This is a genomic window from Paraburkholderia rhynchosiae, assembly GCF_002879865.1.
In the GTDB taxonomy this organism is placed as follows: Bacteria; Pseudomonadota; Gammaproteobacteria; order Burkholderiales; family Burkholderiaceae; genus Paraburkholderia; species Paraburkholderia rhynchosiae.
Genome location: NZ_PNXY01000012.1, coordinates 172,009 through 226,289, shown reverse-complemented (window position 1 = coordinate 226,289; position 54,281 = coordinate 172,009). Strand labels below are relative to the sequence as shown.

Annotated in this window: 49 protein-coding genes and 2 pseudogenes (1 of these 51 running past the window's edge); 24 read left to right on the top strand and 27 right to left on the bottom strand. The window is 63.2% G+C overall.

From position 1 onward, the window contains the following. Nucleotides 1–149 precede the first annotated feature (149 nt). A pseudogene (locus C0Z16_RS18780) lies at nt 150–260 on the bottom strand (malonic semialdehyde reductase); the annotation flags it as partial. A 268-nt stretch (nt 261–528) separates the two neighbouring features. Here C0Z16_RS18780 and C0Z16_RS18775 point away from each other — a divergent pair. The 5 genes from C0Z16_RS18775 (at nt 529) to yjfF (ending at nt 6,392) form a co-directional block, all read left to right on the top strand. After that, the gene (locus C0Z16_RS18775; protein ID WP_102633608.1) at nt 529–1,128 is read left to right on the top strand and encodes an alpha-ketoglutarate-dependent dioxygenase AlkB family protein; all 600 of its coding nucleotides are present in this window, start codon (nt 529–531) and stop codon (nt 1,126–1,128) included. Nucleotides 1,129–1,418: 290 nt separating this feature from the next. Next, nucleotides 1,419–2,405, top strand: coding sequence for an ABC transporter substrate-binding protein (locus tag C0Z16_RS18770; protein ID WP_102633607.1), 987 nt, complete (start codon nt 1,419–1,421; stop codon nt 2,403–2,405). 233 nt (nt 2,406–2,638) lie between these two features. Then, nucleotides 2,639–4,258, top strand: a complete 1,620-nt coding sequence (locus C0Z16_RS18765; RefSeq protein ID WP_102633606.1) for a sugar ABC transporter ATP-binding protein — start codon at nt 2,639–2,641, stop codon at nt 4,256–4,258. Further along, nucleotides 4,255–5,298 (top strand): ABC transporter permease, encoded by a 1,044-nt coding sequence (locus C0Z16_RS18760; protein ID WP_102633605.1) that lies wholly within the window; start codon nt 4,255–4,257, stop codon nt 5,296–5,298. Before C0Z16_RS18765 ends, C0Z16_RS18760 begins: the two co-directional genes overlap by 4 nt. Beyond that, nucleotides 5,295–6,392 carry a galactofuranose ABC transporter, permease protein YjfF gene (yjfF, locus tag C0Z16_RS18755; protein ID WP_102633604.1) on the top strand — a complete coding sequence of 366 codons (1,098 nt, stop codon included), beginning with the start codon at nt 5,295–5,297 and terminating at the stop codon, nt 6,390–6,392. The genes C0Z16_RS18760 and yjfF overlap by 4 nt, the downstream gene beginning before the upstream one ends. A gap of 83 nt (nt 6,393–6,475) precedes the next feature. Here the strand turns inward: yjfF and C0Z16_RS18750 are convergent, their stop codons facing one another. Both C0Z16_RS18750 and C0Z16_RS18745 read right to left on the bottom strand, forming a co-directional pair. Further along, on the bottom strand, nt 6,476–7,786 hold the full coding sequence (locus C0Z16_RS18750) for an MFS transporter (protein WP_102633603.1): 1,311 nt from the start codon (nt 7,784–7,786) through the stop codon (nt 6,476–6,478). Nucleotides 7,787–7,854: 68 nt separating this feature from the next. After that, nucleotides 7,855–8,634 carry a putative hydro-lyase gene (locus C0Z16_RS18745; protein WP_102633631.1) on the bottom strand — a complete coding sequence of 260 codons (780 nt, stop codon included), beginning with the start codon at nt 8,632–8,634 and terminating at the stop codon, nt 7,855–7,857. Between the two features lie 177 nt (nt 8,635–8,811). Between C0Z16_RS18745 and C0Z16_RS18740 the strand changes: the two genes are divergently transcribed. Beyond that, nucleotides 8,812–9,750 carry a LysR family transcriptional regulator gene (locus C0Z16_RS18740; protein ID WP_102633602.1) on the top strand — a complete coding sequence of 313 codons (939 nt, stop codon included), beginning with the start codon at nt 8,812–8,814 and terminating at the stop codon, nt 9,748–9,750. A gap of 30 nt (nt 9,751–9,780) precedes the next feature. On the opposite strand, the gene mdcH is transcribed toward C0Z16_RS18740, so the two are convergent. The 8 genes from mdcH to C0Z16_RS18695 all read right to left on the bottom strand — a co-directional run bounded on the left by mdcH (nt 9,781) and on the right by C0Z16_RS18695 (nt 17,093). Then, nucleotides 9,781–10,713 (bottom strand): malonate decarboxylase subunit epsilon, encoded by a 933-nt coding sequence (gene mdcH / locus C0Z16_RS18735; protein ID WP_102633601.1) that lies wholly within the window; start codon nt 10,711–10,713, stop codon nt 9,781–9,783. Continuing rightward, on the bottom strand, nt 10,713–11,420 hold the full coding sequence (locus C0Z16_RS18730; RefSeq protein ID WP_102633600.1) for a malonate decarboxylase holo-ACP synthase: 708 nt from the start codon (nt 11,418–11,420) through the stop codon (nt 10,713–10,715). Before C0Z16_RS18730 ends, mdcH begins: the two co-directional genes overlap by 1 nt. Further along, nucleotides 11,420–12,235, bottom strand: coding sequence for a biotin-independent malonate decarboxylase subunit gamma (gene mdcE / locus C0Z16_RS18725; protein WP_102633599.1), 816 nt, complete (start codon nt 12,233–12,235; stop codon nt 11,420–11,422). The genes C0Z16_RS18730 and mdcE overlap by 1 nt, the downstream gene beginning before the upstream one ends. Beyond that, nucleotides 12,232–13,119 carry a biotin-independent malonate decarboxylase subunit beta gene (locus tag C0Z16_RS18720; protein ID WP_102633598.1) on the bottom strand — a complete coding sequence of 296 codons (888 nt, stop codon included), beginning with the start codon at nt 13,117–13,119 and terminating at the stop codon, nt 12,232–12,234. The genes mdcE and C0Z16_RS18720 overlap by 4 nt, the downstream gene beginning before the upstream one ends. Beyond that, nucleotides 13,116–13,430, bottom strand: coding sequence for a malonate decarboxylase subunit delta (locus C0Z16_RS18715; RefSeq protein ID WP_102633597.1), 315 nt, complete (start codon nt 13,428–13,430; stop codon nt 13,116–13,118). Before C0Z16_RS18715 ends, C0Z16_RS18720 begins: the two co-directional genes overlap by 4 nt. Continuing rightward, the gene (locus C0Z16_RS18710) at nt 13,418–14,347 is read right to left on the bottom strand and encodes a triphosphoribosyl-dephospho-CoA synthase (protein ID WP_102633596.1); all 930 of its coding nucleotides are present in this window, start codon (nt 14,345–14,347) and stop codon (nt 13,418–13,420) included. Before C0Z16_RS18710 ends, C0Z16_RS18715 begins: the two co-directional genes overlap by 13 nt. 303 nt (nt 14,348–14,650) lie before the next feature. After that, nucleotides 14,651–16,312: a malonate decarboxylase subunit alpha gene (gene mdcA, locus C0Z16_RS18700; protein WP_102633594.1), complete on the bottom strand. Its 1,662-nt coding sequence runs from the start codon at nt 16,310–16,312 to the stop codon at nt 14,651–14,653. A 4-nt stretch (nt 16,313–16,316) separates the two neighbouring features. Further along, entirely contained in the window at nt 16,317–17,093 is a 777-nt protein-coding gene (locus C0Z16_RS18695) for a GntR family transcriptional regulator (RefSeq protein WP_102633593.1), read from the bottom strand. 113 nt (nt 17,094–17,206) lie between these two features. On the opposite strand from C0Z16_RS18695, the pseudogene C0Z16_RS18690 reads away from it, so the two are divergent. The 3 genes and pseudogenes from C0Z16_RS18690 to C0Z16_RS18680 all read left to right on the top strand — a co-directional run. Beyond that, nucleotides 17,207–17,374 (top strand): annotated as a pseudogene (locus C0Z16_RS18690) (MFS transporter); the annotation flags it as partial. Nucleotides 17,375–17,675: 301 nt separating this feature from the next. Then, nucleotides 17,676–17,969: a type II toxin-antitoxin system Phd/YefM family antitoxin gene (locus C0Z16_RS18685; RefSeq protein WP_102633592.1), complete on the top strand. Its 294-nt coding sequence runs from the start codon at nt 17,676–17,678 to the stop codon at nt 17,967–17,969. Between the two features lie 10 nt (nt 17,970–17,979). Next, nucleotides 17,980–18,231 carry a Txe/YoeB family addiction module toxin gene (locus tag C0Z16_RS18680; protein WP_102633591.1) on the top strand — a complete coding sequence of 84 codons (252 nt, stop codon included), beginning with the start codon at nt 17,980–17,982 and terminating at the stop codon, nt 18,229–18,231. Between the two features lie 82 nt (nt 18,232–18,313). Here C0Z16_RS18680 and C0Z16_RS18675 read toward each other — a convergent pair whose 3' ends face one another. Continuing rightward, nucleotides 18,314–19,246 carry a DMT family transporter gene (locus tag C0Z16_RS18675; protein WP_102633590.1) on the bottom strand — a complete coding sequence of 311 codons (933 nt, stop codon included), beginning with the start codon at nt 19,244–19,246 and terminating at the stop codon, nt 18,314–18,316. Nucleotides 19,247–19,348: 102 nt separating this feature from the next. Between C0Z16_RS18675 and C0Z16_RS18670 the strand changes: the two genes are divergently transcribed. Next, on the top strand, nt 19,349–20,236 hold the full coding sequence (locus C0Z16_RS18670) for a LysR family transcriptional regulator (RefSeq protein ID WP_102633589.1): 888 nt from the start codon (nt 19,349–19,351) through the stop codon (nt 20,234–20,236). Nucleotides 20,237–20,281: 45 nt separating this feature from the next. Here the strand turns inward: C0Z16_RS18670 and C0Z16_RS18665 are convergent, their stop codons facing one another. After that, nucleotides 20,282–21,832: a carbohydrate porin gene (locus C0Z16_RS18665; RefSeq protein WP_102633588.1), complete on the bottom strand. Its 1,551-nt coding sequence runs from the start codon at nt 21,830–21,832 to the stop codon at nt 20,282–20,284. 264 nt (nt 21,833–22,096) lie between these two features. Between C0Z16_RS18665 and C0Z16_RS18655 the strand changes: the two genes are divergently transcribed. The 9 genes from C0Z16_RS18655 to hutC (C0Z16_RS18615) all read left to right on the top strand — a co-directional run bounded on the left by C0Z16_RS18655 (nt 22,097) and on the right by hutC (C0Z16_RS18615) (nt 30,557). Next, entirely contained in the window at nt 22,097–22,786 is a 690-nt protein-coding gene (locus tag C0Z16_RS18655; protein ID WP_102633586.1) for a hypothetical protein, read from the top strand. A 29-nt stretch (nt 22,787–22,815) separates the two neighbouring features. Further along, on the top strand, nt 22,816–23,652 hold the full coding sequence (locus C0Z16_RS18650) for an arylamine N-acetyltransferase family protein (protein ID WP_102633630.1): 837 nt from the start codon (nt 22,816–22,818) through the stop codon (nt 23,650–23,652). Between the two features lie 11 nt (nt 23,653–23,663). Further along, nucleotides 23,664–24,344 carry a methyltransferase family protein gene (locus C0Z16_RS18645; protein ID WP_102633585.1) on the top strand — a complete coding sequence of 227 codons (681 nt, stop codon included), beginning with the start codon at nt 23,664–23,666 and terminating at the stop codon, nt 24,342–24,344. Between the two features lie 302 nt (nt 24,345–24,646). After that, entirely contained in the window at nt 24,647–25,507 is an 861-nt protein-coding gene (locus C0Z16_RS18640; protein WP_102633584.1) for a transporter substrate-binding domain-containing protein, read from the top strand. 89 nt (nt 25,508–25,596) lie between these two features. Continuing rightward, nucleotides 25,597–26,319, top strand: a complete 723-nt coding sequence (locus tag C0Z16_RS18635) for an ABC transporter permease (RefSeq protein ID WP_102633583.1) — start codon at nt 25,597–25,599, stop codon at nt 26,317–26,319. A 13-nt stretch (nt 26,320–26,332) separates the two neighbouring features. Continuing rightward, nucleotides 26,333–27,088, top strand: coding sequence for an ABC transporter permease (locus tag C0Z16_RS18630; protein WP_102633582.1), 756 nt, complete (start codon nt 26,333–26,335; stop codon nt 27,086–27,088). Nucleotides 27,089–27,123: 35 nt separating this feature from the next. After that, nucleotides 27,124–27,915, top strand: coding sequence for an ABC transporter ATP-binding protein (locus C0Z16_RS18625; protein ID WP_102633581.1), 792 nt, complete (start codon nt 27,124–27,126; stop codon nt 27,913–27,915). 38 nt (nt 27,916–27,953) lie between these two features. After that, nucleotides 27,954–29,648, top strand: coding sequence for an HAL/PAL/TAL family ammonia-lyase (locus C0Z16_RS18620; RefSeq protein WP_102633580.1), 1,695 nt, complete (start codon nt 27,954–27,956; stop codon nt 29,646–29,648). Nucleotides 29,649–29,873: 225 nt separating this feature from the next. Beyond that, nucleotides 29,874–30,557 (top strand): histidine utilization repressor, encoded by a 684-nt coding sequence (gene hutC / locus C0Z16_RS18615; RefSeq protein ID WP_102633579.1) that lies wholly within the window; start codon nt 29,874–29,876, stop codon nt 30,555–30,557. A 42-nt stretch (nt 30,558–30,599) separates the two neighbouring features. Here the strand turns inward: hutC (C0Z16_RS18615) and hutC (C0Z16_RS18610) are convergent, their stop codons facing one another. The 5 genes from hutC (C0Z16_RS18610) to C0Z16_RS18590 are packed head-to-tail and all read right to left on the bottom strand — an operon-like array spanning nt 30,600 to nt 34,577. Then, a complete protein-coding gene (hutC, locus tag C0Z16_RS18610; RefSeq protein WP_102633578.1) occupies nt 30,600–31,421 on the bottom strand; it encodes a histidine utilization repressor in 822 nt (273 codons plus the stop codon). Between the two features lie 51 nt (nt 31,422–31,472). Beyond that, complete coding sequence (locus tag C0Z16_RS18605; RefSeq protein ID WP_102633577.1) at nt 31,473–32,342, bottom strand: amino acid ABC transporter ATP-binding protein; 870 nt, start codon at nt 32,340–32,342, stop codon at nt 31,473–31,475. A gap of 17 nt (nt 32,343–32,359) precedes the next feature. Continuing rightward, nucleotides 32,360–33,022 carry an amino acid ABC transporter permease gene (locus C0Z16_RS18600; RefSeq protein WP_102633576.1) on the bottom strand — a complete coding sequence of 221 codons (663 nt, stop codon included), beginning with the start codon at nt 33,020–33,022 and terminating at the stop codon, nt 32,360–32,362. 18 nt (nt 33,023–33,040) lie between these two features. Further along, on the bottom strand, nt 33,041–33,691 hold the full coding sequence (locus tag C0Z16_RS18595) for an amino acid ABC transporter permease (RefSeq protein WP_102633575.1): 651 nt from the start codon (nt 33,689–33,691) through the stop codon (nt 33,041–33,043). A gap of 58 nt (nt 33,692–33,749) precedes the next feature. Continuing rightward, complete coding sequence (locus C0Z16_RS18590; RefSeq protein ID WP_102633574.1) at nt 33,750–34,577, bottom strand: transporter substrate-binding domain-containing protein; 828 nt, start codon at nt 34,575–34,577, stop codon at nt 33,750–33,752. Between the two features lie 241 nt (nt 34,578–34,818). On the opposite strand from C0Z16_RS18590, the gene C0Z16_RS18585 reads away from it, so the two are divergent. Both C0Z16_RS18585 and C0Z16_RS18580 read left to right on the top strand, forming a co-directional pair. Next, nucleotides 34,819–35,793 (top strand): isopenicillin N synthase family dioxygenase, encoded by a 975-nt coding sequence (locus C0Z16_RS18585; RefSeq protein WP_102633573.1) that lies wholly within the window; start codon nt 34,819–34,821, stop codon nt 35,791–35,793. A gap of 52 nt (nt 35,794–35,845) precedes the next feature. Then, complete coding sequence (locus tag C0Z16_RS18580) at nt 35,846–37,267, top strand: FAD-binding oxidoreductase (protein ID WP_102633572.1); 1,422 nt, start codon at nt 35,846–35,848, stop codon at nt 37,265–37,267. 11 nt (nt 37,268–37,278) lie between these two features. On the opposite strand, the gene C0Z16_RS18575 is transcribed toward C0Z16_RS18580, so the two are convergent. Both C0Z16_RS18575 and C0Z16_RS18570 read right to left on the bottom strand, forming a co-directional pair. Further along, on the bottom strand, nt 37,279–40,689 hold the full coding sequence (locus tag C0Z16_RS18575) for an alpha/beta fold hydrolase (protein WP_102633571.1): 3,411 nt from the start codon (nt 40,687–40,689) through the stop codon (nt 37,279–37,281). Nucleotides 40,690–40,878: 189 nt separating this feature from the next. Then, the gene (locus C0Z16_RS18570) at nt 40,879–41,670 is read right to left on the bottom strand and encodes a hypothetical protein (protein ID WP_102633570.1); all 792 of its coding nucleotides are present in this window, start codon (nt 41,668–41,670) and stop codon (nt 40,879–40,881) included. A 341-nt stretch (nt 41,671–42,011) separates the two neighbouring features. Between C0Z16_RS18570 and C0Z16_RS18565 the strand changes: the two genes are divergently transcribed. Next, nucleotides 42,012–43,952, top strand: a complete 1,941-nt coding sequence (locus C0Z16_RS18565) for an ATP-binding response regulator (RefSeq protein WP_102633569.1) — start codon at nt 42,012–42,014, stop codon at nt 43,950–43,952. Nucleotides 43,953–44,051: 99 nt separating this feature from the next. Here C0Z16_RS18565 and C0Z16_RS18560 read toward each other — a convergent pair whose 3' ends face one another. The 4 genes from C0Z16_RS18560 to C0Z16_RS18550 all read right to left on the bottom strand — a co-directional run bounded on the left by C0Z16_RS18560 (nt 44,052) and on the right by C0Z16_RS18550 (nt 47,734). After that, nucleotides 44,052–44,804: a response regulator transcription factor gene (locus C0Z16_RS18560; protein ID WP_102633568.1), complete on the bottom strand. Its 753-nt coding sequence runs from the start codon at nt 44,802–44,804 to the stop codon at nt 44,052–44,054. 361 nt (nt 44,805–45,165) lie between these two features. Then, the gene (locus C0Z16_RS38205) at nt 45,166–45,318 is read right to left on the bottom strand and encodes a hypothetical protein (RefSeq protein WP_167403544.1); all 153 of its coding nucleotides are present in this window, start codon (nt 45,316–45,318) and stop codon (nt 45,166–45,168) included. Continuing rightward, a complete protein-coding gene (gene cydB / locus C0Z16_RS18555; RefSeq protein WP_102633567.1) occupies nt 45,293–46,297 on the bottom strand; it encodes a cytochrome d ubiquinol oxidase subunit II in 1,005 nt (334 codons plus the stop codon). The genes C0Z16_RS38205 and cydB overlap by 26 nt, the downstream gene beginning before the upstream one ends. A gap of 24 nt (nt 46,298–46,321) precedes the next feature. Further along, a complete protein-coding gene (locus C0Z16_RS18550) occupies nt 46,322–47,734 on the bottom strand; it encodes a cytochrome ubiquinol oxidase subunit I (RefSeq protein ID WP_102633566.1) in 1,413 nt (470 codons plus the stop codon). 571 nt (nt 47,735–48,305) lie between these two features. On the opposite strand from C0Z16_RS18550, the gene C0Z16_RS18545 reads away from it, so the two are divergent. Together C0Z16_RS18545 and C0Z16_RS18540 are read left to right on the top strand one after the other, a co-directional pair. After that, nucleotides 48,306–49,154 carry an NAD-dependent epimerase/dehydratase family protein gene (locus C0Z16_RS18545; RefSeq protein ID WP_102633565.1) on the top strand — a complete coding sequence of 283 codons (849 nt, stop codon included), beginning with the start codon at nt 48,306–48,308 and terminating at the stop codon, nt 49,152–49,154. A 29-nt stretch (nt 49,155–49,183) separates the two neighbouring features. Beyond that, nucleotides 49,184–50,476: an MFS transporter gene (locus tag C0Z16_RS18540; RefSeq protein ID WP_102633564.1), complete on the top strand. Its 1,293-nt coding sequence runs from the start codon at nt 49,184–49,186 to the stop codon at nt 50,474–50,476. A gap of 181 nt (nt 50,477–50,657) precedes the next feature. Here C0Z16_RS18540 and C0Z16_RS18535 read toward each other — a convergent pair whose 3' ends face one another. From C0Z16_RS18535 to garL, 3 genes are all read right to left on the bottom strand, one after another. Further along, the gene (locus tag C0Z16_RS18535) at nt 50,658–52,661 is read right to left on the bottom strand and encodes a glycoside hydrolase family 28 protein (protein WP_102633563.1); all 2,004 of its coding nucleotides are present in this window, start codon (nt 52,659–52,661) and stop codon (nt 50,658–50,660) included. Between the two features lie 217 nt (nt 52,662–52,878). Then, nucleotides 52,879–53,802, bottom strand: a complete 924-nt coding sequence (locus C0Z16_RS18530) for a 2-hydroxy-3-oxopropionate reductase (RefSeq protein WP_279635071.1) — start codon at nt 53,800–53,802, stop codon at nt 52,879–52,881. A gap of 13 nt (nt 53,803–53,815) precedes the next feature. Then, nucleotides 53,816–54,281, bottom strand: the 3' portion of a protein-coding gene (gene garL, locus C0Z16_RS18525; protein ID WP_102633561.1) for a 2-dehydro-3-deoxyglucarate aldolase. Its footprint extends 350 nt past the window's final position; only the last 466 of its 816 coding nucleotides appear in the window; the start codon falls outside the window, past its right edge; it ends in the stop codon at nt 53,816–53,818.

Sequence of the window (54,281 nt, the reverse complement as noted above, 5' to 3'; positions counted from 1 at the left end):
ACATAGTCGCTTTCTACAATCCGGTGCGGTTGCACTCCACGCTGGGCTATCTGTCGCCCGCCGCTTACGAGGCGAAACCGACAGCAAAAGAACCTATCTGCCTGTCCGAAATTAGTTGACCACTACAGCCAACGTCGGGCGGAGCCGCGCATATCGACAAGTTCCTGGAGCGCCGCATCGTTAACGGGTTTCGGCTGCCAGGCATTGTGCGTGCGCGCGTGGCGAAACAGTTGGTCGAGCGCCTGATCGGAGAAAGTCATGGTAATGGTCCCGTGAGGGGAAAAATCGAAAAGCGCATTGACGCCACAGCAACCACGCCGTCAAAAGCCCAATAAGGACATCAATAAAAGCGCCAATCAACGCGTCATTGAACCGCAATGAAACCGCAATGAAACCGCAATGAAACCGCAATGAAACCGCAATGAAACCGCAATGAAACCGCAAGCCGCAGAGGTGAGCGGCTTACCGTATGCCCCATACTAGCCAACGTTCCACCGCGCACACCTCGCACTTGCGTCAGACAATCTTATGACAGATCTTTTCGATGACCTCCCGGCGCCCGACGTCGACTGGTATCCCGAATGGCTGGCGCCCGCCACGGCGGAACAGTTCCTGGCTCAACTCATCGACGAAGTCGAGTGGCGGCAGGACACGATCGGCACGCCCGGCGGCCGCGTCGCGCTGCCGCGGCTGACCGCCTGGCAGGGCGATCCGGAGGCGGTGTATGTCTATTCCGGGATCCGCAACTTACCGCAACCGTGGACGCCCGCCGTCGCCAAGTTGAAAGCCGCCGCCGAAGCGACCTGCGACGCTCGGTTCAACAGCGTGTTGCTCAACCGCTACCGCAGCGGCACTGACAGTATGGGATGGCATGCCGACCGCGAGCCCGAACTGGGCTCGCACCCGGTCATTGCATCGGTCAGTCTCGGCGCGGCGCGCAGTTTCGACCTTCGGCATAACAGGACCGGCGTCGTGCAGTCGTTTTCGCTGAAGGGCGGCAGCCTGCTCGTGATGAAGGGCAAGACGCAGGCTGAGTGGCGGCATCGGGTACCGAAGGAGCCGCGCGTCACTGGCGAACGCATCAACCTGACGTTTAGATGGGTCACGCCGCGCGCCGCGACACGCTGATTTCGTGCGGGGATGCAGCCAGCGGTCGCAACGAGCAGGGTAAACGCATAGAAACCAAGGGCCGTCACCGCGCGCATCACGAGCCACAATACCGGCCTTCGTGCTCGTAGAACCCATCACACCGCCACCAATCCCGAGTCCTATACCAAAATTGATATTGCGGATGCGAATCATATGATTGGACTGTTAACGCCCCGCGCACTACGCTACATCACGATCCACACACCGTAAGGCCGCAATGGCCGGCGGATTCGATGGGTCGCCTACACAACAACGATCAGGAGACAGTCATGGCGAATACACGACGCGCTGCATGTCGTGCGTTGGGCGCGCTTGCGCTGTGCGCGGGTTTCGGTACGCTGACGCTGGCAACGCACGGTGCCTACGCGCAAGACAAACAGATCACGCTGGGCTTCGCGCAGGTCGGAGCCGAAAGCGCATGGCGAACCGCCAACACGGAGTCGGTGAAATCCGCGGCGACCGAGGCCAAAATCAAGCTCAAGTTCTCGGACGCGCAGCAAAAGCAGGAAAACCAGATAAAGGCGATCCGCTCCTACATCGCGCAAAAGGTCGACGTGATCGCCTTCTCGCCGGTCGTTGAGTCAGGCTGGGAGCCGGTGCTGCGTGAGGCCAAGGCCGCGAAGATTCCGGTGATCCTCACGGATCGCAACATCGACGTCAAGGACACCTCGCTCTACGTAACAATGATCGGCTCCGACTTCCTCGAAGAAGGACGGCGCGGTGGGAAATGGCTCGCAGATCACTACAAAAGCGCGCAAGGTCCGATCAACATCGCTGAACTGCAGGGAACGGTCGGCTCAGCGCCTGCCAATGACCGGCACTCGGGCCTGATCGAAGTGATCAAGAGCGATCCGAAGTTCAAGATCATTGCGTCGCAAAGCGGCGACTTCACATTGGCCGGCGGCAAGCAGGTCATGGAAGCGTTTATAAAGAGTTACGGAAATAAAATAAATGTAGTTTATGCGCATAACGACGACATGGCACTCGGCGCAATCCAGGCAATGGAAGAGGCCGGCATGCATCCGGGCAGGGACGTCATCGTGGTTTCGTTCGACGCCACCAAGGGCGGCTTCCAGGCCATGGCCGCGGGCAAGATGAATGTCGATGTCGAATGCAGCCCGTTGCTCGGACCGCAACTGATGTCGGCAGTGAAGGACGTCGTGGCCGGCAAGCCTTTGCCGAAGCGCATTCTGACGGAGGAAACGGTCTTCCCGATGAGCGTTGCGGCAGAAACGTTGCCGACGCGAAAGTACTAGACGAAGATACTTAGGCTTCCTTGCTATTCAGCACTGCATGCCGCGCTAAAGACGCAACAGCAAGGCAAACAGCAGCGCAAGCAAGCCCATTAACAACACAGATCGCAAAGGTTTCTCCAGCGGTGCCTGACCGTCCGATTGCTTGGGCAGCGGACGGTCTCTTTTCACCAGATGCTGGAGCTTGCCGCACCGACGCAAGAAGACACCAACGCACCGCCGATCGAGCGAGGTCTATGACGCATCCCGCTTCCGAACCGAATCCGCCGGCCATGAGCACGACCGCGTCCGTTGCAGCCACCGCTGCCGGCAACGGCGACGCGAATGCACGCGAGCCGATTCTCGCCACTACCGGCGTCAGCAAGACATTCCCCGGCGTGAAGGCGCTGCAAGGCGTCGATTTCCGCCTATTCCCCGGCGAAGTTCACACGCTGATGGGGCAGAACGGCGCCGGCAAATCAACATTGATCAACGTACTCACCGGCGTGGTCGCGCCTGACGCCGGCACAATCCGTCTCGTGGGCGAGGTGGTGGCGTTCGCGTCGCCACAGGAAGCCGAAGCCGCTGGAGTGCGTACGCTTTACCAGGAAGTGAACCTGTGCCCGAACCTGTCGGTCGCGGAGAATATCTTCGCGGGCAGGCAGCCAAGGCGCTTTGGCGCGATTGACTGGCCCGACATCAAACGCCGCGCTCAAGCCGCGCTGGCACGCCTCGATATCACACTCGACGTCACGCGATCGCTCGACGCATACCCTATTGCAGTGCAACAGATGGTGGCGATCGCAAGAGCGCTTTCCGTCGACGCACGGGTGCTGATACTCGACGAGCCCACCTCGAGCCTCGACGACAGCGAAGTCGCGCAGCTCTTCAAAATACTTCGGCATCTTAAGCAATCTGGCATTGCGATTTTGTTCGTCACGCACTTTATCGAGCAGACGTATGCCATTTCGGACCGCATCACGGTCATGCGCAATGGCGAGCGTGAAGGCGAATACCTTGCGCGTGATCTGTCCGCCGACCAGCTCGTCTCGAAGATGGTCGGTCACGAGCGCATGAGCGCGCGCTTGCGCGAAGCCGCTCACGAAGCATCCGATCCCGAGGAGCTCTCGCAAAGCGAACGCGCAGCGTCGGTGTTTATCGAACTACGCGGCGTCGGCCGGCGGGGCACGTTGCAGCCGATCGATCTCGACGTGCAGCGCGGTCAGATACTCGGGCTCGCCGGCCTGTTGGGCTCAGGCCGCACGGAAACCGCGCGGCTGCTGTTCGGTGCCGATCGCGCCGATAGCGGCACCATGCTCGTGGATGGCAAGGCTGTGCGGCTGCGATCGCCGCACGATGCGGTGCGCCACGGCATTGCCTATTGCGCAGAAGACCGCAAGAAGGAGGGCATTGTCGCGGACCTGTCGATTCGCGAGAACATCCTGCTGGCCTTGCAGGCGAGGCGCGGATGGTGGCGCAAGATCAGCCGCCAACGCGCGCGTGAACTGGCCGATCTATGGATCGAACGGCTCGGCATCAAGGCCTCGGACGCCGAACAGCCTATCGGACTTCTGTCCGGCGGTAATCAGCAGAAAGCGCTGCTGGCGCGCTGGCTCGCCACCGATCCAAAGCTATTGATTCTCGACGAACCCACGCGCGGCATCGATGTCGCCGCCAAGTTCGACATCATGGACCGTCTGCTCGCGTTGTGCGGGAACGGTCTGAGCATTCTGTTCATTTCGTCGGAGATCAGCGAGGTGCTGCGCGTCAGTCATCGTGTGGCGGTGTTACGCGACCGTCGCAAGATTGCCGAGGTCGCGGGCAAGGCGTCGAACGAAGACAATATCTATCGACTCATCGCAGGGAGCGGCGAATGAAGTTATCGAACTGGCTCGCGCGCGACGGCGTCGAGCGTCCGTTGATCTGGCCGTGCATGACGTTGGCGTTGTTGTGCGCGCTGAACCTTTGGGTGAATCCACATTTTCTGTCGCTGCGCATACTCGACGGCCATCTGTTCGGCGCGCCGATTGACGTGCTGAATCGCGCCGCGCCGCTGGTTCTCGTCGCGACCGGCATGACGCTCGTCATCGCGACGCGCGGCATCGACATTTCGGTCGGCGCCGTGGTCGCAATCGCCGGTGCAGCAGCGGCGACGATTCTTGCGACGCAGCCCGTGCCGACCGGCGGCCTCGTCGCTCAAGCGTTGCTGGCGGCGTTGATCGTGGGCGTGCTGAGCGGCATGTGGAACGGCTTGCTTGTGTCCTTTGTCGGCATGCAGCCGATCATCGCCACTTTGATCCTCATGGTCGCGGGCCGCGGCATCGCGCAACTGCTGACGGCGGGGCAAATCATTCCAATCGGTGCGCCCGGCTATCTGTTCGTCGGCGGCGGATATTGGCTCGGTGTGCCGTGTTCGGTGTGGATCGCGACGCTTGCCGTGCTGGCCACTGCCGCGCTCATCGAAGGCACCGCGCTTGGTCTCTTCATTCGCGCGATTGGCGTCAATCCAGTCGCGACCCGCCTCGTCGGCTTGCGCTCCAAAGCGCTCGTTTTCGCGGTGTACGGATTCTCGGGATTGACCGCGGCGATGGCCGGCATTCTCATCAGTTCGAACGTGCGCAGCGCCGACGGCAACAACGCCGGCCTGCTGCTCGAACTCGACGCGATTCTCGCCGTGACGCTCGGTGGCACATCGCTGCTCGGCGGCCGCTTCAGTCTCGCAGGCACGGTGCTCGGCGCGCTGATCATTCAGACGCTGACCTACACGACGTATTCGATCGGCGTACCGCCGGAAGCGACGCTCGTCGTGAAGGCAGCGGTGGTGCTCGCCGTAAGCGTGATCCAGTCGCCGGCCGCGCGTGCGCTCGCGATATCGTTCGGCATGCAGATCGTTAAGCAACGCGGGGTGGCGCGATGAGACGACTTTTCGAAGCGTGGGCTCATGTCGTCGATCCGCGCACGCTGCCCATCGCGGTCACGATCCTGCTGTTCTGCGCGCTGTTCGGTTTCGGCTCGGTGATGTACACCGGCTTTTTCTCGTGGCAAGTGCTGCTCGATCTGCTGGTCGACAACGCCTTCCTGCTGATCGTCGCGATCGGCATGACGTTCGTGATCGTGTCCGGCGGAATCGATCTGTCGGTCGGTTCCGTGGTCGCGCTCACCACCATCGTCGAGGCGGTGCTTTCTGAACACCTGCATTTTTCAGTGTGGGTCATCGTGCCGATCGTTCTGCTGATGGGCACAGTATTCGGCGCTGTGCAGGGCGCGCTCATTCACTTTTTCCGCTTGCAACCGTTTATCGTGACACTGGCCGGCATGTTCTTCGCGCGCGGCTTGTGCTTCCTGATCACCACGCAGTCCATCACGATCACCGATCCGACCTTCCAGGCCATCTCGGCATTCCGGCTGGACATCGGCGTCGGTTCGGTTACCGCGAACGTGCTGATCGCATTCGTCGCCTTGCTGGGCGCAATTTACGTCGCGCACTTCACGCGTTTTGGCCGCAACGTGTATGCGGTTGGCGGCAATGCACGTTCGGCGTTGCTGATGGGTTTGCCGGTCGCGCACACGCGCATTGGCGTCTATGCACTGAGCGGCTTCTGCTCGGCGCTTGGCGGCGCGGTCTTCACGTTCTACGTGCTGTCGGGCTACGGCTTGCAAGGGCAGGGCATGGAACTCGACGCCATCGCCGCGACCGTGATCGGCGGAACCTTGTTGACGGGCGGCGTAGGCTATGTCGTCGGCTCGCTGTTCGGCGTCGGCATTCTCGGCACCATCCAGACGTTGATTACTTTCGACGGCACGCTCAGTTCGTGGTGGACCCGCATTGTGATCGGCGCGTTGCTGTGTGCTTTCTGCCTGCTGCAACGGCTGATCGAGCGGCATGCGAAATCGGCACGGCGCCCTGGCGGTACCGGCGCGGTCGTGACATCGGGACGCGAGCGCGGGCATGCAGAGCCTTCGACCGCATCGGACTCGCATGTGATAGGGCGTGCGCCCGAACAGGCTTAAGCGAGCAGCGGCCTGAGCGTGCAGCGGCCTGAGCGTGTGGCCCGGCGCGCGCGTCCAGCCCGTGCAGCCCGGCCCACGTGGGCTTACTCGCTCAGCGCGCGTCCCCTGGTTTCGGGCAGCGTGAGCGCCGCGAGAATCACGATGCCGTACGCCGCCGCGGCGAACGCGCCGATTGCGTGGCCGAGCGTCATCGTTTGCGACACGTAGCCGATCAGGAACGGGAACGTCGCGCCGATGGCTCGTCCGAAGTTGTAGCAGAACCCTTGGCCGGAACCGCGAATGCGCGTCGGAAACAGTTCGGTCAAAAACGCGCCCATGCCCGAGAAAATGCCTGACGCGCAGAAGCCGAGCGGGAAGCCGAGCATCAGCATCGACAGGTTATCGAGCGGAAGCTGCGTGTAGATCGACGCAATCGCGCATGAGGCCAGCGCAAACGCGATGAACGCGCGCTTGCGTCCGATGCGGTCGCTGACATACGCGCCCGTCAGATAGCCGCAATACGATCCCACGATCACCACGCAAAGATAGCTGCCTGTGCCGATCACGCTCAAGTGCCGCTCCGTCTTCAGATACGTTGGCAGCCACGTGGTCACCGCGTAGTAGCCGCCTTGCACGCCCGTCGCAAGAACGGATGCGCGCAACGTCGTCCATACGATGTCGCCGCGGAAAATGTCGAGCAGCGAAGGACGCGCCTCGCCCGCATCCTGCGCTTCCTTCTGCCGCCGATGCACCTCGGGTTCTTCGACGAAGCGGCGAATCCAGATCACGAACGGCGCCGGCGCAATGCCGATGGCGAACAGCACGCGCCACGCGTAATCGGCGGGAACGAGCGAGAACACGGCCATGAAGAGCAGCGTCGACACGCCCCAGCCGATCGCCCATCCGGCCTGTACGAGGCCCACCGCCTTGCCGCGATCGCGCGCGCGAATCACTTCGCCGATCAGCACCGCGCCCGCCGTCCATTCGCCGCCGAAGCCCAAACCCATCAGCCCGCGCGCCCACAGCAGTTGCGAAAAATTCTGCGCCAGTGCACACGCGAGCGTAAAAATCGCGAACCAGAGAATCGTAATCTGCAAGGTCTTCACGCGGCCGACGCGATCGGACAGCACGCCCGCCGCCCAGCCACCGACCGCCGAACTCAGCAGCGTGACGGTGCCGATCAGCCCCGCATCGCCGCGCGTGATGCCCCATGTCGCGATCAGCGTCGGAATCACGAAGCTCAGGAATTGCGTGTCCATTGCATCGAGCACGTAGCCGATCTTGCAACTCCAGAACGCGCGCTTCTCGGCGGCGGAGATTTGCCGATACCACGCGAATGGGCCTTTGCTTGCGTCGGACGTGTCGGACGGGTCATAGCGTTCGGCGTCTGTGGGCAACTGCGCTTCGGTTTCCATGCTTGAACTCCGGTCGTCGTGATGGGCCGCGTCTTGCCGCGCGGCTCGTGGATGAAATTGCGCCGCGGCTAGATGACTGCGAGCGTAGTGTTGGGAATGTCGGTGACGAGCATGTGTCCCGGCTTGTGCGCGATTGCGAACGGCAAGCGCGCGCTTTCAATCGCGGCTTGCGGTGTGACGCCGCAAGCCCAGAACACCGGCAGCTCGTCGCGGCGCACTTCGACCGCATCGCCGAAATCCGGCCGCGCGAGATCGCGAATGCCGATTAACGACGGATCGCCGATATGCACCGGCGCGCCATGCACCGCGGGGAAGCGGCTCGTGATCTGAATCGCGCGGATCGCGTCGGCGGCTTTCATCGGCCGCATAGAAACGACGCGGTTGCCGCCGAATACGCCGGCGGGCACATTGCGTTCATGCGTGCGGTACATCGGCACATTGACCTGCTGTTCGATATGGCGCAGGCCGATGCCTTCGCGCCGCAGCATTTCCTCGAATGAAAACGAGCAGCCGATTGCGAACACCACGAGATCGTCGCGCCAGAGTTCGTTGAGGTTGCGGACTTCCTCGGCGCGTTCGCCTTGGCGGTACACGTAAAACGCAGGGACGTCGCTGCGAATGTCGAGATCGGCGCCAAGCGACGGCACGCGCCAGTCGCCCGGTTCGCCAATGCCAAGCAACGGGCACGCCTTCGGATTGAGCGTGCAAAAACGCAGGAAATCGCCCGCGTATTGCTGCGGAAGGACGGCCAGATTGGCTTGCGCATAGTCGCCGCAGTAACCCGCGGTGGGACCGGACAAGCGGCCGCTGCGTATCTGCTGACGAAACTCGGATGGCGTATAGGACATGAACTGCTCGACTCCGTTGACGATACTGGACCTGACGATGCGTTCCAGATTAGTAACGTCAAAAATATCCATCCAGCGAGTTTTTCTTGCCCTTCGTTAAATTAAACTTAACGGCGGCGCGAGCCGTTTACCGGCGATGATCGTGCATCTTCAACTGCTGCTGCGAGACCTCATGTAATGAATACGCGCTTCGTCGAAACATTTCTGACGCTCGCCCGGCTCGGCAGTTTTCGCGCGACCGCGGCGGCGATGCACGCAACGCCCGCCGCGATTTCGCTGCGCATCAAGACGCTCGAGTCGGAGCTTGGCGTCGAATTGATCGAGCGCGATGCGCCCGACTTCAAGCTAACGGCACACGGCGAGCGCCTGCTCACGCATGCCCGGTCGGTGGTGCAGGCCACGCGCTCACTGCAACTGGCCGCGCAGGACGACACGCAGTTGGCCACGAGGCTGCGGCTTGGTGTGATCGAAACGGTCGTGCATAGCTGGTTGCCGGACTACATTCGCATGCTGAACGTGGAGTACCACCGCATCGTCGTGGACCTCACCGTCGATTCAAGCGCGGTGCTCGGACCGCGGCTGCGCGCGGGCGAACTCGATCTCGTGATTCAGGTGGAAGAAGCGGGGGACCAGGAGGCGTCGATTGTTTCAGCGCTGCTCGCGAGTTATCCGGTGCGCTGGATCGCGCGCAGCGATCTGATTCCCGCGAGTCGCGCGAAGCATGTTGGCATGCTGTTGAGCAAGCCGGTGCTCACGTTCGGCCGCGGCACCGCGCCGCAAATCGCCGTTGAGGCTATCGTGCAAACGCTGGCAAGGCGCGCTGGCGTACCGCTCGCCGATGCGCAAGTGACGTGCATGCCGTCGGTGGCGGTGATCGTCAAGCTGTTGCGCGACGGCTATGGGATTGCAGCCGTGCCCGCGTTGTTCGTCGAGCCGTATCTGGAGAGTGGGGAGTTGGGCCAGTTGCAGGTGCGTCCGCTGCCGCCAGCCATCAACGTGGCGATGTATTACCGCGATGACGCGGACGTCGGCGTGCTCGCGGCCGCACGCGTCGCGCGCAATGCTTGCGATCAATATGCCAAAGCAATGGGACGGCAGTTGATCGAGAAGCGTTAGATGAAGCGCTAGAGATCAAGCCCAGTTCACTCATGCGGTGTCGAGACGCCGCCGCGCCGTTGCCGTGAGCCGGTCGAATGGAAGTGCGCTGGCTGCGAGCGCGGCCATGTCCGGATAATGCTCACGCGCAATGTCCGTCAACACCTGGCCCGGTGGCGCTTCAATCGACACGCGCGCGCCCATTTCCTGCATCACGGTGAGCGCGTCGAACCAGCGCACGGTGTAGCGCATGTTGGTCGCGAGGTCTTCGCGAATCGCGTCCGCAGTGTATAAAGGCCGGCCACCGCGATTGCCGACATAGATGCTTTGCGGCGCATGAAACGGGATCGAACGGGCATAGGCCACAAGTTCGCCGGTGGCGTGCGCGAGCAATTCGCAATGCGAAGGCACGCTCACCGCAAGGCGCGTCGCCTTGCGCGCGCCCGCGGCCAGCGCGCGCGCAATAAAGCTGTCGAGCGCGGCATTCGCGCCCGCCATCACGATCTGGCGCGGCGCATTCACATTGCCGATATAGACGGGCGGTTGGCTTTGGTTCGCATGCTGGGCGGCGAGCGTCGCGAGTTCGTGCTCCGTTAAACCCGACACCGCCGCGAGACCGTAGCCCGATGGATAAGCGGCTTCCATCAGTTCGGCGCGGCGGCGAACCATTTTCAACGCGTCGTCGAAGGCGAGCGCGCCGCAGCTCACCGCCGCCGGATAGGCACCCACCGATAAACCCGCGCTCATGTCCGGCACCAGTCGCTCATCGGCGAGCGCGCGGGCAATGGCCACGCCCGCAACGGTCAAGCCGGTCTGCACGGCAACCGTCGAGCGTAATGCGTCTGGCGTATCGAGCGCGAGCACATCGACGCCGAGTACGCTGGATGCCTCGTCGAGCGTGGCATGCACGGCGGGATGGGACGGCAAGCGATGCAGGAAGCCGTCGGTCTGCGCGCCCTGGCCTGGGAAGATCAGCGCGAGCATCAGGTGTCGGCGACGTGAGCGGCGGCCCACGGATCGGCAATCAGTTGCGGGCCGCTTGCCTGGCGCGCCATCACGCGCGCTTTGCCCGCGGCCCACTCGGCCAGCGCGACGCCGCCTGCAGGTGTTTCAAGCTGTGCGTCGACGCGAATACCGGTTTGCCGCGCGAGCGTTTGCAAAAGGTTCAGCAAGCCCGCAGCGGACTCGCGTGAAAATCGATCTGGTGTCCGAATCAATAGATCGAGATCGCTTGACTCGGTCACTGCGGTTAGCTGCGTGGCCAGTTCGAAACCTGCGCTGCCGGTTGGACCCCACACGAGTCCGTGCAAAGGATTCGTTGCATCCCGCTGCAATGCGGCGAGCGCGGCGAAAGCAGGCAAAGTGCCGCGCCCGGCAAGCGGTTCTCCCCGCGCCAAAGCTTCCGGCGAAACAGCTTCAAGAATGTCCGTTGATGTCACCCAGGTGCCATACCGCTGCGACCGCTGCGCGCCGCGCATGCCAATTGCGACGAAGCCTTCGGCGGCGAGCGCACGTCGCACGACTGCATAGGGCGCGCGCTCGAAAGCGTCGCGGACCCACGCCGGTTCGCCGTCGAATGCAGGCAGGTGCCGCAAGCGCAGCAAGTCGTGCGGCCGCAAGCGCGCATCGCATGCCACAGCGCACGACATAGCGGACCCTTTTGCGAAAGGCGGGGGGGCGCGGACCGTCATCACAGGGCATCCCATTGTTGAGCGAGACGCCGCCGCACTTCAATCGACGCCGCGCGGGTCTTCTGTGCCGCCGCCGATTCGAGCCGGTGCAACAGAGTGCGGTTATCCGTGCGCGCACTGCGAATCTGTTCGCACAACACCTGCCGCACGCGCTCGATTTGCGCGGCCTCCGGCGCGTCGGCATCAATGCCTTCGATCAGTTGATCGAGCAGGCCAAGCTTCGCGAATGATGCCATTGAGTAAGACATCGGCACGATGGTTTCGCCAAGCGCGTCGAGTGCTTCGACCGTGCGGCGCGTGACTCGGGCGGCGGCTTCTTTGCCCATTGCATGAACCATCGTGCCGGGTGCGTCGAGCGCGACGATGCGATTGGCCTGATAGCCGTGCGCGAGGAACGCGCCCGACATCGCCGGTCCGACGATTAGCGCGATCACCGGATGGCCCGCGTCGCGAGCCGACGCATAGGCGTCGACCGCGGCGGCGCACGCGAGATGAATGCCGAGCATCTCTTCGCGATAGCCGTAGGCCTGGCTCTTCACATCGACAATCGCGACGACCGGCCGGCGCGTGCCGCTTGCCGCGTCCTCAGCCATTACCTCGCGCACGGCTCGCGCGAGTTGCCAGCCTTGTTCGAGACCGACCACGTTATCGGTCGCGCGCGGAAAGCGGTTGTCGGGATCGGGCACGACGGCGATAAAGCGGGCGGTCTCGCCGCCGAGCAGCGCGTCGCCGCGCCACACCGGCGCCGCGCTGCGGGATTCGCCGGCGAGCGCGTGAAACCAGCGCGCGCCGCGGCTGAGTTGCGTGTCGCTCATGCTTGCTCCTTGCGCGGTGCGTTTTCTGTGGGCTGGGCCTTGTAGACGTCGCGCATGGTTTCCGGCGTGACGCTGGCCGGGTCGATTTGCGCTAGCCGCTGTAGAAACGTGTCGACCTGTTCGCTTCGATGCGCGGCCGGCACGCCCTGAAGAAACGCGGCATGCACGGCGGCGCGCATGGCCTGCGCATCGTCGTCGACGAGTTGATCGGCAAGCGCCGTCGCCACACGCTGCTCGCCGCCGATCAGTTGCCACACGCGACGCCGGTCGCTTGCGTCGAGTTCGTCGATGCCCGCTTCCTGTTCGATTACCTCGGGCCCGTTCATGCCGAGCCGTCCCTGCTTAGTCACAATCAAGTACGAGCACAGCGCCGCTGCGAGCGACATGCCACCGAAGCAGCCGACCATCCCCGCGATTACGCCTACCACCGGCACATGCCGACGCAGCGCGACGATGGCCGCCTGAATTTCGGCGATCACGGCAAGGCCCAGGTTGGCTTCCTGAAGACGCACGCCGCCGGTTTCGAACAGCACGACGGGGCGCACGCGCTTGCCGCGTTCGCAATCGCGCAGCGCCAGTTCGAGCGCCGCGGCGATCTTGCTGCCCGACACTTCGCCGATGCTGCCGCCCTGGAACGCGGACTCGATCGCGGCTATCACGGCGGGTTCGCCGTCGATCGTGCCGCGCGCGATCACACAGCCGTCATCCGCCTGGCACACGACGCCTTGCAGCGGCAGCCACGGCGACTCGAGCTTGTCGAACGGGCCGAGCAATTCGCGGAAGGTACCCGCATCCAGCAGCGAGCGGGCGCGTTCGCGCGCGGGCAATTCGATGAAGCTGTCGTGCAGCATCGGCGTTGCATGCGTGGTTGCGAGCGTGCTCATGCGTCGTCTCCCTGTTCGGCGGCTTCCACGGCTTCAGCAAGCCGCAAGGCAACCACGCCTGGCGTCGCGCCGAAGTCGTTGATTTCGATTTGCGCGGCGCCGTCGTAGCGGGTGAAAAAGCGGTCAAGCACGCTTTTCCAGATGTGGCTGTAGCCATCGACGCTGGTGCGCACGACGACATGCGCGGTCATGCCGTTCGCGTTATCGGCGGGCGCGAGCAGCACTTCCAGATCGCCCGAACCCACCACGCCGACATGCGCGCGAGTCGTGACGGCGCGTTGCGCCGGATAGTCGAAGGTCAGATGTTCCATGTGACTGGGCTCCCGCCGGCGTCGTGACGCGTCAGCATGTCGAGAAAGAGGGTGGCGGCGAGCAGATCGGCTGCGCCGCCGGGCGAGGCGTTGAGCGACAGCAGTTCGCGTTCGAGCGCGGCGAGCGCGTTACGGCCCTCGCGTGTCGAACTCCCGCCAGCTTGAAGCACGCGCCGCGCGCCGTGCTGACCGGCATGCAAGCCAGGCAGACCCGCGCGATGCAGCAGACAGGTGTCGTCGAGCGAGGCCATGATCGAGAGCAGGGCGTCGACGCGCGCGGCCTCTTCGGCGATGCCGCGCTCACGCGCTGCGATCAGCGCGGGCAGGCCGGTTTCGATCACATGCGGAAAGCCTTCTTGCGCCTCGCGTCGCGCGCCGCCGACGTGATAGCGCTGCCGCGCGCGCTCCCCGTGACTGTCGGTCGGAGCCGCGAAGCGGTCAGGGAAGCAGGCGATTTGTGCCGCGCGCCAGCAGATGGCCGATGCGTTGAGCCGAGTCGCGGCATCGGATATCGACGCGCCCGCGACCAGCAGCCCGACAATCCAGATCGCACCGCGATGCGCGTTGCTGCCGCCTGTGGCGCGCAGCATCTCCCGCTCGCCGGCGCGGCCTATCTGCGCGAGTTCCGTGCGCAACAGCGCGGACGGTTTGCCGCGGCGGCGCGCGGCGCGCGCGAGCGCCGCGAAAGCCGGCTCGAGCGTGCGCGCAGAGCGCAGCATGATCTTGAGGTCGAGATCGCGATGCGCGCCACTGCCGCGCCGGTCCACCAGCGCGGGCTTGGGTGTGAGCTCGGCTTCCTCGATTAGCGCGGTGACGGCGTAATGGGCCAATTGCGCGTCGGTCGGCAGATTGCGCTTGGGGTTGTTGGTGGGAGCGGTTGACGACTCCACATGCTTGAGCAAAACGGCAGGCGCCATGGTCACCAACTCCTGAACTTGCAGGTGAGATGCGCGGCTGAAGACCCCGCACGCTTCGGTAAGACAGCCGCCGCCCTCATCACCAACTCCTGAACTTGCAGGTGATGCGCGGCTGAAGACCCCGCACGCTTCGGTAAGACAGCCGCCGCCCTCATCACCAGCTCCTGAACTTGCAGGTGATGCGCGGCTGACGACCCCGCACGCTTCGCTAAGACCGCCGCCGCCCTCATCACCAGCTCCTGAACTTGCAGGTGATGCGCGGCTGAAGACCCGCACGCTTCGCTAAGACCGCCGCCGCCTTCATCACCAGCTCCTGAATCGCGCCGGCGGCGCATACAAACCGCCTGACCACGTCACGAGATCGTCGATGCTGCGTGCCGCCAGCAGCGAACGCTTCGCTTCACCGCGTCGAATGCCGAGATCCTCCGGATAGGCGACAATCCCACGCCGGCGCAACTCCGCTGTCTTCTGCGGCTTCGCGCGCAAGCCGATCGGCGTCACGCCGGCCACGGCGGCAATCGCGGCGCGCCGTTCGTCGATGCCTTCGGCCTTGTGCAAGTGCGCGATGCCTTCCTCGGTGACGACATGGCTCACGTCGTCGCCATAGATCATGACGGGCGCGACCGGCATGCCGTTTTTCGCGCCCACCGCGACGGCATCGAGTTCATCGACGAAAGTCGGCTCGCCGCCTTTCTTGTACGTCTCCGCCAGTTGCACGACGAGCTTCTGACCGCGCGACACAGGCCCCTGGTCCTTCAGCAGCTTGAGCCACGCTTCGCTCGAATGACGCCGGCCGCGCGGATCGTGGCCCATGTTCGGCGCACCGCCGAAACCGGCGAGACGTCCGCGCGTCACGGTGGATGAATTGGCGTCCGCGTCGATCTGCAACGTGGAGCCGATGAACAGGTCGACGCCGTATTGCCCGGCCAGTTGGCACAGCACGCGATTCGAGCGCAGCGTGCCGTCGTTGCCGGTGAAGAACACATCGGGACGCGCCTCGATATACGCCTCCATGCCGACTTCGCTACCGAAGCAATGAATGCTGTCGACCCAGCCCGACTCGATGGCCGGAATCATCGTGGGATGTGGATTAAGCGTCCAGTTGCGGCAAATCTTGCCCTTCAGGCCGAGCGATTCGCCATAGGTTGGCAGCAGCAACTCGATCGCCGCGGTGTCGAAGCCGATGCCGTGATTGAGCGAGCTCACGCCATACGGCGCGTAGATGCCGCGTATCACCATCATCGCAGTGAGCACCTGCAGGTCGCCGATATGCCGCGGATCGCGCGTGAAAAGCGGCTCGACGGCGAACGGCCGGTCCGCCTGCACGACGACGTCGACCCACGAGCCGGGAATGTCGACACGCGGCAGTTCATCGACAATCTCATTGACCTGCACGATCACGATGCCATGACGGAACGCGGCAGCCTCCGCGATGGTCGGCGTGTCTTCGGTATTCGGACCGGTGTAGAGATTGCCGTGACGGTCGGCGTTTTCCGCGCAGAGCAGCGCGACATGCGGCGTCAGGTCCACGAACATGCGCGCATAGAGTTCGACGTACGTATAGATCGCGCCGATTTCCAGTTGCCCGTCTTCGAGCAATTGCGCGACGCGCAAGCTCTGCGGCCCGGCGAACGACAAATCCACTTTGTGCGCGATGCCGCGCTCGAACAGCGTCAGATGCTCCGGCCGGCTGATGCTCGATATCAGCAGATGCACGTCGTGGAGTTTCTGCGGATCAACCTTCGAGAGCGAGCGCGACAGGAAGTCGGCCTGCTTCTGGTTGTCGCCTTCGAGGGCGACACGGTCGCCTGGCTGGATCAGCGTTTCGAGTGCATCGACGATGCGGTTTGCCGGCAGCACGCCGTCCTCCAGCCACGGCGCGATGGCCGCCATGCGGCGATTCTTTTCGTCGCGGCGCGTGGTCCACGAACGCGCGGCGGATGACGCTTCGGCGGGTCGGTTCATCGGCTCAATCCACTCCCGGTGATGATGCGCGAGGTCTGCCGCGCGGCTTGGGTCGGTTCGCGAGCGCGGCTTCCGCCCGCGCGCGTTCGGTCAGGAAACGGTGCAGCAGGTCGCCCGTGCCGAGCAGATGCGCGACGACGAGCGCTTGAGCAGCAGGCACGTCGCGGCGTTGCACGGCGTCGAGCAACTTGCTGTGCTCATTGTCGGACTCCCCTTTGTACGACGGCAAGCCGAGCTTCAGGCGCAAATACCGTTCGCCGCGCCGATGCAGCACGCGGATCGAATCTTCCAACTGAGCACGCGCGGCCGGTGCATAGAGGCTCATGTGAAACGTGGCATTGCGCGCGACGTACAGCGACGGGTCGGACTCGCGCTCGGCGGCGCGGCACAGCGCGGCGCATTCGCGCAGCGTGGCGGGGGTGTGTTTGGGAATCGCGAGCCCGATGGCGAGACTTTCCAGTGCCGAACGGATCTCGTAGATTTCTCGCGCTTCATCCGCCGACAAAGGCGCGACCGTCGCGCCTTTGTGCACCGTGACCTTCGCCCAGCCTTCGGTTTCCAGCAGGCGCAAAGCCTCGCGTACCGGGATCGCGCTGACCGAGAAATGCCGCGCGATCGCGTCCTGGCGCAGCGGCGCGCCGGGCGCCAAAGTGCCGTCAATGATTGCCTCACGCAGCCCTTCAGCGATCACCCGGGATGTGCTCTCGCGCGCCGGCGCCGTCTGAAGAAGGGGGCCGCGCGCCGAAGCGTCCAAGGGAAAACCGTCGGTTGCGTCGTTCATGATTAAAATATTGTATATAAAAATGCGCTATTTACAGACGGGCAAACCCGGAAGTTCCGACATCGGCCGCGCGGCGTCCGACGCGGTTGGATCGCTCGTAAATCGCGGGCTTGTCTTTCGGACGGTTCATCGGCGCGGGCGTGAACTTTCTGCTCGGCGCGGCGGTTCTTCACATGCACACGCTTGGCCTGCCGGTTGCACTGACGGCGCTTGCCTCTTCTGCCGGCCTGTTCGTGATACCGTTCGCGCCGAAGACCAACGGCGAAGCGCCGCCGCAGTAGGGATTGGCCGTTTGGCTGACTGGCGCGCGCGGTTGCGGGCAGGCATCCTTCCTATCCGTTAGATGACGCATTCCTCCGTTTTCGTGGTTGGCTGTTGCGTACAGCGATCTGTACAATGATCGCTGTGGCTCAGAAGCCGTGCCTTTGGTCTTGTTCAGGCCGTGTTTCAGGCCTCGCATCTGCGCCACGGTTTAACTGGCAGCCCCGCCGAGCAGGTAATCCAGCAGGTTTCGCATGCGGCGGAAGCGTCTCTAACTTTCGACAGGAGCGGCCGAGGGCGACCTCACAGGCCGGATAACCCATGAACGTCCTTACTTACAGCGAGGCGCGTGCCGGCTTTAAGCAAGCGATGGACGACGTCTGCCGCGACCACACGCCGATGCTCATCACCAGACAGAGCGGCGAAAATGTAGTCATGGTTTCGCTCGAAGATTTCAACGCGATGCAGGAGACCTTGTATCTGTTGAGCTCGTCGAAGAATGCACAGCGGCTCGCCCGATCCATCGCCCAATTGAATGCCGGCGGTGCGGCTGCGCGCGAACTGCTGACCGATGAACCATCAGAAAAGCCGCAACGAGGCGGCCGCAAAGGCTGACAGTATTTTTATGTTCACCGACGACGCCTGGGACGACTACGTGTATTGGCAGGAAACCGACCGCAAGGTCGTCCGCAAGATCAATACATTGCTGGAGGAGTGCCGGCGCGATCCGTTCACCGGCACCGGAAAACCGGAGCCGCTGGTCGGCAGCTTGAGCGGCTTCTGGTCGCGCCGCATCACGCATGCGGATCGCCTCGTGTATTTGCCGAGGGGCGGAAAGGTCTATGTGATTGCCTGCCGCTTTCACTACGACCAGTGAGTGACCCCAGGCGATCATCAGAAACACGGCGCTGTTCAAGCGCCGGTTTGCTGCTCAGCGCGATCAAGCCCGCCGCCGCAATTCACTCGGCGTGACGCCTCGTCCGGCCGCCGGGAAGCAGCAATGAAAAGAGCGGCCAGCCCAGATTGACGCCAAGACTCGCAATCACGATCAGCGCCATGCCCGCGAGTTGGGGCAACGAGAGCGCGCGGCCGTACACGATTGCATCGACGGCGATGGCGGTGAGCGGATAAACGAATAGGAGCACGGCGATGATCGGTGTAGTGAGCTTCGGCAACGCGCCATAGATCAGCACATACGAGAGTCCCGTGTGAAACACGCCCATGCCGACGATCCAGAACCACTGCATGGGTCCGATGTGAATGGCGTTAAACGGCGCGATGAGCGGCGCGATCAACGGCAGACACACCACGCCCACTGCGCATTGCGCGAGCGTCAACAGATGCGGCCGCAAATTGCCGAGTCCCTTGGCGATCAACGTGACGCTTGCATACAGCACCGATCCCACCAACGCTTCACCGATCCCGATCAGATAACTGGTATGGCCTTGCAGATTTTCCGTGGCCGCCACGCCCGACGCGAGCACGAGCCCCGCGAAGGCGGTCGCAATCCAGCCGAGCCGGTCCGCGCCGAGCCGCTCGTTGAAAAGCGCCGCGCCGATCAGCACGACCCAGAACGGCTGCACATGGAACACGACGGTCGCGACCGCAATGCTGGTGCGATGGATCGCATCGAAAAAACCGACCCATTGCGTGACCATCAGTACGCCGGAGATCAACGCCAGCACGAGTGTGCGGCGCGTGAAGTGCGCGCGGGTGAAGAAGCCTTTCCACGCACAGTACGCGGCCAGGGAGAGAAAGCCGAACAGGCAGCGAAAGAACACCAGTGTCAGCGCCCCGAGCCGCGCTTCCTCGACGAAGATTCCTAGCGTGCCCATCAGAAGCCCGCCGCTGGCCAGCGTGATGGCGCCATGTTGACGTTGGGTGAGGGACATACCAGACGGTCTCCGCAAAGTGATGTCTCAAGTATTGCGCGGGTTGCACGGCACGCACAAACGAATTAAATTGAGAAATTCCATAAGCCGGATTGATAAGTCATGCACCCGGAATTCGACGTCGATCTGCTGCGCACTTTTGTTGCGGTAGTGGACACAGGCAGTTTCACCAAGGCATCGGCGAGCGTGCATCGCTCGCAGGCGGCTGTCAGTATGCAGATCAAGCGGCTGGAAACCATGCTGGGCACCACGCTGTTCGCGCGTAACACGCGCAATCTGTCGCTCACGCGGCCGGGCAATACGCTGCTTGAATATGCGCGGCGTGTGCTCGCGTTGCATGAGGAGGCGTGGTCCGCAATCGTGCGGCCCGAAGTGACCGGGCGCGTGGTGCTCGGCGCTCCGGACGATTATGTGTCGTCGTTGTTGTCACCCGTGTTGCGGCGGTTTTCGAATCTGTATCCGCACGTCGAAATCGAGATCGTCTGCGCGCAGAGCACGTCGCTCGCGCCGATGCTGGCCGACAACAAGATCGATCTCGCCTTCGTCACGCGCGACCGCAAATTGCGCGGCGAATTCGTGCGCAGCGAGCCGATGGTATGGGTAGGCGCTTCCATCGATACGCCGGTGCTGGCGGCGTCGCCATTGCCAGTCGGGCTGTACGAGCCCGGCTGCGTGGCGCGCCAGCATACGCTCGCCGCGTTGGACGGCGCGCGGATTCGCTATCGAGCGGCGTTCAGCAGCGCGAGCCTGATGGGCCTCGTCGCAACGGTGGACGCGGGGTTGTCGGTGGTGGCGCTCACGCGTTGCAGCGTGCCGCCGCGGCTTGCCATTCTTGGCGAAGCGCAAGGCTTGCCGAACATCGAGCCGCTGGAAATCGTGGTGGCGCGCAGCGCGAAATCGGACCGGCCGACTTGCGACTATCTGGCCGCGCAGATGGTGCAGGATCTGTCGCTGCGCGGGCAGCCGCGCGGGTCGGCGGCTGCGTCGTGATTTGGCGAAACGCCGTTCACCCGTGCAATCGCATCGCGAATGACATCAGAACGTGATGTTGGTCCGCACGCCGACAACAAACGTATTGCGCAGCGGCTTGGTCGGATCGTTGGGGTTCTGGCCGGCGCCCGCGTTGAACGTATATTGCGCGTCCGCTTGAAGGATCCACCACGGGTTGACCTGGTACTGGTAGGTCGCTTCGAGCGCGGTTTCGCTGGTGCGCACGCCGTAGGGACCGCCGCTGAATGCCTGGTTATCCTGATCGATTCCGCATGTGTGGCTGCCGACCTTGATGTAGGTGAGCGCCAGGCCCGCGCTGTCGTTGTCGCGGCCCGCGAACGGCGCTTTCAGCACGATGCCGAGGTTGGCCGCGAGGCTCACCAGATTGCGGTCGCCCGGCGCGCCCATCACGCGGGCGAACACGCCCAGGCTGCGGGCTTCGTCAGGGTTCGGACGCCAGATCATCTGGTCAGCCACCGCGTAGAAACTGTAGTCGCCGCGATGGTTCGCCGCGACGCCGGTGGACGCAGGACTCGCGAGTGACACACCATTGTTGTCGTAGCGCGGGTCCGCGAAGCTGCCGTTGTTATACCAGAGGCCGATCTTGTAAGTGCCCGGCAAGCCGCCGCGGCTCGCGCTGCCCGCGCCGGCCACGTCGCCATCGGCCGGCTGATTGATCGCATACTGCAACTCGCCGATGAATAGCGTGCCGTTATGCAGGTTGAAGTTAGTGCCGCTTCTGTTATTCGGAGTGTTGCCGAGCGGATCGCCGTCGAACACACCCGCGAGCGCCGTCAGTGAAGGCGTGATCTGACCGCGCACGCGCACGCCGAGTGCCGACAGCGGATACGCCGGCCCGCCGGACGGCATATCGTACGAGGGCAGCGCGGGCCAGCCGAACATCGTGTTGATGACGAGCGCCGAGTACGTGCTGCTGATGAACTCCTGGTCGATGCTCTGCTGACCGATCTTCACGTCGACGCGTTTGTTCAGGAACGACTGCTGGTACCACAACTCCCACAAGCGGGTGGTGTCATCGGCTTCAATGCCGCTTGCCGTATTCAGCGTGCCGAGTTTGTCGCTGCTGAGATTGCGGCCGTGAATCTGCAGTGCGCTCACGTTGAACTGGCCGCCGGGCAAGCCGAACGCCTTTTCGGTATCCAGTTGCACGGTCGCGGTCGTCACGCCGTCGTACGCGACGCCGCGAGCGAGACCGCCGCGCAGATTGCCGAGCAGTTCGCTCGTTTCCGTGAGTGCGAACGTCACGCCGTATTTGCCGAGCCAGGGGCGCAGACCGCCCATGTCACCGAGCATCTGCGGCCGCTCCCAGAAGCCGGCCTCGCTGGCCGCCGCCTTGCTCGCGTCGGCGCCGGTTGCTTCAGCAGCGCTGGTGGCTTCGGTCGCTTCGCGTGCGGTATCGGTATTGGCCTCAGCCATTGCCGCGCCTGATACGCAAGCCCACGCGAGCGCCGAATATAGCGCCGCGCGGCGCATCGACGACAAGCGCGAGCATTGAACCGCGGAGCTTGTGACCAGCGCAAAGCCGCGGCAGAAACATGCAGGCGAGGCGCGCTGGAAGATGGGGGCGAACTTCATCGAAAGCCTTGTTAATGTTGCATGCACTGCTCCGCGCTTCACGGCGTTAAATGGCTGTTTAACCTGACGGCTGCGGGCATCGGTTCGCGAGGACTGCGGGGTGGGCGTGATCGTACCGACGCACGATAGGTGCGTCAACGAGCTGAGAACGATTCGCGGCAAAATATGGCGGCGAACCGAGGAATTGCAGAACCGCTGCGAACGCGTGCGAATGCCGCTTGTCGAACCGCACGAGTTTCAGCACTACCTTACCAGGAGTTACAAATGAACAAGCGCGTCCTTTTGATTTCGTTGCTGGCGAGCGCCGGCCTGTTCACGAGCGGCGTCTCCAACGCACAGTTGAATCTGAAGCAGTTCGGCATCGGCGGCGGAGACAGTTCGGCGGATGCTGGCGGCGCGGCGTCGTCGGGTGGCCTGTCACAGTTGCTGCAAACTTACGTGGGCGCGAATCAGCAAGTGCTGAGCGGTCAGTCGAGCCTCGCATCGGCGATGGGATTGAGCAGCGCCGCCGGCCAGGCGCAACAGGCGGCCGGTTTGCTGAGCGGCGGCACGCCGTCCGTCAGTCAGTTGACGCAAGTGGGCAGCACGCAGCAGTCGCTGTCGCAAACGCTGACGCAGGCATTCGCGAGCCGCGCAAGTGGCGCAAGCGGCGCGTCGCAAGCACCGGTCAACAAGCAGGCGTTCACCGACGGCCTTGCGTCGCTCGGCAAGGGTGTGAGTCAGTATTCGAGTCTGCAGTCGGGACTCGGCAGCATCGGGCAGATGAATCCGTCTTCGCTGTTGCAGGCCGGCATGAATCCGCAGACGGCGCAAAGCGCGTCGTATATCGCGCAATCGGCGCCGGGGCAGTTGCAATCGCTGATGTCCACGCTCAGTTCCGCGGTACAGTTTGCATCGAGCCACGGTATCAGCGTGCCGTCGATCGCGAAGTCTGCACTCGGAGGCGGGCAGTAACAGGAAGAGAACCATACAGGACCATGCCGATGTCACACAGACTGAATCTGGACAACTACTTCAAGCGCATTGGCTATACCGGCCCACGCGCGCCGACGCTCGACGTGCTTTACGCAATCCACCGGTTGCATCCGCGAGCCATTCCGTTCGAAAATCTGAATCCGCTGACGCGCCGCGCGGTGAAGCTCGACCTTGAATCCGTCGAAAGAAAACTCGTCGACGATCACCGGGGCGGCTACTGCTTCGAGCAGAACGCGCTGCTCGCGAATGTGTTGAAGGAGTTGGGCTTCAACGTAACGCCGTTGCTCGGACGAGTGTTGTGGGGGCGCGAGCCGGACGCGATTCCGCCGCGTACTCACATGGTGTTGCGCATCGACATCGACAACGAAGCATGGATCGCAGATGTGGGCCTCGGCAGTGTCACGTTGACTTCGCCGCTGCGCCTCGCTCCCGGTCTCGCGCAACACACGGACCTCGGCACCTTCCGTCTCGCGGACGCATCGCACAACGCTCTGAATCTCGAAGTGCAGGCGCGCGATCAAACCTGGTCGCGTGTCTACCGTTTCGATCTGCACCCGGTCGAGTGGATCGATTACGAAACATCGAACTGGTATACGTCGACGTCGCCAGAGGCGATCTTCGCGAACAATCTGATTGTGTGCCGCGTGTTGCCGGAAGCGCGGCTCACGCTGCTCAACGTTCAATTGAACGAACGCGCAGGGGACGGCGCCATCATCCGCGAGCAGCGTCTCACGAGCGCAGAAGAACTCGCGGCCTGTCTGCGCGACCGCTTCGGCCTGGACACCGGCGACATCGACATAGCGGACATATTCAACCGCGTGCGTACGCAAGCGGATTCCGCCTAAGCCGAACGGCCATGATCGCGCGCCTCGTCGTGCAGACAGTGCTATGGCTCGCGAGCATGGGCGTGCTGCTGTTCGGCGCGGCCGGCACGCTCGCGTGGCCGGCCGCCTGGTGGTATCTGATCGAGTTGGGCGGGTTGAGCTTATGGATCGGCGTGTGGCTCGCGCATCATGATCCCGGCTTGCTTGCCGAGCGTCTTGCGCCGTTCGTGCAGAACCAGCAAAGCCGCTGGGACCGGCTCTTCATGATGGGCGTCGCGCTCGTGTGGTGCGGCTGGCTGATCGCGATGGGGCTCGACGCCATGCGCTTTCACTGGTCGGCGCCGCTGCCCGTCGCGCTGGTGAGCCTGGGTTCGCTTTGCGTGTTCCTTTGCATCTTCATGTGCCGCTTCGTGTTCCGGGCCAATAGTTATGCGGCGCCGGTCGTGAAGATTCAGGCAAGCCGCGGCCATAAGGTGATCGACAGCGGCCCTTACGCGCGTGTGCGTCATCCGATGTATGCGGCCGCGTTGCTCTTCTTCCTGGGCACGCCTTTGCTGCTCAGTTCGTGGTGGGGTCTCGCGTTTGTCCCGGTCATGGTGATCGGACTCGGATGGCGCGCGGTGCGCGAAGAGCGCCTGCTCGCTGCGCAGCTCGACGGCTATACGAACTACATGGCGCGCGTGCGCTTTCGCTTCATTCCGTTCATCTGGTAAAGGCGCGCGGTCGCGGTCGATGCGCCCCTTCACGGCTCACGCGTCAACCTGTCTAGACAAAACGCGCCAGTCCGGCGCGTCCGGTCTGCGGCCATGCACGCGCACGCTCGTTCCAAAAGGGGCCGTGGAAGGCCCGTCCTGTCGAATTATCTAGGGGCTTACCCGATGATTGCGGCAATTTTTCGTGAATCCGCTTGCGACGGCTTTTTGACTCATGCAGACTTGTCTATACAAATTAAGCAGCGGTTAAAGATCCAGTTCGCATCCAGTTCGACGGTTCCCTCAATCAAAGGAGTTTCGACGTGAAAGTGAGACGCACCCTGGCAGCACAAGCATTGATCGGCGCCGTACTCGGCGCCGCGACGATTTTCGCGGCACCGGCGCAGGCCAAAGACTGGAAGACGGTGACGATCGCGCTGGAAGGCGGCTACGCGCCATGGAACCTGACCTTGCCCGGCGGCAAGCTCGGCGGTTTCGAACCGGAACTGGTCGCCAATCTGTGCGAGCGCATCAAGCTGCAATGCAATCTGGTGGCGCAAGATTGGGACGGCATGATTCCGGGCCTGCAAGCCGGCAAGTTCGACGTGCTGATGGACGCAATCTCGATCACGCCCGAGCGCGAAAAGATCATCGCGTTCTCGAAGCCGTATGCGGCCACACCCGCCACGTTTGCAGTGGCTGACGGGAAAGTGCTGCCCAAGGCCGCGGCTGGCGCGGGCGTCGTCAAGCTCTCGGGCGATCCCAGGTCCGATCAACCGACCGTCGACGCGTTGCGCAAACAGTTGAAGGGCAAGACGATCGGCATCCAGTCCGGCACCGTCTATACGAAGTTCATCAACGAAGGCTTCAAGGACGTCGCCACGATTCGCGTCTACAAGACGTCACCGGAGCGTGACCTCGATCTCGCCAACGGCCGTATCGACGCTTCGTTCGACGACGTGACGTACTACGCCGCGAACATCGACAAGAAGGAAACGGCGTCGATTGTGATGGCCGGTCCGAAGATCGGTGGTTCCATCTGGGGTCCGGGCGAAGGCCTCGCGTTCCGCAAGCAGGACGCCGACCTGAAGGCGAAGTTCGACACGGCGATCAGCGCGGCGCTCGCCGACGGCACCGTGAAAAAGCTGTCGAACAAGTGGTTCAAGACCGACGTCACGCCTTGATTCACGAGGCGTTGCAGGAATGCGGCATGCGCGGCGAGACCTCGCGGGTGCCGCTGGTTCAATCCGCCGTCATGGATGAGAGGTAGAAAATGGCTCTGATAGAGATGCTCGGCTTCGGGCCGGAAGGCTGGGGCGGCGTGCTGCTGCTCGCGGCGTTGATGACTGTCGCGCTCACGCTTGCGGCGCTTGCAGTCGGCGCCGTGTTCGGCGCGCTGGTCGCGGCGGCCAAGCTGTCGCGCCTGCGCACGCTGCGCGTGATCGGGGATATCTATACGACGGTGTTTCGCGGCGTACCCGAACTGCTCGTCATCTATCTGTTTTACTTCGGCGGCTCGACGCTCGTCACGACCGTCGGTCAGTGGTTCGGCGCCGAGGGCTTCGTCGGTGTGCCGCCGTTCGTGATCGGCGCGCTTGCCGTCGGCATGATTTCCGGCGCGTATCAGGCGGAGGTATATCGCTCGGCGGTGCTCGCGGTGTCGCGCGGCGAACTCGAAGCCGCCCGTTCCATCGGCATGCCGACCATGACCATGGCGCGCCGCATCCTGGTTCCGCAAGTGCTGCGGTTCGCGTTGCCCGGCATCGGCAACGTCTGGCAACTGAGCCTGAAGGATTCCGCGCTGATCTCGGTGACAGGCCTCGCAGAACTGCTGCGCACGAGTCAGGTGGCGGCCGGCTCCACGCATCAATACTTCACGTTCTTCGTGGTCGGCGGCGCGCTGTATCTGCTGATGACCAGCATCTCGAACCGGGTCTTCAGCCGCGCCGAGGCACGCGTGGGCCGGTCCTTCAAGCGCAACTTCGCGCGTAACTGACGGGAACGGCATCGTGAATTTCGACTTCGACTTTATGCTCGACACGGTCAAGCAACTGCTTGCCGCCGCGCCGACCACGCTTGGCCTTTTCTTCTGCTCGCTGATTCTCGGCGGCCTGCTCTCGCTCGTGATCGTGACGATGCGCGTGTCGCCGCACTGGCTGCCGAACCGTTTCGCGCGTGCCTATATTCTCGTGTTCCGCGGCTCGCCGTTGCTGATCCAGATGTTTCTCGTGTACTACGGCATGGGGCAGTTCGGCGTGATTCGCGAGAGCTTCATGTGGCCGGTGCTGCGCGAGCCGTACCTGTGCGCGGTTTTATCGCTTGCGCTGTGCACGGCCGGCTATACCGCTGAGATCATTCGCGGCGGCTTGATGGCCGTGCCTGCCGGTCAGATCGAGGCAGGCTATTCGATCGGCCTGTCAGGCTTCGCGCTGCTGCGCCGCGTGATCGGCCCAATCGCACTGCGCCAGTGTCTGCCCGCATATTCGACAGAAGCCGTGCTGCTCGTCAAATCGACCGCGCTCGCGAGTCTCGTCACCGTGTGGGAAGTGACCGGCGTCGCGCAGCAGATCATTCAGCAAACGTATCGCACGACGGAAGTGTTCATCTGCGCCGCGCTGATCTATCTGTTCCTGAACTTCATTATTGTGCGCGCACTCGGCATGCTCGAGACGCGTCTGTCGCGGCATCTGCGTGCGGCGCCGAAGCAGTCCGCGCCGAGCCGCCCGGTGTCCGCCACCACCGAAGCACGCCGCGCCGCGCCTTGAGCGCCCGGCCACCCCGGATGAACCTGGAGAATTCCATGAACGCTACCGCACCCGTTGCACTGTCGGTCAAGAACATTCACAAATCGTTCGGCGACCATCATGTGCTCAAGGGCATTTCGCTCGACGCTCATCAAGGCGACGTGATTTCGATTCTCGGCGCGAGCGGCTCGGGCAAGAGCACCTTCCTGCGTTGCCTGAACCTGCTGGAAACACCGGACGACGGCTCGGTTGCGCTCGCCGGCGAAGAGCTGAAAATGAAACGCCGCGGCGATGGCAAGCTGCAACCGAGCGACCGCCGCCAGGTGGACCGCGTGCGCTCGCAACTCGGCATGGTGTTCCAGAACTTCAATCTCTGGTCGCATATGACGGTGCTCGAAAATCTGATCGAAGGACCGATGCGCGTGCTAAAGCGCAGCCGCGCAGAGTCGGTTGAAGAAGCGGAAGCTCTGCTGGCGAAAGTCGGTCTCGCGGAGAAGCGCGGCCACTATCCGGCGCATCTCTCGGGCGGCCAGCAACAGCGTGTAGCGATTGCGCGTGCGCTGGCCATGCATCCGAAGGTCATGCTGTTCGACGAACCCACTTCTGCGCTCGATCCCGAACTCGTGGGTGAAGTCTTGCGCGTGATGCGCTCGCTTGCCGAAGAAGGCCGCACAATGCTGGTCGTCACGCACGAAATGGGCTTTGCGCGCCACGTGTCGAACCGCGTGATGTTCCTGCATCAAGGGCAGGTGGAAGCCGACGGTACGCCCGACGAAGTATTTGTCGAGTGCAAGTCGGAGCGCTTCCGGCAATTCGTGTCGAGTCATCAGGACCGCGCGACCAACTGATTCGTATCGCCAGGCAATTTACCGAGTAGAGCACCATCATGCCCGTGATCCGTTCCGATCGTCCTCTCGACTGGGCCCAGGTGGCGGCAGTCGCTGCCGGCGAGCCGCTCGAACTTTCCGCCGACGCCCGCGCGCGCATTGCGGCGGCGCGTGTGCTCGTCGAACAGATCGTCGAGCGCGGCATTCGCGCGTATGGCGTGAATACCGGTGTGGGCGCGCTGTGCGATGTGATTGTGTCGCCGAGCGAGCAGCGCACGCTGTCGCGCAACATACTGATGAGTCACGCGGTCGGCGTCGGCGTACCGCTCGGTGTCGCCGAGACGCGCGCGATCATGGCCGCCGCCGTCAACAATTTCGCGCATGGGCACTCGGGCATTCGTCTCGAGGTCGCCGATCAACTCGTGGCCTTGCTCAATGCCGATTGCTTGCCCGAAGTGCCGGCGTTCGGTTCCGTGGGTTACCTGAGTCACATGGCGCACGTCGCGCTGGTGTGCATCGGCGAAGGTCATGTGCGGTATCGCGGCGAGCGTCTGAAGGGCCGCGACGCGTTGCGCATGCTCGGCCGCGAACCGCTCGTTCTCGAAGCGAAGGAAGGGCTGAGCCTCATCAACGGTACGCCTTGCGTGACGGGTCTTGCGGCGTTGGCGCTTGCGCGCGCGGCACGCCTGCTCGACTGGACCGATGTCGTCGCGGCGATGAGCTTCGAGAATCTGCGCGGCCAGCTTGCCGCATTCGATGAAGACTCGCTCGCGTTGCGCATTTCACCGGGGCTGAACCTGGTGGGTGAACGCATGCGCACTGCGCTTACCGACAGCGGCATTCTCGCGGCGGTGGTCGGCCAGCGCACGCAAGACCCGCTCTCCATGCGCACCATCCCGCACGTGCACGGCGCCGCGCGCGACGTGCTGGCCGGGACCGCCGACGTGGTCGATCGCGAACTGGCGTCGATTACCGATAACCCGATAGTCGCCGGCACGCCGGAATCTCCGCGCGTCTATTCGCAGGCGCACGCGGTGGGCGCCTCGATTGCGCTTGCGATGGACAGCCTCGCCACCGCCATTGCGCAAGTCGCCGCGATGGCCGAGCGGCGCCTGGACCGCCTCGTCAATCCGCTCGTCAGCGGCTTGCCCGCGTTTCTTGCTGAGCCGGGCGGCACCTGCTCGGGCTTCATGATCGCGCAGTACACAGCGGCCTCGCTCGTCGCGCAGAACCGGCGCCTCGCGTTGCCCGCCAGTCTCGACGGCGGCATCACGTCGGGCTTGCAGGAAGATCACCTGTGCCATGCCACGCCCGCTGCGCTGAAGGCGCTGGAAATCGTCGACAACGCGGGGCGCATCGTCGCTATCGAATTGCTCGCCGCGGCGCAGGCCTACGATCTGCAAGCCACCGACGCACCGCCGGCGCCGCACACGCAGACGCTGTGGCAACGCGTGCGGCAAGTCGTGCCGACCTATCGCGACGACCGTCCGCTGGCCGACGACATGAGCGTGGCGTTCCGCATGATCGCGGGCGAGGCGCCGCCGCCCTTGCCGAGCCCTGGTAAAATGAGGCCGCGTACCGCCACCTCGACCGGCGGCGCGGAACTGGTTGCCGGTGCATCTGTCGCGAGCATGGCCGCTGGGGGTAAATTTTCCGCCGCCGCAAACAGCGCGAGCGATACGGACTGCGCGACTAATGCGGCCGGCTCGGTCGCCATCGCAAGCAACCCGCCGGTGGCCGCTCACGTAGTTTGATGGAGACATAGCCGGTGAGCGGGCTTACCCGCCGGCGAACCGCCGCAACCCACCCAAGAGGTCGGAGTGAACACAATTACAAACGAGCAAAAGCAGGGGCAGGAAGGCGTGCAAACAGCCGCGCAAACACGTGCACAAGCAGGTGCACAAGCCGGTGCACAAATAAGCGCGCAAAGTGCCAGCATTACGGACCGCGCCGCTTGCAAGGAGACACCGGCCAAGGCGATGCCCGCCTACGAGCAGATCAAGCGGTATGTGATCCGGCGTATCAGCGAAGGCGACTGGAAGCCGGGCGGCCTGATTCCTTCGGAAGCCGAACTGGTGAAGGAGTTCGGCGTGGCGCGCATGACGGTCTCGCGCGCGCTGCGTGAATTGACCACCGAACGCGTGCTGACGCGCGTGCAGGGTTCGGGTACGTTCGTCGCGCCGCAGCGGTATGAATCGACGGTGCTGGAGATCCGCAATATCGCCGACGAAATCGCCGCGCGGGGTCATCGGCATTCGGCGCGCGTGCTCACGCTCGAACCGAGCGACGATCCGCAGGCGCTCGAAGCGCTCGGCCTCGCGAGCGGCCCGGCGTTTCACTCGTGCATCGTGCACAGCGAGGAGGGCGAGCCCATCCAGTACGAGGACCGCTACGTCAATCCGAAGGTGTTCCCCGAGTATCTGCAACAGGACTTCACCGTCGAGACGCCGAATCACTACATGGTGCGTCTCGCGCCGATCCAGCGCGCGGAGTTTCGCATCTACGCGCAGAAGCCGGACGCCTACGTGCGGCGTCATCTGTTGATGGATATTGGCGAGCCGTGTCTGCAACTATGGCGTCGTACATGGGTGGGCGACGACGTGGCGACGTCCGTGCAGTTGTGGCACCCGGCGTCGCGTTTTCATCTGGCGGGGAATGTTTGATGTGGCGATACGGTGCGATGCGAGGCTATGACGCGTGGCGCTTCAACCCTGCCGCTGCGACGTATCCGGCGAAAAGCGGCAGCCCAGCCTGTAACGCGAGCCGGGATGCACGAAGCGTGCGAACGTCACCGCGACCCCGCTTGTCCAAGTGCGGCGCACAAGCGTGAGACACGGCTCTTCAGCGCGAATGTCCAGCAGTTCCGCTTCGGCGTGAGTCGGCAGGCCCGCATCGACGATATGTTCGACGTCGTGCGCGGGCACGGTTTCATAAAGATACTCGGACGGTCGGATCGCCGAGAAATCCTGCTGCAAAAAATTCGGCGCAATGGCCGGATTCACATAGCGATCCTCAAGTTGCACCGGCAAGCCGTTTTCCCGATGCACGCATATCACATGAAACACCGAAGCGCCCGGCGCAAGGCCTAACGCATTCGACACCACGACCGACGCCGTCTCACGCTGCAAAAGCACCGTGCGGTAGCTGTATTCGTGGCCGCGCGAGCGAATTTCGTCGCCGATATGCGCGATCATCAGCAGCGTCGATTGCGGTCTCGCTTGTGCGACGAACGTGCCGACGCCCGATACGCGCGTGACGAGCCCTTCATGCGCGAGCTCGCGCAGCGCGCGGTTGACCGTCATGCGCGACACGCCGAGCGTCGCGACGAGATCGAGTTCCGATGGCAGGCGCTCGCCCGCCTGACGCGCGCCCGATTCGATGATGCCGCGAATATGATGCTTGACCTGCTCGTAGCGCGCAGCCGGCGCGTGCGTCGCCGCACGCGCGCCCTTCGACGCGGCGGGTGTACCGTGGGCCGCCGCCGTTAAGGGCTTACCGGTGCTCTTGCCGCGAAGCATGGAGGACATCGGGCGCCCCCAGTCACTGTCCGCGCGAGGCGGGTAAAATGGAGCGCGCGCTCATAGCGGCGCTTCGTCGTCGGGACCGCGCGCCCAGAAGGCGTTACGGTCGAAGTAGTTTTGCAGGAACTGCCGCAGGCGCGGCTGCCCGGCGTCGTGAAAGACCTCGCGCGGCTTGCCCTGCACGGCGATACGTCCTTCATCGATGAACATGACCTTGTCCGCGACCTGCGCGGCGAAGCCCATTTCGTGCGTGACGACGGCCATCGTCATGCCGTCGCGCGCGAGTTGCTTCATCACTTGCAGCACCTCGCCGACCAGTTCTGGATCGAGCGCGGAAGTCGGCTCGTCGAACAGCATGATGTGCGGCTCCATTGCGAGCGCTCGTGCAATTGCCACACGTTGCTGCTGGCCGCCCGACAGTTTCGCGGGATAGGCATCGCCCTTATGCGAGAGGCCCACGGTCTCGAGCATCTCGTTTGCCCGGCGGCGCGCTTCGGCGTGCGGCAGACGCTGCACTCGCAACAGCGCTTCCATCACGTTGCCGAGCGCCGTCATGTGCGGCCATAGATTGAACTGCTGAAACACCATGCCGACATTGCGCCGCACGCGATTGATCTCGCCTTGCGACGCGCGCACGCGTTTGCCGTTGCGCTCGCTATAGCCGAGCAGTTCGCCTTCGATGCGCACGTCGCCTTGATCGTATGTCTCCAGCGCGGCGAGGCAGCGCAGCAGCGTGCTCTTTCCCGATCCGGAAGGCCCGATGATGCACACCACTTCGGAGCGGGCAATCTGCAGATCGACGCCGCGCAGCACTTCGACTTCGCCGAAGCGTTTGCGCAGGTCGCGCACGTCGATTAGCGGCGCGCCGCGTTGAGCGTGGGCAGCAGCGTTGGATGCGGAAGAGGGCATGTCGGCAATGGCGTTCATGAGGTGATCCGATTCCTTTATGCCATGAAACGCGCGATGCGGGCTTCGGCCCACATGCCCGCGCGCGAAGTGAGTTCGACCAGCGCGAGATAGCACACGCACAACACCAGTAGCGTTTCGACGAAAGCAAAGGTCGCCGAGCCGATACCTGTCAGCACGAATGTGAGTTCGGGCACGGTGACGATCGACAGCACCGCCGTTTCCTTGCTCAACACGATGATGAGGTTCGTCAGCGCCGGCACGATCAACACGAGCATTTGTGGCATCTGAATGCGCAGTACCGCCTGCATGCGTGTCAAGCCAAGACAGGACGCCGCTTCGAGATGCCCAGGCGGCACAGATTGAAACCCGGAACGGAATGCTTCCGCGAAATACGCGCTGCCATAGAGGCCGAGACCGAGCACACCGGCTGTCATCGGTTCGAGTGTCAGGCCGAACGACGGGCCGCCGTAGTACAACAAAAACAGTTGCACGAGAAACGGCGTGCCGCGAAACAGCTCGATATAGAAGCGTAACAAGCCGCGTACCCAGCGTCCGCAGAAGAGTTGCAGCACTGCGATCACGAAGCCGATCAGCATGCCGATTGCGACGCCGGCGGCCCATGTGCCGAGCGTCGTCGCGAGGCCCGCGGCGATCGGCTGAAGATTGTGCGTGATGACAGTGGGATCGAACTGTTGCATCGCGAAGGCTCCGGTCGATCAGGCGTGCTGCAAACGATATTCGGCGGCATGCGCGACCAGCGCGAGCGCACCGCAGATCACGAAGTAGATGAGCCCGGCGGCGAGATACGCTTCGAGCGGGCGGTATGTGCTCGCCGCAATGTTCTGCGCGGTGCGCGTCAACTCCGCCACGCCGACAACCGAGATCAGCGACGAAGCCTTGATGAGCAGCACCATTTCATTGACGAGCGACGGCAGCGTCAAGCGGAATGCTTGCGGCACGAGAATGCGCCGCAGCGTGTCGAACGGCGACAGGCCGAGCATGCGCGCGGCTTCGATATGGCCCGGTGGAATGCTGAGAAAACCGCCGCGCAGAATTTCGGCGATATACGACGCCGAACACAGCGACACCGCGCTGACGGCAGCAACGAGCGGAGATACGTTGATGCCCGCGAACGGCAGCAGGTAATACACCAGCAGCAGTTGCACGAGCATCGGCACGCCGCGAAAAAAGAACACATACGCACCGCCGAATCTGCGTGCCGCGCGGTTGGGCGACAGCCGCGCCGCGCACACGCCGATTGCCACGAAGAAGCCGATGAAAAGACCCGTCAGCGAAACGCCGATGGTGGCGAGCGCCGCGTGCAGCAGCAGCGGGATGCCCTGAACGAAGACGGTCGTGCTGAACATGAGCGTCGCCCTCGCTAATGTGGGTTCAATGTGGGTTCAACGGGTGTTCAATGCGCGCTCAATAGTTCGGCGTGGGCATGGTCGTGGGGGCTTCCATTGCAACGCCGAACCACTTCTTCTGCAATGCCGTGAGGCGTCCGTCGTTGTGCATCTTGACGAGCGCCGCGTTGAAGGCGTCGGCGAGCGGCTTGCTGTCCGCGTCTTTACGCAGGCAGTACGCGAAGTAAACCTTTGCGCCGAACGGCGGTTGCACCACCGCAAAAGTTTCGGGGCGCTGCTTCGCCACGTAAGCAATGTTGGTCATCGAGTTCGCGACCGCCGCAATACGGCCGGCGGCGAGGTCCGCATAGGCCTGATTATTGTCGACGTATTCGCGGATTTCAGGCGGCTTCGGCAACGTCGCCACATATGCCTTCAATTGATCGAGCTGGGCCGAACCCTTGCCCGCGCCGACGGTTTTGCCCGCAATGTCCGAGGATTGCTTGAGCGCCGAGTCGTTCGCGCGTTTGAGGAGCGCGTCCGTGGCGTCCGCAATAGGCAGCGTGTACGTGTAGCGCTCCATGCGCGCCTTCGTGACGGTGAGCGGGCCGCCCACCATATCGAACTTGCCCGCTTCGAGGCCGGGCAGCACGCTTGGCCACGGCAAGTCGATGAAGCGCACTTTCACGCCGAGTTCCTTGCCAACCTCGCCAAACAGATCCTTGTTGAAGCCCGCTTGCTGACCGTTTTCGAGGAAGTCGAAAGGCGCGAACTGCATCTCCGTGCCGACCACCAGTTCGCCGGCTTTCTTCACTTTGGCGAGCTGGTCTTCAGCATGGGCGGTGACACTTGCCGCGCACAACGCCAGCATGACCAAACGACACTTCCAGCCTGCAAGGATGCTCATGAGATTCTCCGGTTGGCAAAGCGAGGGTCGCACAAGCGGCGCGCAAAAAGATGCGCAAAAGCGGCTCGGCGCAAGTCATGCGAGGCAGTATATACCGCAGTTTTCGCACGAAACAAATAAACGCGCGAGTAGAGAAAAGCCCTTACGTGAAGCGCCGCATGGTCACTTGCGGGTGCGCTTTTGGCGGTATATACCACTGCAATGACAAGGCGATCCCGCCGACCTTTCACGGAGCAACGCGATGCCTGTGACCCGTATTCCGCTCATCGATTTCGCCGGCGTTCGCGCGGGCGACCCGCACGCGTTGCAGCGCGTGGCGCAGGAAATTCGCGAAGCGTGTATGACGATTGGCTTCTTCTACATCGTCAATCATGGCGTGCCGCAAGCGTCGATCGACGCCGCCGCGCAGGCAGCGCGCACGTTCTTTGCGTTTCCGCCCGAGACGAAGCGGCGCGCGGCGGTCAATCATCGGCATCGGGGCTTCAATGCGCTTGGCGATGCGACCATGTATCAGGCGAAACGCCCCGATTACAAGGAGTTTTTCAGCATCGGGCTCGAGTTGCCGGAAGACGATCCGGATGTGCTCGCGGGGCAGGCACTACGTGGACCGAATAACTGGCCGGACTTCATGCCCGAGTTGCGCCCCGCGCTGTATGGCTACTATGAAGCGGTCGCCGCGTGCGGCGCCGATCTGTTGCGTGCGGTGGCGGTGAGCCTCGGCGTCGATGAACATTTCTTCACGCCGCGTTATACGAAGCGGATGCAGCGTACGCAGATGGTCTACTATCCGCCGCAACCGCCTCAGTCGGACGACGATCAATTCGGCGTCGCGCCGCATACCGACTATGGCTGCATCACGCTGCTGTGGCAGGATCAGGTGGGCGGCTTGCAGGTGCGTGAAATCGCCAACGACACGTGGGTCGATGCGCCGCCGGTGGAGGGCAGCTTCGTGGTGAACGTGGGCGACCTGCTCGCGCGCTGGACCAACGACCGCTTTCGCTCGACGCTGCATCGCGTGATCAATGCATCGGGGCGCGAGCGCTATTCGATCGCGACGTTTTACGATCCGACGTACGGCGCGATCGTCGATCCGCGCGATCTGGGTACGAGCACAGACGAACTGAAGTACCAGCCGGTGGCCGCGGGCGACTATATTCTCGGGCGCATCAACGATTCGATGGGCTATCGGAAGAAGCAGGCCGCTAAAACCACATAAGCGCGACATCAGCTCGAGATAAGCTCGAGATACGCAACGCAAGGAACACCGCATGACGGACAACAGTAATGCAAGCGCTCAGAGCAGCACGGCGCCGCTTGCCGCAACGCTAGACGCACTTCGCGCTGCGCTCGGTGATGACGCGGTGCGCGTGGGTGAGCAGATCGGCGAACGCGCGATGACCGACTGGACGCGTCACGATCCGACTCGGCCCGCGGCGTTGCTGTTGCCTCGCAGTACGGACGAAGTCTCCCGCGCGCTCGCGATTTGCCACGCGGCTCATCAGCCGGTCGTGCCGCAAGGCGGCATGACGGGACTTGCCGGCGGCGCGATTGCACGCGCCACGGATATCGCGTTGTCGCTCGAACGCCTGAACGGCGTCGAGGAAATCGATGCGGCTTCGGCGACGCTGACCGTGCGCGCCGGTACCACATTGCAAACCGCGCAGGAAGCCGCGGCCGAAGCAGGCTTCGAACTCGCGCTCGATCTCGGCGCGCGCGGCTCGTGCCAGATCGGCGGCAATCTGGCGACCAATGCGGGCGGCAATCGCGTGATCCAGTCGGGCACCGCGCGCGACCAGGTGCTGGGTCTCGAAGTCGTGCTGGCCAATGGCGACGTGCTGACCTCGCTCGGCAAGATGGTCAAGAACAACACGGGCTATGACCTCAAGCACTGGTTCATCGGCTCGGAAGGCACGCTCGGCATCATCACGCGTGCGGTGTTGCGGCTTCATCCGCAGCGTGCTGCGCGTCACACGGCGCTCATCGCGCTCGATGGATATGACGCCGCCGTGAATCTGCTGCGGCGTCTGGCGACGCGCTTCGGCAACGACATCGGCGCATTCGAAATCATGTGGCCGGATTTCTACGACTTCGGCGTCAAGCTGACGGGCACGCGCTCGCCGTTCGACGGCGCGCATCCGCTTTATGCGCTAATCGAACATGCGAGTTTCGATTCGAGCGACGACGGCGAACGCTTTTCCACCGCGCTGACCGACGCGCTCGACGCGGGCCTGATCCGCGATGCGGTGATCGCACAATCGGTAGCCGACGCGCGCGCGTTGTGGGCGATTCGCGAATGCACCGCTGAGTTTCCGGTGCGGCTTGACGCGATCAACTTCGACGTGAGCCTGCCGATCAGTGGAATCGGCGGCTTTGTCGAGCGTTGCCGCGCGGCGCTGGATGAGCGCTGGCCCGGCAACGAATCGTATTTCTTCGGGCACATCGGCGATTCGAATCTGCATGTCACCGTCGACGGGCATTCGATTCCCGGCGTCGATCATCACGCGGTGTATGCGTTCGTCTATGAAATGCTTGGACCGCTGCACGGGTCGGTCTCGGCGGAACACGGGATCGGTTTGCTCAAGCGTGAGTTTTTGCCGATCTCGCGCTCGCCCGCGGAACTGGCGGCGATGGCCGCGATCAAGCGTGCACTCGACCCGCACGGCATTCTGAATCCGGGCAAGCTGTTCTGAACATCGCGGCTTCAATGCGCGTTCAGATAGCTCGCGATGGTCGGGTAAACATCGACCGCTGCGTTCTTGCCGAAGATGCAGTCGATGTGTCCGTACCCTGGAATCAGATGCCGCTCATACGGCTGCTCGGGAAACGCGTTGACGAGCATCTCGTAGGTGAGCGCGGTGCTTTCCGGCACATACGTTTCGTTGCGGTCACCATGAATGAAACCGATCGGAATGCGCATGCCTTCCAGGCCTTTCATACCGCGCGCGCCTTTCAGATAGACGTCGTCACCATCAGCGTCCACGACCTTGCCCGCGCGCACCATGGCGGCCAGATGTTTGAACACGCCGACGTCGTGCACGCCGAGCAATTCCTGCAAATTCGAATGAAGTGTCTCGCTTAGCTGCACATGTTCGTAAAGCAGGCCGTACATGAAAGTCGCACGATGGCAGATCGCGTTGCCGCAACCCTCGTCGTGATCCACGGGATAGAGCCGCAGCGCTTCGTCGAAAAGATTGTGCGGCCACTTTTCGTTCTCTGTATAAGCGGTGAGGTCGCTCACGCCAAGGTACTGCATGATGTCGGGAATGTGCAGGCCGGCCTTGATCCTGCCAAGTCTGCCGGGCACCGGATGCACGGCGACTTGTGAGATCACCGCGGAACGCACGCCTTCGAGTCCCGCCATCAGCGACATGCTCAACGCGAGGCCGCCCATGCAGTGGCCGAGCGCCTGAATGTCCGTCACGCCGGTCACTTCGCGAATCTTCGCGACCGCTGCGGGAATATCCTCGAGCGCGACTTTATCGACATTGGTCGGCACCAGCACGCTCGGCATTTCGATGCTGACGCGCAGATCGACGAGCCACACGTCATAGCCCGCGGCGCACAGATATTCGACGAGGTTCGTGCCGATGAGATCGGTTGAATAGATGCGGCTCGACACGCCGGAGCCGTGAATCAGCAACACAGGGCGCGCGTTCTTGCGAGCGGGATCGACGTAGCGTGTCAGCCGCAAGCTCGTGCCATCGGGTGTATGGAAGAAGAACACTTGCGGCGCCGGCGCGCGCAGTGCGCGCTTCAAACGCGGCGATGCGGCGGCGTCGTAATACTGCAAAGGCGCGGCCACGCCGCCATATTCGCTGAACAGTACGCCCGCGAAGAACTTGCCGAACTTTAAGGTCCATTCGAGGCGCGTCTTCACGTCCGGCGCGTTGGTGACCTCGAGCGTGCGCTGCTGCTTGAGGAAGTTTTCCGGCGTGATGATCAGCTTCGCCTTGCCGATCGGCGGCGCGTCGGCTTGCGGTGTATCGCGCAGTTCAGCGTACAGCGCATTCGTTTGCTCCCACAATTCGAGCGGCGACGTGCGCGTGATGATCTTTTGCCCGCTCAGATACCAGGTTTTGCCTTCGGTTGAATTGAGCGTCATCCGATAGTTCATGTTGCGCTCGTCCACATCCTGCGGGTCGACGACGAACAGATTGAAGGTGCCCTCGGTGATCGTCATAGGTTGCGCGGAGAGCGCGGGGCAGGTCAGCGTGCCGGCGGTTCGCGCCATATGATCCGGCTCGCCGAGCATCCTGGCCAGGTCGTCGGATTCAACCGTCAGCGTAAAGGCCATCGGGCTCGCAGCTGCCTCGTTCGCGCCGGCCGGCGTGTAGTGGCCGACCATCGTTTCGGTGAAGCGCAGGCCGATCTTTTGCGGTGGCGGTGTGTCGGCGGTGCCCTTCGAATCGTAGTCGATCGTCCAGCCGCGCGACGCCGCGAGCAGCGCGCTGTTGCGTTCGGCCAGCGCCGAGATGGTCCACAGCGGATTGACGCCGAGCGACATCGGCATGACTGCGCCGTCCATCACGTAGAGGCCTTCGTGCACGCCAGCGCCGGTCATGCTGCTGAAAACGCGCCCCATATGATCGACCACGCCATGTTCAGCGTCGTCGCCCATCGCACAGCCGCCAAGCGGATGCACGGTGACGATCCGGTTGCCGAAGATGTCATTGGCAATCGGATCGCGCAGGTATTTGCCGCCGAGCGGCACGGTCGCTTTCTTCAGCGTCTCCTCGACAGTTTCGAAGATCGGCTGTTTGCCGGCGTTTTCCCATGCAATGCGTGGCCGTCCCTTGTCGTTCACGCTGATCTGGCCGCTTTCGTCGTCGTGCGCCATGACGAGGTAGCTTTGCGTGTGGTTGAGCGCGCCGCGATACGGACCGTGCAAAAAACTTTCGACAACGCGTGCGTCGTAGGCAAGCTGCCGTTCGACCGGGCGCGGCCCGGCGACGTCCACGCCTTCGAGCGGCGCGGCGGCGCTCAGCAGCCCGACAAGCGCCGCGCCGACCGGCCCCGCGAGCGAGCCTTCCTCGATCACGAAGCCGTCTTTCACGTCCGCGGTATTGCGATGGTCGATCAGACCGGTGATGGTCGGCCCGACAGCCGGAATATCGCCCTCCCCATGCGCGCCCCAGCCGACGCCGTTGATCACGTCGTCCGTGTTGTACGCGAAAGCGAGCACGTCGCCGTTACCGGTGAAGCGCTGGCCGAGCACGCCGGACACGCGCAAGCCCTCGTTACGCGAGCGCAATAGCAACGCGGTCGAACCGATTGTCCCCGCCGACACGATGACGATATCCGCACTCACGAAGAGATCGGGCGCGTCATAACTCTCGCGTCCCAGATGCACGAGCTGGTAGGCCACTTGCCACTTCCGTGTATCGGCGTTGCGAGTCACAGAATGGACCGCGGCACCCGTAAAAATCTGCGCGCCATGCGCGACGGCGTCGGGCAGATAGTTCATGTGCGTCGAATTCTTCGCGTTGTAGTTGCAGCCCGAGTTGCAGTCGCCACAGCCGTTGCACGCTTGCTGCGCGACGCCGGCCGCGTTCGTGCGGTCCTCGAAAGTGACCGTCACTGGCGGAGTGCTAAAGCGATCCCCCATGCCGAGCGCCTCGGCAGATTTCCCGAGCGCCAGCAGTTTCGGCAACTCGCGCATTCGGTTCGGGACGGGCGACGGTTCCAGCATCGCCCACGCGCGTTCATAACCTTTGTCGCGCCCGGCCTGATCGCCACGCAAGGCGGCGGGCCAGCGCTCGTCGTCCCATAGCCTTGGCTCGGCCTTCAACGCGACGTTCGCGTTGATCAGCGAAGTGCCGCCGAGACCGCAGCCGACCACAGCGTTGACGTCGTCGTTCACGTGGACTTCGAGCAGCGCGAGTGGCGAGCCGATTTGCGCAAGCGCGGTGTTGTACTGGATCTGTTCGGCGCCCTGGAATGGCGTGCGAGGGAATTCGCCGGCCATGAATTCGCGGCCGCGTTCGAGCACGCACACGCTGCGGCCCGCGCGCGCCATGCGGCTGGCGGCAATGGCGCCGCCATAACCGGACCCGATCACGATCACTTCGTAATGCGATTTCATCGCCGTCATGGCGCTCGATAAGCGGTTCATTGAGGACCACCTCGTCAGGAATCGATGCAGGGAAGGGACCAGGCTTCGGAAGGAAGACGGCGCGCGGCCGCGGCTTTTGTATCGTAGGCGGTGCGCGATGACAAAAAAAGGTGCATCGGATCCGATGCGCCATGCAGTGTTCGTTTCGCCTTCGGTTTTTGTCCCCGTCCACCCCGTCAATATGGCCTGTTACGCGGCCACTTCATTCATTTCGCTATCGCTCGATTCGGCCGCCAGCAGGTTCAGCACAAGCAGAATGGCGCCGCGATTGTCGATATCGATATCGATCCCCAGCACGTCCGTGAGCCAGCGGCCGATCTTCGTATTGGAAAAATCGCGGGCGGTGGCCGTCTTTTTCATGGTGACGCCGAGTTTGACCGCGCGATAGTGATACGAGGGCACGCGATGCTGAGCCGCAACCGCCGACAATCCGCCTTTGCCTTCCGAGCACCAGCCGAGGCTACCGGCCAGCACGATCCGTTCGGGTTCGTCGAGGCTTTCGATAAAAGCGCGCGCCGCGAACCTCACCCGTTGTTCGTCGAGACCGTATTGCAGCAGCACGCTTTGCACCGGGTCTTCCAATGCCTGGGCATGCAGATCGATTTCCTGCGCCATGCCGTCGAGTTCCATCGACACGTTGCGTTGGTGGCCGGCACTGCGCAGGCAGTCGATCAGATAGCGTCGGAAATAGGCGCACAATGCGTAACCGTTGGACGGCGCACTGTCGGCGCCGGCATGCGTTTCCGTGTGGCCGGGAGCGAGGCGCAGCACCTTGGAATAGATGAACTGTGCGACGAGTTCTTCCTTGTCTTCGCCGAGCGCTTGCAATTCCAGCGGGTGATAGGTGCGTAAGGCCCGCTTGACCAGTTCGACCATCGACACCATTTCGTCGGCGGACAACCGCGTACGACGGCGCCATAGATCGGGCAGGATCGCATCGTCGAGATTGCGGACGAACTCGTGGCTCGGAACTGCGCCCATGAAAGCCTCCATTTGGGTCAGGCAAGAAGCGCGGTGAGCCTCGACTGCAGGCGAAGAGTTGATGATAGAAGCGTTGCGGCCGCGCTGTGTTGTGAAGGCAGTATGGTCGCCGGCGGCGGTCTCGCCTATATAGATTAAGTGGTAGCTGATGGGTAAACTGCCGGGTAAACCATCTGGCAGCGCGCCTCTCATTCGTCTGATGAGAAAGCGGCTGGACCGCGCCGCTTCATTGCAGTAGGACCGTGCAGGCTCTTGCGCATTGCGCCCGGCCGCGTTACATGCAGCGCCGGGCTTCCGCGCCACATCACCGAATTTGCCGTGCCCGACAAGGAGACCGCGCGATGCGGGCTGACCCGATCCAGCGTGCAATCGACGAAGACCTGGTGCGCGTGCTGTACGCGCAAGATCCGATCGCATTCTTTTCGCACTGGTTTTCTATTGCGGTGCTGGTGGCGATCTACTGGCCTGCGATACCGTCGCCGCCGCTCTTTATCGCCTGCTTCGGGTTCTATGCAGCGGCCAATTGCGCCGGCCTCGCGCTGTGGATCTGCAACCGGCGCTATCCGCATGTCATGTCGCCGCGCGGCTGGATCAACCTGCACGCCGTGCGGGGGGTGTTGCTGTACAGCGCGCCCGGCATCGCGATCTGGTTCGCGTTCCAGAGTCCGCAAAGCGATTTGCCGTTGCTGCACACGGTGATGCTCGTCACGCTCGCAGCGGGCGTGTTCATGTCGAACGGCTTCGACCTGCTGAACTTCGCCACGGCTATTCCATTCCTGCTGTTTCCGTCGATCGTGCTGCATTTCGGCACGCATACATTCGACCGCACGATTGTTGCCATCGTGCTGGCGTTCTTCTTCTGCGCGATCAACGTATATGCGCTGAGTTATCGCAAGCTGTTTCAGCAGGTGGTGCAGGCGCGCGTCGATCAGCAGTACCTCGCGGAATCGCTTGCGGTGCAAAAGCATGTCGCCGAAGAGGCGAGTCTCGCGAAAACGCGCTTTTTTGCGGCCGCGAGCCACGATTTGCGCCAGCCGCTGCATGCGATCGGCCTGCTCGCGGCGTCGCTCAACGATCCGGCGGCGACGCCCGCGCAGCATGCAAAGACAGCCGAGCACATTGTCTATAACGTCGAAGCGCTGAATCAGCTATTCAACCAGGTACTCGATCTCGCGCGGCTCGAAAGCGGTGTCACACAAGTGATCCGTCTGCATTTCCGGCTTTCCGAACTGTTCGAGCGGGTCGGCAGCCAGTATCGACCGCAGGCCGCGGCGAAAGGGCTCGCACTGCGAATCGCGCCGACGTCGATGGTGGTCCACGACGATCCGGTTCTACTCGAACGCGTGCTTAGCAATCTGCTGTCGAACGCCGTGCGCTATACGGAAGAAGGCGCGATCTGGCTCGGTGTGCGGCGCGCGGGGCGGGCCACGGGCGGCTACATCGAGGTCCGGGATTCGGGCATCGGCATTCCGGTCGAAGAGCACGAGCGCATCTTCGAGGAGTTCTATCAGGTCGCCAACCCGCAGCGCGACGCGCGCCAGGGGCACGGCCTCGGTTTGCCGACGGTCAAGCGCCTCGTCAGCATGCTGGGCGGCGAATTGCAATTGCGCTCGGCACCGGGCCGCGGTTCGGTGTTCCGCTTCCCGGTGCAGGCGGGCGACGCGAGCGGCATCGTCGCGAGCCTGAATGAAGCGGTGGCGGGGGGGGCGTCCGCGCAAGGGCGACAGGTGCTGTGCATCGACGACGAACCGTCGATACTCGAAGGCCTTTCCGCTCTGCTCGGGCGCTGGGGATGCACCGTGCGCGGTGCACGCGACGAAACCGCAGCGTTGGCCGCGCTCGCGGACGGCTTTGTGCCCGACGCGGTGCTCTGCGATTACCAGTTGGCCAATCACCGGACCGGCGCGCAGGCGCTTACGGCTGTGCGCAATATGCTCGCGCGCGCCGGTCACGAAGGCGTGGTGACGTTGCTGATCACGGGCGATATGGCCTCGGCGGAACTGGCGGCGCTCGCGTTGCAGGGAATTCCCGTGCTTCACAAGCCGGTCACGGCGGCGCGTCTGCGGCGCACGCTCGAAATGCTGTGGCAGCAGGCGGAGCTGGACAAGGGACGGGCGGCGGCCGTGGTGGAATTGCCTGCCGCCGATAAGGTCACGGATGCGGGCAGTAAGGGAGGCTCGTCGAGCAAAGACACCGGCGCCGACGGAGTAACCATGCCGCCAGGCGCTGCACGAATCGAAGCGCGGCATCGTCCGCAAAGCGCGTCGCAAGAGGAAGGGTAGGCGCTCATCGCGGCGACCGCGCGTTGCTGTGCGCGCAGCTGAGCGCATCGCCAATGAAAGCTAATACGCGCGACCTCGCGGCCTTTACTGCCACGAACGCTACAGCGTTTTCCCTGCTTCGAGCCAGCCGTTGATCACGGCGATTGCGGTTGCCCGGTTGTGGACACCGAGCGCCCGAAAGATCACCGACAGATGCACCTTGACCGTGCCTTCCGCCACGCCGAGTTCCCGCGCAATCATCTTGTTGGTCCAGCCGCGATGCACGAGCCGCATGATGTCCTGCTGACGCGGCGACAGATTCTCCAGCAAGTGCTGCTGATGCGGCTGCAACGCCTGGAGTTGCGCGATGGGTTCGGTCAGTGTCGCGCCGCTCTGGCCTCGCGCGGTTGCCGTGGCTTGAACGGCTCCGGCGTTCTGCGCACAGACCTCCGCGGATTGCCCGTCACGCGAGCCGAGCAGGCTCAGCGCTTCCATCGGCACATAAGCGCCACCCGACAGCACGAGCTCGATCGCCTTCAGCATCACGCTTGCCGGCTGCCGCTTCGGCACAAAACCGAGCGCGCCGGCGGCCAGCACCGCGCGCATTTCGTCCGGCGACTCTTCGGCGGAAAGCACCACCACCGGCAGCGCTGGATTCGCCTTCAACAGCACTTCAAGCGACGACGCGCCGCTCATGCCCGGCATATGCAGGTCGACGATCGCAAGATCGTGATCGGCGTCGGGCCGCGCGGCCGCAGCCAAGGTTTCCCACGTGTCGGCTTCGTCGAATTGGGCGTCGGGATCCAGACCGCGGAGCATTCCCTTGACGCCTTGCCGGATCAGTTCATGGTCGTCCGCCACAAGAAACTTCATGATGTCTCCACGAGTCGGGCTTGCGCGTTGTGGACTACCGCCGTTGCAGGGTCTTGTTTTACTTCTGTTGTCGTGAATCGCATCATTGCCGGCTACCCCGTGATCATAAGCCGATCGGTGTGGCGCGGTGTGCCTTGCGGCTCTCCGCGCCGGTCGTTCTCTCTTGTGGGATCGCCGGCGCTACATTATCTGCGTCTTCATCTGCGTCTTCATCTGCGTGTTCTACAGGCAGGTCTCTCGCGCATTGGTTCCGGCTTGCTACGTAGACGAGCCGCGCGCACCGTTTTTGAAGCCGTTTCGGACGGCTTCGAAAGGTTATGCCAGCCGGATCAAAGCGCGTGAGCCGACGGGCGCCTAGCGCTCATTTCACGGCAAATAACGTCGCATTCATCAGCAGCTTGAAGGCGAAGCCGAGCGACATCGCCGAGCCCACGCCGAAGCACCAGAGCGCCACGAACCAGAGCCAGCCCGGCAGCTTGCTCGCGGACTTAGTGATAGTGATGTTGGTCGCCATGACGCACCTTGCCGCGAAAAACCCAGTAACCCATCGTCGTATAGGCGATGATGATCGGCAGAATCACCGCTGCGCCGACCAGCGTGAACGTCTGGCTGGAGCGCGGCGCGGCCGCTTCCCACAGCGTCACGCTCGACGGAATCGCATACGGCCACAGGCTCACCAGCAGCCCGACATAACCGAGCAGCACGAGCAGCAATGCGAGTATGAACGGCGTGTTGTGATGCCGCTCGCGTACCGCGCGGCGCATGAAGACCGCGCAGGCCGCGACCATGAATGGCACGGGCAGCAGTCGGTAGAGAAGGCCGTCGTGGAACCAGCGTTGCGCGATGTTCGGGTCCTGCAGCGGCGTCCACAGGCTCACGATCGCGATGAAGCCGAGCAGCACGACAGTCAGCGGCCATACCACCCGATGCAGGCGGCGCTGCAAGTCGCCTTCCGTTTTCGCCACCAGCCAGCAGCAGCCCAGCAACGCGTACGTGACGATAAGCCCGAGGCCCGTCAGCAGACTGAACGGCGTGAGCCAGCCGAACGCATCGCCGGCATAGGCGCCGTCGATCACGGGAATGCCTTGGAGGAACGCACCCAGCACGATGCCCTGGAAAAACGTGGCGCCCGCCGAACCGCCGATAAACGCGAGATCCCACATGTGCTTGGTCCGATTGGCCTTCGCGCGAATCTCGAACGACACGCCGCGAAAGATCAGGCACACGAGCATGAAGATCAGCGGCAGATAGAGCGCGGACAGCACGGTGGAATACACCATCGGGAACACGGCGAACAGCGCGGCGCCGCCGAGCACGAGCCACGTTTCGTTGCCGTCCCAGACCGGTGCGACGGTGTTCATCATCAGGTCGCGTTCCTTCTCGTCGGGGAAAAACGGAAAGACAATGCCGATACCAAGATCGAAGCCGTCCAGCACGACATACATGAAAAGGCCTAGCGCGATGATCGCGGCCCACACTACGGTTACGTCCATTTTCTTTCTCGCAAGTCGACCAGGTTAGGCGGCGTCGATCATCTGATCGGCGGCGGAGAAGGGGCGGCGCGCGGTCTGATCCAGTGTCTGCTCTGGCACGCCGTGCGGCGTCTGTCCGGGCAGCGCCGGACCGGAGCGCATCAGCTTGAGCATGTAGTAGACGCCCGTACCGAACACCAGGAAGTACACGACTACGAACGCCATCAGCGAAATGCCGACCTGTTGCGTGGTGAGCGGCGACACCGCCTGCGACGTGCGCATCACGCCATACACGACCCACGGCTGGCGGCCGGCTTCCGTGGTGACCCAGCCGGCCAGCAGTGTGATGAAACCGCTCGGGCCCATCGCTACGGCCACGCGCTGGAACCACTTCGATTCGAACAGGCGTCCGCGGCGGCGCAGCACCCACGCGGCGACCGACATCACGATCATCAGCACGCCGAGCCCGGCCATGATGCGAAAGCTCCAGAATACGACCGTGGAGTTTGGCCGGTCCTGCGGCGCGAATTCCTTCAGGCCACGAATTTCGCCGTCCCAGCTATGCGTGAGAATGAGGCTGCCCAGATGCGGAATCGACACCGCATAGCGCGTGGTTTCCGCCTGGATGTCGGGAATGCCGAACAGGTTTAGCGCGGTGCCGCCTTTTTCGGTGTCCCACAGACCTTCGATCGCCGCGATCTTCGCCGGCTGATATTCGCGCGTGTTCAAACCATGCTGATCGCCGACGAATGCCTGGACTGGCGTGAGAATCAGCAGCAGCCAGAGCGCCATCGAGAACATCTTCTTGACGGCGGGGTCGCGCCGTCCGCGCAGTAGATGCCATGCGCCCACCGCCGCCACGACAAGCGCCGCGACGATGAACGCCGCGAGCGCCATATGCGCGAGCCGGTACGGGAACGACGGATTGAAGATGATCTTGAACCAGTCGAGCGGCACGACCTGGCCGTTCACGACTTCGAAGCCTTGCGGCGTCTGCATCCAGCTATTGGACGCGAGAATCCAGAAGGTGGAGATCAGCGTGCCGATGGCGACCATCAGCGTCGCGCCGAAGTGCGCGCGCGGACTCACGCGCTGCCAGCCGAACAGCATGATGCCGAGGAAGCCGGCTTCGAGGAAGAACGCGGTCATGACCTCGTACATCAGCAGAGGTCCGGTGATGGGGCCCGCGAAGCTGGAGAAACCGGACCAGTTGGTGCCGAACTGATAACTCATCACGACCCCGGACACCACGCCCATGCCGAAGGCCACCGCGAAAATCTTCGACCAGAAGAGACACAGGTCTTTGTAGTACGCCTTGCCGGTTTTCAGCCAGCGCCATTCGAGCACGGCGATAAAGCTGGCGAGGCCGATGCTCAGCGCCGGAAAGACGATATGAAAAGAGACGGTGAACGCAAACTGGATGCGGGCGAGATCGAATGCCGATATTGCGGAGTTCATGATCGTGAAGTGCGTGATGCCGCAGAGGCGGACTAAGCGCGTCGACCGTTGTCGGTGCGCACTGCGTTTCGCAGATGGTCGAAGATTAGAGGAAGCGCAGGATTTATGCTGCGGTGCGACGTGCGTCAAAAGACCGCCTTGTTTCGGGCTGTTGGCCGTTTTTTTGACGGCAAGGTCTTGATGTGTATCAGCTTTTTCTGAGTGTTTTTGAGCGCGCGTTTTGGCTTGACGGCGCGAAACTGCGGCAATCGACCGCGTCGCAGCAAGGGCGGGAGGGCGGCGCAGCGGGCTTTCTGACGCACCGGGGATGCGCGGGGTAAGTGCTGAGGACGACCGGGCCGGACGAATCTTTATGCGCCGGAGGTTCGCGAATGTTATACGACATCGCACAAACTGAGATGTGCTGGCGCGTTGTTTCTCAGACGAAATCCTCTCAGAGGACCCTTCGTAATTCGGGTAAATGCCTGGTTGAAATCAGCTTCCTGATCGCCGATAGTACGTTATCGTACAACATACGTCGCGCCGCAGACGATCCTCGTCGCTCGCGAGCCGATGCAGTAAAGGAACCCCTATGAAAAAGATTGCCCTGAGTGGCGCCGGAGGCCAGCTTGGCTCGGTCGTGCGCGCTGCGTTTATTGCACGCGGCACCCCGCTGCGCTCGGCGGCGGGCTCCAAACCGCTGACCCCGCTCGTCGACGGCGAGGATGTGATGCATGGTGACCTACGCGATGCCGCGGTCGTCGATCGTCTGCTGGAAGGCGTCGACGTGCTGATCCACTTCGCTGGGACGAGCGTGGAGCGTCCGCTGCCCGAGATCATCGAAAACAATCTGCGTGGTCTCGTCGAAGTGTATGAAGGCGCGCGCCGGCACGGCGTCAAGCGCGTGGTGTTCGCGAGTTCGAATCACGCGATCGGCATGTATCCCGTGACTGAGCGTCTCAGCCTCGACTGCGAACTGCGCCCGGACGGCTTCTATGGCCTGAGCAAGGTGTGGGGCGAAGCACTCGCGCGGATGTATTGGGACAAACACGGCATCGAGAGCGTGTGCGTGCGCATCGGCAGTTGTCTCGAACGTCCGACCGAGCCGCGGCATCTGAGCACCTGGTTCGGTCATGCAGATCTGATGCATTTCCTCGACCGCTGCATCGACGTAGAGGACGTCGGCTTCATCACCGTGTGGGGCGTTTCCGCCAACACGCGCAGCTGGTGGGACAACGGCGGCGCCGACCGTCTGGGCTACAAGCCGACGCAAAACGCCGAAGACTGCGCCGAGGAAATTCTGGCCCGTCCGAATCCGCTCGATGCGCTGGGCCAGCGCTTCCAGGGCGGCAGCTTTGTCGGCATCGATTATTCGCGTGAGGACGCGGACGCGGGTACCGGCGCCGATAACGCCGCGGCTTCCGCGGCCCGGCCGTCCTGAAAGTTCAAGCATCGTTAGGAGACGCAGCAATGAAGATCAAGGGCATCCGCTGGTGGATGGTCAGTCTGGTCGCAGCCGGGCTCATTATCAATTACCTGGCGCGCAATACGTTGTCGGTGGCCGCGCCGACGTTGATGAAGGACCTTCACATCACCACCGAGCAATACGCTCACGTGGTGGTCGCGTGGCAGCTTTGCTATGCATTCATGCAGCCGGTCGCGGGCTTCCTGCTCGATACGGTCGGCACGAAAATCGGTTTCGCCGCGTTCGCCGTGGCCTGGTCGCTCGCCTGTGCGGCGGCGGCGTGGTCGACGGGATGGCAGAGCCTCGCGTTCTTCCGCGGCCTGCTCGGCATTGCGGAGGCTGCAGGCATTCCCGCCGGCGTCAAGGCGACGAGCGAGTGGTTCCCGGCTAAAGAGCGTTCGGTCGCGATCGGCTGGTTCAACATCGGTTCGTCGATCGGCGCGTTGCTCGCGCCGCCGCTGGTGGTGTGGGCGCTGTTGCACGGCGAATGGCAACTGGCTTTCGTGATCGTCGGCGTGGCGGGGATTGTGTGGAGCGTCGTGTGGATGCTGCTGTACAAGCATCCGCGCAAGCAGAAACTGCTGGGCGACGCGGAGCGCGAATACATTCTCAGCGGCCAGGAAGCGAAGCACAGCGACGCCGGCGCGCCCAAGCGCAGTTGGCTCGCGATGCTGGGGAGCCGCGACTTCTGGGCGATCGGCATTCCGCGGATTCTGTCGGAGCCGGCGTGGCAAACCTTCAACGCGTGGATTCCGCTCTACATGATGACCGAGCGTCACATGAACCTGAAGGAAATCGCGCTGTATGCATGGATGCCGTTCCTCGCGGCGGATATCGGCTGCGTGCTCGGCGGCTATCTGAGCCCGCTGTTTCATAAGTACGCGAAGGTATCGCTCTTCACGTCGCGCAAAATGGTGTTCGTGGTCGGCGCGCTGTGCATGATCGGGCCGGCGTGCGTGGGCCTCGTGGCAAGTCCGTACGTGGCGGTCGCGCTGCTGTGTGTGGGCGGTTTCGCGCACCAGACCTTGTCGGGCGCGTTGTACGCAATTACGTCCGATATGTTCGGCAAGAACGAAGTCGCCACCGCGACGGGCATGGGTGGCATGGCCGGTTACCTCGGTGCGGCCGCGTTCACGGCCCTGTTCGGTGTGCTGGTCACGCAGGTCGGCTACAGCCCGCTGTTCGTGCTGCTGGCGGTGTTCGACATCATCGCGGCTGGCGTGGTGTGCCTGCTCGCGAAAAGCACGGACAAGACGCCGGAGCCGCGTTGGGTTGCGGCAGGCGCTGCGGCGAAGTGATCCGCTAGTCTCAGCGACTGCGTGCAAGCGCAAATAAAATGGCGGCGCCTTTGGGGCGCCGCCATTTTTTATGCTCGATTCGCAGGGTTTTATCTCTCGCCATTTTCAGGCGGCGCGGCGAACAACGTTGCTCCTTGCGCCGCGCCGCTTTTTGCCCGCTTTTTTGCTTAACGCTTAGTGTTTAACGCTGATCCACCACCGTCGTGTTGTATGTCGTTGTGCCGATCACCACGTTCTTCAGCGCAATGCCGTTGACGTTGTATGCATAGATCGGCCCCGGCGTAGTCGATGTGGCCGGTCCCGCGCTGACCGCCGTCCCCAGATTGCAGTTCGAAATGGTGACGCCCGTGATTGCTGGAATCGTCGGCGCGGGCGCGGGGCCGTTGTAGTCGAAAGCGACCGGGCCTTGCGCGACGATCGCCTGGAAGCACGAACCCGTGACGCCGTTGAGCGTGACGTTGCTCGCCTGCACGTTCGAAATGTTCACGTTCTGCACGACGGCAGGGCGGGTTCTTATCGCGTCGTTGGCCGGCTGGTAATCGCAGTCGAAGGTGATCAGGCCGCCCTGTGCAGCAGACGGATTGGCCGCTGTCGCGGTGGCGACGCCGAGCGGCACCGTGCCGTTGATCGGACTGCCGGCGAGGAGCGCGCTGCCGTAGCCGCCGCCTTTCAACGCGACGCCGTTGGGCAGCGCGACCTTGTCGACATAGAAATTCTTCACGAAGCCGCCGCGATTCATATTCGTCTTGATGCGGATCGCGATGTTCAGCGGATTGGTCGCCCAATTCTGATTCAGCATCTGCAGATTGCGTGCATAGATGTTCTGCACGCCGCCGCCCATTTCGCTGCCGAGCGTGATGCCGCCGTGGCCGCTATTCATCGTGCAGTTCTGGATCACGTGATTCTGCGCGGGACCGTATTGCGTATCGAGATCCTTGCCCGATTTGATGGCGATGCAATCGTCGCCCGTGTTGAACGTGACGTTGTCGCAGAGCACGTTATCGCATGCGTCGGGATCGAAGCCGTCGTTGTTGGGGCCGATGCTGTTGGTCGTCACGCCGCGAATCACGACGTTCTTGCAATCGGTCGGATGATGCTGCCAGAACGGCGTGTTGTTCGTGCAGTAGTTTTCCATCAGCACGTTTGTACAGCCGATGAACTCGACCATGCACGGACGCAGATAATGACCGATGCCGAAAACGCGCTTCGCAATGGGAACGCCCGCTTCCGAGAGAGCGGGCAAGTAGTTCTGATCCTCTTGCCACGGGGTGGTCGGACTCGTCAGTTGCGCATAGAGCGCGTCGGAAATGCCGGGCGCCGCCGTCTTGAGGTCGACGTTGTTCGGATTCCGATACACCTGTGAGGGCGTCGACGAACTCACGCAACCGTATGCGCCGTTCGATCCCTTGAAGGTCCACCAGCACGTGGCTGTGTTGCCCGAACCGGAGAAAGGCGTCATCGCCTGGCCGTTCAGCACCGACGTCGCGTCTTCGCCGGTCAGCGCGATGTTGGTCTGATTGCGCGCGTAAACCGGCGAACCATAGTTCAGGCAATCGTTTGCCTGCCAGCGGCTGTAAAAGAGGTTGCCGTTCGCGCCGCAGTTCACCGGGCCGTCTTTCGCATAGTCAGCCGGATTCGGGCTGAAATAGATCGTGCAATTCGCGCTGAGATGGAAGTTCACGTTGCTGAGCAGCACGATCGGTCCCGCGCAATACCAGGTGCCGGACGGCACCACGACGCGGCCGCCGCCGGCCTCGTTGCACGCCTGAATCGCGGCGAGAAACGCGGGCCGCGAGTCGAACGACGACGGCGCGTTGGTCTGATTAGAGCCCGGACTCGCGAGCGACGAAGAGCCCGTGTACGGGTTCGTCGCGGCGACCACCGCGCAGGGTTGCGCGCCGTATTGCGTGACGACGAAATCGCGCGAGGCAAACATCGACTGCGTGATGTTTTTCAGCGAAGCGATGATTTGGGTGGCGGCGCCGTAGCTGCCCCAGATCGGATCCTCGGGTGTGAGGCCCGAGCTGCCGGACCCGCCGCATGCGGACAAGCCGCCCAGCAGCGTTGCGCCCGCGGACGTTCCGGCGAACACCATGAATGCCCGACGGGCGGGCGAATCGGGTTGGGGCTGAGCAGGGGTTCTCGATGTCGCCCGTTTGCTGCTGTTTTTATATTGGGTTGCCACACGTGTCTCCTTGCCCTTTACGGGCGTTGTGAATAATCGTTGATGCTCGAACGCGTTCTGTTCGTTGCAACTGCTTTCATTCCGTCAGTCATCCTTATTAATTGAAAGAAATGAAGGGTTTTTGTTGACTTGCGCAACGCCTGGATGAAACCAGCGCCGCCTGACCTATCCATATGCATGAACAGGCGAAGCGGCGCTGCTAAAGCCGGTGTGGCGATCAGGCGGTTTTCTGGCCGATCTCGTGATTGGCCAGCACTTCAAGCGCGCGCACCATCGCGGAGTGGTCCCACGCTTTGCCGCCGTGCGCTACGCACGCATTGAAAAGAGCCTGACAGGTGGCGGTATTGGGCAAGGAGACGCCGAGCGCCTGCGCGGTCGAAAGGGCGAGGTTCAAGTCCTTCTGATGCAGCTCGATACGAAAGCCCGGGTCGAAGGTGCGCCTGGTCATACGCTCGCCGTGCACTTCGAGAATGCGCGACGACGCGAAGCCGCCCATCAACGCTTCGCGCACGCGTGCCGGATCGACGCCGGCTTTGGACGCGAGCAGCAGCGCTTCACCGACCGCCTCGATAGTGGCCGCCACGATCACCTGATTCGCGACTTTGCACACCTGTCCCGCGCCGACTGCACCGATCAGCGTGACGTTCTTGCCCATCATGTCGAAGAAGGGCTTCACGCTGTCGAAGCTTGCCTGTTCGCCGCCAACCATGATGGTCAGCGACCCCGCCTTCGCACCGACTTCCCCGCCGGACACCGGCGCGTCGAGATAATCCGCGCCGGTCTCGCGCACACGAGCGGCGAATTCGCGCGTGGCCATCGGCGAAATCGAGCTCATATCGACCACTGTTTGTCCCGCGTGCAACGCGCTCGCGAGTCCCTGTTCGCCGAACAGCACGCGTTCGACGTCGGGCGTGTCCGGCACCATCACGAAAATAACGTCGGCCTGCGCGGCGACGGCGGCCGGGCTGTCGCACGCCTGAGCGCCGGCTTGCGTGAGGTCGTCGGGAACGCCGCTGCGCGTGAAGGCGGCGAGCGTGACGCCGTTCTTGAGAAGATTCGCAGCCATGGGCTTGCCCATGATGCCGAGTCCGATAAAGCCTGCTTTTTGCATGGAGTGCTCCGGAGATGTCATGGCGGCCACGTTCGTGCCTGACTTAGGCCTGGCCCGCCGGTTTCTGGATGAAGTGGGTGTGGACCGTCTGCGCGGCGTTCTTCAGAAGGCCGAGATCGGCGCAGACGGCGACGACGCGGCAACCCATCGCGAGATAGCGCTCCGCGTCGGCCTGCACCGGCGCGAGAATGCCGCTCGGCTTGCCCGCGGCCTGCGCGCGTTGGAACACGTGCGCGATCGCTTGCTGCACGTCGGGATGCGCGGCGTTGCCGAGATGGCCATACGCGGCCGCAAGATCCGAGGGGCCGACGAAAACCGCGTCGACACCGTCGACGGCGAGAATCTCGTCGATCGAGTCCACTGCCTTGCGGCTCTCGATCTGCACGATGACGCAGACGTTGTCGTTGGCAATTTCGAAGTAATCCGGTACCGTCGCGTAGCGGTTGCCGCGGTGGGCTACCGAGACGCCGCGTATGCCCAGCGGCGGATAGCGCGTCGCGGCGACGGCG

Coding starts and splice junctions, on each gene's coding strand:
- C0Z16_RS18775 (WP_102633608.1), top strand. CDS start 529: ATGACAGATCTTTTCGATGACCTCCCGGCGCCCGACGTCGACTGGTAT.
- C0Z16_RS18770 (WP_102633607.1), top strand. CDS start 1,419: ATGGCGAATACACGACGCGCTGCATGTCGTGCGTTGGGCGCGCTTGCG.
- C0Z16_RS18765 (WP_102633606.1), top strand. CDS start 2,639: ATGACGCATCCCGCTTCCGAACCGAATCCGCCGGCCATGAGCACGACC.
- C0Z16_RS18760 (WP_102633605.1), top strand. CDS start 4,255: ATGAAGTTATCGAACTGGCTCGCGCGCGACGGCGTCGAGCGTCCGTTG.
- yjfF (WP_102633604.1), top strand. CDS start 5,295: ATGAGACGACTTTTCGAAGCGTGGGCTCATGTCGTCGATCCGCGCACG.
- C0Z16_RS18750 (WP_102633603.1), bottom strand. CDS start 7,786: ATGGAAACCGAAGCGCAGTTGCCCACAGACGCCGAACGCTATGACCCG.
- C0Z16_RS18745 (WP_102633631.1), bottom strand. CDS start 8,634: ATGTCCTATACGCCATCCGAGTTTCGTCAGCAGATACGCAGCGGCCGC.
- C0Z16_RS18740 (WP_102633602.1), top strand. CDS start 8,812: ATGAATACGCGCTTCGTCGAAACATTTCTGACGCTCGCCCGGCTCGGC.
- mdcH (WP_102633601.1), bottom strand. CDS start 10,713: ATGCTCGCGCTGATCTTCCCAGGCCAGGGCGCGCAGACCGACGGCTTC.
- C0Z16_RS18730 (WP_102633600.1), bottom strand. CDS start 11,420: ATGACGGTCCGCGCCCCCCCGCCTTTCGCAAAAGGGTCCGCTATGTCG.
- mdcE (WP_102633599.1), bottom strand. CDS start 12,235: ATGAGCGACACGCAACTCAGCCGCGGCGCGCGCTGGTTTCACGCGCTC.
- C0Z16_RS18720 (WP_102633598.1), bottom strand. CDS start 13,119: ATGAGCACGCTCGCAACCACGCATGCAACGCCGATGCTGCACGACAGC.
- C0Z16_RS18715 (WP_102633597.1), bottom strand. CDS start 13,430: ATGGAACATCTGACCTTCGACTATCCGGCGCAACGCGCCGTCACGACT.
- C0Z16_RS18710 (WP_102633596.1), bottom strand. CDS start 14,347: ATGGCGCCTGCCGTTTTGCTCAAGCATGTGGAGTCGTCAACCGCTCCC.
- mdcA (WP_102633594.1), bottom strand. CDS start 16,312: ATGAACCGACCCGCCGAAGCGTCATCCGCCGCGCGTTCGTGGACCACG.
- C0Z16_RS18695 (WP_102633593.1), bottom strand. CDS start 17,093: ATGAACGACGCAACCGACGGTTTTCCCTTGGACGCTTCGGCGCGCGGC.
- C0Z16_RS18685 (WP_102633592.1), top strand. CDS start 17,676: ATGAACGTCCTTACTTACAGCGAGGCGCGTGCCGGCTTTAAGCAAGCG.
- C0Z16_RS18680 (WP_102633591.1), top strand. CDS start 17,980: ATGTTCACCGACGACGCCTGGGACGACTACGTGTATTGGCAGGAAACC.
- C0Z16_RS18675 (WP_102633590.1), bottom strand. CDS start 19,246: ATGTCCCTCACCCAACGTCAACATGGCGCCATCACGCTGGCCAGCGGC.
- C0Z16_RS18670 (WP_102633589.1), top strand. CDS start 19,349: ATGCACCCGGAATTCGACGTCGATCTGCTGCGCACTTTTGTTGCGGTA.
- C0Z16_RS18665 (WP_102633588.1), bottom strand. CDS start 21,832: ATGAAGTTCGCCCCCATCTTCCAGCGCGCCTCGCCTGCATGTTTCTGC.
- C0Z16_RS18655 (WP_102633586.1), top strand. CDS start 22,097: ATGAACAAGCGCGTCCTTTTGATTTCGTTGCTGGCGAGCGCCGGCCTG.
- C0Z16_RS18650 (WP_102633630.1), top strand. CDS start 22,816: ATGTCACACAGACTGAATCTGGACAACTACTTCAAGCGCATTGGCTAT.
- C0Z16_RS18645 (WP_102633585.1), top strand. CDS start 23,664: ATGATCGCGCGCCTCGTCGTGCAGACAGTGCTATGGCTCGCGAGCATG.
- C0Z16_RS18635 (WP_102633583.1), top strand. CDS start 25,597: ATGGCTCTGATAGAGATGCTCGGCTTCGGGCCGGAAGGCTGGGGCGGC.
- C0Z16_RS18625 (WP_102633581.1), top strand. CDS start 27,124: ATGAACGCTACCGCACCCGTTGCACTGTCGGTCAAGAACATTCACAAA.
- C0Z16_RS18620 (WP_102633580.1), top strand. CDS start 27,954: ATGCCCGTGATCCGTTCCGATCGTCCTCTCGACTGGGCCCAGGTGGCG.
- hutC (WP_102633579.1), top strand. CDS start 29,874: ATGCCCGCCTACGAGCAGATCAAGCGGTATGTGATCCGGCGTATCAGC.
- hutC (WP_102633578.1), bottom strand. CDS start 31,421: ATGTCCTCCATGCTTCGCGGCAAGAGCACCGGTAAGCCCTTAACGGCG.
- C0Z16_RS18605 (WP_102633577.1), bottom strand. CDS start 32,342: ATGAACGCCATTGCCGACATGCCCTCTTCCGCATCCAACGCTGCTGCC.
- C0Z16_RS18600 (WP_102633576.1), bottom strand. CDS start 33,022: ATGCAACAGTTCGATCCCACTGTCATCACGCACAATCTTCAGCCGATC.
- C0Z16_RS18595 (WP_102633575.1), bottom strand. CDS start 33,691: ATGTTCAGCACGACCGTCTTCGTTCAGGGCATCCCGCTGCTGCTGCAC.
- C0Z16_RS18590 (WP_102633574.1), bottom strand. CDS start 34,577: ATGAGCATCCTTGCAGGCTGGAAGTGTCGTTTGGTCATGCTGGCGTTG.
- C0Z16_RS18585 (WP_102633573.1), top strand. CDS start 34,819: ATGCCTGTGACCCGTATTCCGCTCATCGATTTCGCCGGCGTTCGCGCG.
- C0Z16_RS18580 (WP_102633572.1), top strand. CDS start 35,846: ATGACGGACAACAGTAATGCAAGCGCTCAGAGCAGCACGGCGCCGCTT.
- C0Z16_RS18575 (WP_102633571.1), bottom strand. CDS start 40,689: ATGAACCGCTTATCGAGCGCCATGACGGCGATGAAATCGCATTACGAA.
- C0Z16_RS18570 (WP_102633570.1), bottom strand. CDS start 41,670: ATGGGCGCAGTTCCGAGCCACGAGTTCGTCCGCAATCTCGACGATGCG.
- C0Z16_RS18565 (WP_102633569.1), top strand. CDS start 42,012: ATGCGGGCTGACCCGATCCAGCGTGCAATCGACGAAGACCTGGTGCGC.
- C0Z16_RS18560 (WP_102633568.1), bottom strand. CDS start 44,804: ATGAAGTTTCTTGTGGCGGACGACCATGAACTGATCCGGCAAGGCGTC.
- C0Z16_RS38205 (WP_167403544.1), bottom strand. CDS start 45,318: ATGGCGACCAACATCACTATCACTAAGTCCGCGAGCAAGCTGCCGGGC.
- cydB (WP_102633567.1), bottom strand. CDS start 46,297: ATGGACGTAACCGTAGTGTGGGCCGCGATCATCGCGCTAGGCCTTTTC.
- C0Z16_RS18550 (WP_102633566.1), bottom strand. CDS start 47,734: ATGAACTCCGCAATATCGGCATTCGATCTCGCCCGCATCCAGTTTGCG.
- C0Z16_RS18545 (WP_102633565.1), top strand. CDS start 48,306: ATGAAAAAGATTGCCCTGAGTGGCGCCGGAGGCCAGCTTGGCTCGGTC.
- C0Z16_RS18540 (WP_102633564.1), top strand. CDS start 49,184: ATGAAGATCAAGGGCATCCGCTGGTGGATGGTCAGTCTGGTCGCAGCC.